Below are 56,066 nucleotides of genomic sequence, written 5' to 3' on the forward strand. Positions count from 1 at the left end.
GTGCGGTCGGCGGCATAGCACGACCTTCTCACCAAAGCCTTACCGTGATCGCGGGTGTGACCACCGAAACGACGCTGGTCGATCTTGCCCTCGGGCGTGCGGTTGAACGGAAGACCCATCTTCTCGAGGTCCAGCACCGCATCGATGGCTTCCTTCGCCATGATCTCGACCGCGTCCTGGTCGGCGAGGTAGTCGCCGCCCTTGACGGTGTCGAAGACGTGCCACTCCCAGTTGTCTTCCTCGACGTTGGCGAGTGCCGCGCACATACCGCCCTGGGCGGCACCGGTGTGGCTACGAGTGGGGTACAGCTTGGTCAGAACCGCCGTGCGCACCCGAGGGCCGGCCTCGATGGCTGCGCGCATGCCCGCGCCACCGGCGCCGACGATGACCACGTCATAACGATGTTCCAGCATGAAGTCTCCACTCCCCATTCGACGATGCTCGACCAGACTGACTGCAATACTCTATGAATATAGAGGATTGAATCTGGCGGTCGAGTGGGGCGCCACATGCCGGCCGCACCCGACGCGCCCAGGCACGTCAAAGCCAATCCAGGCGCAACGCAGGACCGGAAGAGGATGCAGGTATGAGTCAGGCAACGAGTGGCGGCGACAAGACCTCACGAGAGCGGGCGCGAGGGTCGCGTCGTGAGGAGATTTGCGAAGCTGCACTCGATCTCGCGGCCGCCGGCGGCAACCACGCCGTCACGCACCACGCAATCGACGACCGTCTGGGCATCGCCCGCGGCTCGACGTCGTACTACTACCGGACCCGACAAGCGCTCCTCACCGCCGCGATCACCCACCTGACCGGCCTGTCCCGACACGCGTTCCTCGCCACATTCGAAGAAGCGGACACGAGCCTCGACGTCGATCGCGCCGCCGACCTGAGTGCGCGGCAGCTCGACTTGCTCCTCGGACCCCGCCGACGTGACGCACTGGCCCGCTACGCACTCACTGCCGACGCCGCAAATGACGACGGACTGCGAAGCGCACTCGCGAGATGCCTGTTCTCAGTTCCCGGCGCGGAAGCGCTCATGGCACATCTCGACGCGACCGACCCTTCTTGCGCAGCACACAATTTCATCATCCTGCTCGAAGGACTCTTGTTCGACCGGCTCCACGGATCACGGTCCGGCTTGGTGATCGCGCCTGGATCCGCGGCAAGCATCGCAGACCTCAGGCGACCAATCCGGCTCTGGCTAACAGCTCTCCAACACGGCGACTAACTCGACGGTGACCTCTCACTTTCCGCGGACCGACACGGCATCTAGCCGAGCAAGAGGCCTGCATCTGTCAGATGCGGGGTTCTTGGTGCTAATCATGTCCAAATGTGCTGTTGCAGAAAAGGTTCCAGGCATCAAGGGCTCGGGATTCGGTGGATTGAGGTTAAGGCGGTTCCGGTGAGATCGTTCCGGCGACGCCTGCACGTTTCGGGGTTGACGCCCCACTCGGCCCGCCGAGGGCCGCGCCCGCCTCCGAGGCGCTACCCAAGGCGTCGGCATGAACTGGACAGAAGCCTTCACCGCCCCGGCAGCAATCCTGCTCAACCTGCTCGGCTTCGTCACCGCCAGCCATCGCGAGCGGGCCGTCAGTGTCCGCCGACCTGCCGACGATAGCCAAATTCATCGCAGTCCAGGCATCGGCACCGCCACGGCGCGTCGGCACTTGGATCCGGATCCAGGGGTCCGGCGCCGGCTGCACGCATCCGATCCGCCGCTCGGGTCGGCGCGGCCGACTGACGCGGTGGCGCGCACGTTCTGTAATCTCCAGGAACCTTGCCCTCGGCCGTCTGCTTCTTCGATCGCTCGGCGCAGGATCTGGCTGAGCTTGGCTTGGGTGTCCGGGGCGGGTGCGTCGACCGCGGCGACGATCAGTTCAGCCTCGGCGAGAGCATGGATCGCGTTGCCGATGGACTGGGCGCGCTTGAACAGCACGTCTATCTCGACCTTCGTCGGGCCGGTGGTGCCGAGAGTATTTCGCAGTGAGGTCAAGGGAGTGCAATGTGACACAGATATGACACACCCTGGGGGAGTGTTGATCTGTTGGAACAGGTCATTCGAGAGGTAAAGGCACTGAACAGCGGAAATTTTACCTGGATCTCGTATTTATACCTGCGCTCTTCTTGAAAGCGAGCGTGGCGTTAACCCCACCGGGGGTTCAAATCCCTCCGCTTCCGCCACAGCCCCTCACCTGTTTCGGCAGGTGAGGGGCCTTTTTGTGCCACCGTCACGTCGGTGTCGAGTCGGTGGTGAACCGGTCCTGGGTGGCCGCCCAGCTGGCGAGGAGTTGCAGCGCGTCGGGGGTCGGGAACGTTCGGGTCGAGGATCTGCCGGATCCGACACTGCAGCAGCCGTCCAACGCGATCGTGCGGATCGTGCGCACGTGCGTCTGCGGATCCGACCTGCACCCGTACCACAACCTGCCCGCGACACCCGGCGGTACGCCGATGGGGCACGAGTTCATCGGGGTGGTCGAAGAGGTCGGTGGGGAAGTGTCGACGCTGAAGAAGGGCGACTTCGTGATCGGCCCGTTCGCCTGGTCGGACGGAACGTGCGACCTCTGCCAGGAGGGTCTGCAGACGTGGTGCCGCCACGGCGGGTTCTGGGCCGGGAACGGGATCGGCGGCGCGCAGGCCGAGGCCATCCGGGTACCGCTGGCGGACGGCACCCTGGTAAGGCGAGTTCAGCGGTCGACGGGTGCTACCCGGAGTCGGTTGCCGTCCAGATCCGCGGCCACGAACGTCAGCCCGAATACGTCCTCGCATGGTTCCTCCAAAATCTCGACGCCCTTGTCCAGCCACTCGTCGTAGATCTCTCGGATCTTCGGGCTTCCACCTTCGACCAGGAGCCCGACCTCGAACGCCGGGACCGAGGGAGCGTCGGCCGTTCGAGTCTTCCCTCCCCACAGTGCGAGAACGACCCCACCACCCAGGTCGAAGATCGCGTAACGGTGGCTGAGCATCTGAGCTTGCATGCCGAATAGCTCGCCGTAGAACGCCGCCGACGAGGCGGTGTCGCTGACATAGATCAAGAACTGATTGGGCAGGCGCATGCGATGTCCTTTGCTCGGCGGAATATGACGGCCGTCGTGTGCCCGTCCGACCGGAACCAAACCCGTGATGGACGCAGATCACTCGGCGGAGGGTAGGTCGCGTGACCACGCTAGGTTCGACAGCAGCGATACGTCCAAGAGCTGGTTCGTCTCGCAACTAGAATCAACGGTTATGGAACTGCGCCAGCTGCGGTACTTTCTGGCTGTCGTCGACGAGGCGAACTTCACCAGAGCTGCGGATCGACTGCATGTCGCGCAACCGGGTGTCAGTGCGCAGATACGCCACCTGGAACGCGAACTGGGGCATGCCCTTCTGGACCGCTCGGGGCGAACGGTGACACTGACCGAGGTCGGTGCCGCTGTACTTCCCTACGCGCGCGCCGCGGTGGCTGCAGCATCGGCGACGCGCGATGCGGCCGATGCGGTGGCAGGCCTGGCGCGCGGGCACGTCGGTATCGGCTCGGTGCCCTCGGCGGCACTCGACCTCGTCGAACTGCTGGCAGACTTCCACGCCCGCTACCCAGACATCGAAATGACCATGACCGAACTGAGTTCGGAGGCCCTCCTGACGGAGGTCCGCACCGGACGACTGGACCTGGCTTTCGTAGGCCTGGCCGGGGACTCGCCGTCGGGTATCGCCTGTCGCGTCATTCGCGAAGAGGCGCTCGTGGCCGTCGTCGCCCACACCGATCCACTGGCGGAGAAACCCACAGTCTCGCTTCGCGAGCTCGCCGCGCGCCCACTGATCACGCTGCCGCGCGGAACGGGGATCCGTTCTGCTCTCGACGCAAGCTTCGCCGAGACCGGCCTGCCCGCGCACATCGCCTTCGAGGCCAGCGATCCACAGGTCGCGGCTCGACTCGCACACCGAGGACTCGGAACGGCGATCCTGCCGGCATCCGAGGTCTCGCAGGACGATGCCGGAGAGCTGATCCGCACGGTCGCGATCACCCCGCGAGTGTCGGCCCGTCTTGCTCTGGTGTGGCGAGCGCATGGGCCGCTGAGCCCCGCAGCGGGCGCCCTACGCGCGCTGGTCACAGTGCGAGCATGATGCGGCTCATCTCGGACGGTCTGCATCTGGCTGAGATCCATCACGCAATAGGAGACAAGCCCTAGCTCCGTTGGTCCTGGTCCCGCGGATCGGCGTGACCGAGCAGCGTGCGCAGGATCGGTTCGGCGTGTGTCCACAGGACGGCGCCGCCGATGCCGGGCACCAGGTGGCGAACAGCTCCGGGGATGCGGGCGGCCAGACTCTCACCGTGGTCGGGTGAGTGGCTGGTGTCCTGATCGCCGTACCAGATGTCCACGGGGACACGGATCGTCGTGAGGTCGATGGGCCAGCTTCCCATCGCCAACACCGTGTCGCGCGCGTAGCCGGCGGGGCCCGGCGCGAACGCCTCACGCATGCTGGAGCGATAGGACGCCTCGAACGTGGGGTCCCGGTAGACCGCGAGGTCGGACGCGGGGCTGGAGTCGATCACCATCTGCCACATGGCGTCCGCGTCGAACGTCGCGAAGAGACGTTCCGCGGCGTCCGGATCCGACGCGGTCAGTTCGACGAGATCGCGGAGTGGTTCGGGCAGGGCATCGGCGAACTGCGGTGCCGCCACCTCGTCCGCACCGGACACGATCGCGACCGCGCCACTGACACCGGCCGCCGCGCAGGCGAGGGCGAAGGGCGCCCCCTGAGAGTTCCCCACGATCGCCGGCCTGCCGAGCCCACGCAGCGCGGTGAACTCGCCGACATCGGCCGCGAAGTCTCGAAACGTCTTACCGGGCAGCGGTGTCGACCGGCCGAGGCCCGGACGGTCGAGCGAGACGAGCCGCGCGCCGAGCGCATCGACGACGCCGGCGCCGAACCCGAGTGATCGGGTGGTGGCGGCGCCCGGGCACAGCAGCACGGGAACCCCGTCCTCACGGCCCCATTCGGCCCACCCGATCACTCGCCCGTCGGCGAGGCGCGATTCGCCCAGTCGGGCCGGCACCGAGATATCCACAGACATGGGCCCGATCCTCGTCCGCCCTGCCGGGCCTTGTAAACGGATTTTCGATGCCTCGACCCGGGCGGTGCTAGTCGGTGACGGGGCGGTAGGTGCACACGAGCACCCCGGTGCCCGTGGTGACCGACGAGACCAGCTCGAGCGGGCGCTGGACACCGTCGTCGGGGAAGATCGTCTTCCCGCCGCCGAGGAGCACCGGCTCGATCATGAGCAGGAGTTCGTCGACCAGGCCCTCACGCAGCAGTGTCCGCACCAGCGTCGTGCTGCCCATCACCGACAGGTCGCCGCCTGCGGTGGCGCGCAGCTTCCGGATCTCCGCGATGGCGTCGCCGGCCGGGATACGCGTCGTGTTGGTCCAGGTCAGCTGGTCGTCGGTGAGGGTGTCGGTGACGACGTACTTGCGGATGTTGTTCATGTGGTCGGCGAACGGGTCTCCGGCCCGCTCCGGCCACGCGGCCGCCATCGTCTGCCACGTGCGGCGCCCGAACAGCAGCGCCTCCGTCTGCTGCGCCGCGGCACCGATCGCCGCGCCCATCACCTCGGCGTCGAAGTACGGATGGGACCACCCGCCGTGGGCGAAGCCACCGTCGGTGTCCTCCTCGGGCCCACCCGGTGCCTGCACGACGCCGTCCAGGCTCATGAACTCACTGACCACGATGCGCACGGACTGTCTCCTTCGTCTCGACGAACTGTTCGTTGATACAGACCGACGATCCACCCCAAACTCATCGGTGTCGAGGTGCCCGCCCGGCGTTCGCCCCAGTGTCCCCCGACGACCGCGCGTCGTTCACCTCGACGCGCTGCAATGACGGTCGGGCATTCGCCCCTCACCACGGATCGTCGGGCACGTTCCTGCCCGTGACAGGAAGCACCTACGTCCGCCGGTCTCAGTCGATCATGCAGCGGCGCATGACCCGTCGCTCGGTGCGAGTCCCGAGACCTACACGGTGAGCTTGGTATTCAATGCGGTGATCGTGTCGGCCGACAGCCCGAGCCCGGTGGTCAGATAGTTGTCGAAGGTGCCGAAGCTGGTGCTGATCTCGTCGAAGCCGGCTTGGAGGAATTCGGGAGAGACTCCCATGAGAACCTTCATGGCCGCGCCTGCCTGCTCGCCCTTCGCGGCCGTGACCTTGGCGGCACTCGCCTCGATCGAATCCTTCGAATACTCGTTGGTGAGTAGGTAATTGCTCATCACCGTCGTGTCGTCGACACCGGCGATCTTCAGTAGAACCGCGCTCGTCCAGCCGGCCCGATCCTTGCCCGCGGTGCAGTGAAAGATCTGCGGCCCGTCCGTTGTAGCGATGTCGGTCAGCAGGGTCGCAAACTGTGCGCGCATCGCCGGATCTGCCACGAACTGGCGGTTGGCATTGGTGAGCACTGCCGCAGCGCCTTCCGGAGTGGAGAGATCCACCGACGACGTGACGGCGCCGCTCGCGGCGTCGCCGAGGATGTTGACGTGCGTGTAGCGCGCCCCTGCCGGAACGCGATCCGGGCCCTTGTCGATTTCCGCGGTGGTTCGAAGGTCGTAGACCGCCTTCACGCCGAGGGCGTCCAACGTTGCGGCATCCACGTCGCTGGTGGTCAGCGCGTTGGAGCGGTAGAGAACGCCCTCGCGAACACGACGTCCGTCGGAGGTGGTGTAGCCGCCGTCCGGCCCGGCAAGATCGCGGAAGTTGTTGACCGACATCAGACGCGGAGTCTGCGCCGTCGCGGTCGAACTCGCCGGCAGCGAGGACGCGGTCGACGAGACGGTCGGGGCGGTTGCGGTGTCGGCGGTCGTCGACTGGCTGCATCCGGCGAGGACAACGGTCAATGCCGCAGCGGCACCGACAACTTTGAGACGGGAATTCAACGCTTCTCCTTCGAACACTCGCAACAGAACGACCGAATCCTGATCGAAGGAACTGGCGGAACCGTGGCCGCCCGGTGAACGGTTGGTGGCCAGCGGCTGTGGTTCGTGAGATCGGCGTGACGTATACGTGGCGATTTCGGGGGAGGGACACCGTCGGATCGGCATGCTGTCGAAGTGAGAAGCGGATCGGTGCGCTCGGTCGCCTCACGGCGAAAGGCGCAACGCGGCTCCAGCCGGACGGAACTCCGCGAGGGCAAAGGGTTGAGCCCGGGGGACACGGAGCGCACCGATCCGAAGTCCACAACGCCGACCGGTAGCGGGGCATTCCGGAACCGCGGGTGTGATGTGGATTGTCCGCGTCCGGCAGCGACGTGATCCGGCCGCGTCCACTTGTAACGGAGTGCTCACATTTCCCCCTCACCTGCGGCCCGGCGGCACATCAGCGGCGGCGGATGTCGTCGAGAACCCGGCAGCGAACCGGATCGCTCCGTACCGTGGAGTGTCAACTGATACCCAGGGGGTGGGCGGAGTAGTGATGGGGCGATTAGCCATGACGACGGTGGGCCTGACGGTCGCGCTGTCGATGTTCAGTCCGGCATTCGCGGCGAATGCCGTGCCGATCGAGCAGATGCCACCGGCGGTTGCCGCGGCGGCGCACGTCGACCACGTGGTGGAGTTGACGGATCGGCGCACGGCACTGTTCGTGTTCTCGCCGGCGATGAACAAGGTGGTGCAGGTGCAGATCCTGCATCCGAAGGGCGCGGCCGCACGGCCGTCGCTGTATCTGCTCGACGGTGTCAGTGCCGGATCCGAGTCGGACTACCAGGAGAGCACCTGGACGCAGAAGACCGATGCCGTCGAGTTCTTCGCGGACAAGAACGTCAACGTCGTCCTGCCCGTCGGTGGCACGGCCGGCTACTACACCGACTGGGAGCGAATCGATCCCGTTCTCGGTGAAAACCGTTGGGAGACATTCCTGACTCGCGAGCTGCCGCCGATCGTCGACGGGCGGTTCCGGGGCAACGGCGTCAACGCGATCGCCGGCCTGTCGATGGGTGCACAGGGCGCGATGACACTCGTCGCCCGCAATCCCGACCTCTACCGCGGCGTCGCCGCGCTCAGCGGTTGCATGGACACCGGCCGCGTCGAATCGCAGGCCGCGGTGCGCGGCACCGTCGCGTCGAAGGGCGGCGACGCCGACAACATGTGGGGGACGCCGGGCGACCCGGCGTGGCCCGCACACGATCCATCCGTGAACGCGGAACAGTTGCGGGGCAAGGACATCTTCGTCTCCACCGGCAACGGGCTGGCGGGCCCGTACGAGCTCGGCGCACCCGATGCGCTCGAGAAGGTGGTCGTCGGCGGGCCGCTCGAAGCGGCGTCGCACTCGTGTACCCAGCTGTTCGACGGCAGGCTGGCGCAACTCGGCATCCCGGCCACATTCCTGTACCGCCCGTACGGAACTCACTCCTGGCCGTACTGGCAGGACGACCTGCGGGCAGCGTGGCCGACGCTGGCTCGCTCGTTGGAGATCTAGCGGGATCCGTTGGCTGACCGCCGAACTCGCCCACCGAGCCTGACGCCCGCCTTCGATCGGTGCGGGTTCGGACGGTGAATCTCTGTGGTGGTGATCGGTCGGCCGCCCACGCGCCCTCGGTGTGATCGGGCTCAGTTCGGGCAGCTGATGGTGCCGACGGCGGTGGTCGGCCGTCCCGAATCGCGTTTGTCGGCAGGAGCATTGATCATCGAGAAGGTGAGTACCCGGTTGTCGGCACTGGTTCGCGCCGCGATGCTGTCGGCGTCCGGGGGCGCCGACTGGACGTAGTTACCGGCTTCGTCGGCGAAGAAGATCACGGCCCCGACGCCGGATTCACCGTTGCCGTCCGCGTCGGTGTCGCCGGGAATGGTGAACGTTGCACCGTAGTAGTCGGCTCGGGGGTAGTTGTCGCTGCCATGGTGGTCGCGAGCAGCGTGGGACACCACACTGTATTCCCGACGCCCGTCGGTCGAGTCGTACCGGCACGTCACGGCCGACGGGTCATCGGTGCGGGCGGTACCGGACCACATGCCCTCCAACGTGATTGCGGCACCGATCGGCGTGCCGGCAGGCGCGCTCGGAATCTCGGGGAGGCCCCGCGGAATCGGTCCCTGCTTGACCCGGAAGACGGCCTGCCCGGCGTCCTTCTCGGGGCCGTCGGTGGCCGGGGGCGGTTGCGAACACGCGGCCACGACGAGGGCGCACATTGCCGCACCGACGGCCCCGAGGGGTCTCGTGGTGGTCATCAGTTCGGTGCCGCGACCGCGATCCGACCCGGGGCCGGTGGCGCGACCGGGGAGTGGCTCTCCAGGTAGGCGGTGAGCGCATCGAGATCGGTTCCGGCGGAGGCGGGTTCGGTGCCGTCGCGCAGGGCGGTGAAGCCGTCGCCGCCGTCGGCGAGGAACTTGTTGACCGCCACCCGGTAGAGGCCGTCCGGATCGACGGGTCCGCCGTCGAGGCAGATGTCGGCGATGCGCGAACCGATCGGCGATCCGCGGTCGATTCGGTAGGTCAGTGTGGCCGACGGTGCCAGGATCAGTTCCAGCACGGAGCCGTCGTCGCGAGGCTGGAACTGTTGCTCGAGAACCTGTTTCAGCTGCGCGCCGGTGAGGGTTCGGACCTGGAGTGAGTTCGCGAACGGCTGGACCTGGTAGGCGTCACCGAAGGTGACGGTGTCGTCGTCGCCGGCGAGCAGGTCGGCCCGGACGCCGCCGGGATTGGTGAGGGCGATCTGTGCCCCACGCCCGCGCGCCGCCTCGAGTTGGGCGTCGGCGATCAGGTCGCCCAACGGGCTCTCGCCGCCCGTGCCGGGTTCGCGGGTGATGTCCGCGGTGACGGCGCCGACCGGCCGCTGGGCCACCTCGCCGGACTGTGTACTCGCCCGGTCGACGAGTTCGGCGACCCGAGGGTCGGGCGTGATGTCGTGCGTGACGATCTGGTTGAAGGCCTGCGTCTGTTCGCGATCCACCTCACCGGTCGCGCGGTCGAGACTCATGTCGACCACCGACACGATCCGTCCGTGCGAGGCGGCCTGCATCATCGGCCGCGGGTTGCCCGCCGGGTCGTCGACCGTGCAGTTGTACTGGGTGTGGCTGTCGGCGGTGAAGATCGCGTCCACCTTCGGGGTCGCCCGGGTCGCGATGTCGCGGGCCGGGCTGTCGCCGACGTCGCACGCGTTGGGGCCGCCGGTGGCCTGCTCGTCGCCGCGGTGCAGGAGGACGACGATCGCGTGCACCCCGAGGAAGTCGAGGGAGTCGGCCGTGCGGTCGATGGCGTCGATCTCGTCGCCGAACTGGAGACCCGCGACGCCGTCGACGCTGACCTTCGACGGTGCGTCGGACGGCATCACGCCGATGACGCCGACGGGCACGCCGTCGACGTAGTTCACCGAGTAGGGGAGCGTGGCGGGGGTGCCGTCGGAGAAGGTCATGTTCGCGGCGAGCAGCGGGAACTGCGCGCCGGTGAAGTCCGCTTCGAACTGGCAGCCGTCGACCGGGTGGCAGCCGCCGTCCTGCAGGCGGCGCAGCTCCCCGAATCCCTCGTCGAGCTCGTGGGTTCCGATCGATGCCGCGTCGACGCCCATCTCGTTCAACAGGTCCACGGTCGGTTCGTCGTGAAACAACGCCGACTCGATCGGTGACGACCCCCAGCTGTCGCCGACCGAGTAGAGCAGCGAGTGGGGGGCCTGCCCGCGCAACTGGTCGACATACGCGGCGAGGTAGGCGGCGCCACCGGCGTCGGTCGCGGGACCGTCGGGCCGCGAGATCTGGGCGCGCGCACCCTTGGGGGGCTGCAGGCTGCCGTGCAGGTCGTTGATCGCGAGCAGTCGCACCGGAACGGTGTCGACGTCCGGCGGGCGGGCGTCGACGGCATGCGTGCCGACGGTCAGCGACGCCCCGAGCGCCGCGGCGAGAACCGACACGCGACCCCGCGTCCGGCGTCCGGACAAACCGCTCCCTGGTCGACACACCGCCCAGAGTCTGCCAACGATTCGGCGGCGGTGAAACTGCCGACCGGTAACGGTTGGATTACGTCGTGGGGGAGCCCGCCGTGAGGCCGGCGAGCTCCAGTGCGGCACCGGATGTCGCGAACGCGAGGAACGCATCGTTCTCGTGCGGGTCGCCGATCGTGATCCGCACGCCGTCCGCACCGTAGGGGCGGATCAGCACGCCGGCTTCGGCGCTGGCCTCGCCGTACGCGGCGGAGCGGTCCAGCAGCGGCAGCCACACGAAGTTGGCCTCCGTCACCGGGACGTCGTAGCCCGCGGCGAGGAGCGCGTCGCGCATCCGCTCGCGCTCGGCGACCACGGCGTGGGTGCGGTGCAGCAGCTCGTCCTGCGCGTCGAGGCACGCGATTGCCGCGGCCTGCGCCACCGCGTTGACGCTGAACGTGATGTGCACCTTGGCCAGTGCGGTGACGATCGCCGGATCGGCGACCGCGTAGCCGACGCGGATGCCCGCCAGCCCGTACGCCTTGGAGAACGTGCGCAGCACGACGACGTTGCGGCGGGTGCGGGCCAACTCGACGCCGTCGACGCCGGAGCGGTTGTACTCGAAGTAGGCCTCGTCCAGTGCGACGACGATGTTCGCCGGGACGGCGTCGAGGAACCGCTCGAGCTCCTCGCGGCCCAGCGCGGAGCCGGTGGGGTTGTTGGGGTTGCACACGAAGATCAGGCGGGTGCGGTCGGTGATCGCGGCCAGCATCGCGTCCAGGTCGTGGCCGTGCGCGGCGGTGAGGGGCACCGGGACCGGCGTCGCGCCGGCGACCTTCGTGACGACCGGGTAGGCCTCGAACGAGCGCCATGCGTAGACGACCTCGTCACCCACGCTGCACGTGGCCTGCACCAACTCCTGGCACAGCGCCACCGAGCCGCATCCGGTAGCGATGTTCTCGGTCGGAACACCGAGCGACTCGGACAGCGCGCGGATCAGCGCCGCGGAGGTGTTGTCCGGGTACCGGTTGGCGGTGGCGGCGGTGTCGGCGATGGCCTGCGCGACGCCGGGCAGCGGGCCCTGCGTCGTCTCGTTGCTCGCCAGCTTGATCGCCCCGGGATAACTGCGGCCCGGCACGTAGGTGGGGATGGAATCAAGATCGGCGCGGGTCACGGGGGTCACGATGCGATTATGCGCCCTGCGATCACGTGCACTGTCGACGCGGTCGTGCCAAGGTTGAATCATGCCGGGAATCTTCCGGGACAGCGCCCCCCTGCGCGCCGACGACGACGCTGTCGTGGAGGCGCCGCGGGTACCGCTCACCGCCGTGCAGCCCGATCGCCATGCGCGCGGCGGCATCGTGGTGCTCCACGAGTCCCGACAGTTCACCCCCGCGCTGATCGACCTGATGCGCGCCCTCGCCGCGGAGGGCTGGCTGGTGGTGGCCCCGCACCTGTTCCATCGCGAAGCCGCGCACAGCGACACCGAGGTGTTCGGCAAGAACCTCTTCGACGACTTCGATGCCACCTTCGACTGGCTCGTCGACCGTGGCATCTACACCGACTGCGTCGGGGTGCTCGGATTCGACGACGCCGGCACCGCCGCGATGATCGTCGCCACCAACCGGCCGGTCGCGGCCGCCGTGAGCGTCTCCGCCCACGGCATCGTCGAACCCCTCAACGCCGACACCCCCACCCTCGTCGAGGCCGGGCCGTCGCTCAAGGCGCCGTGGCTGGGCCTGTACGGCGAGGACGATCCGATGACCCCGCGCGACCACGTCGAGCGGCTACGGGACGCGGTCGCGCGGGCCGACGTCGCCACCAACATCGTCAGTTACAGCGGTCTCGCGCACCGGGCCGACGAGCCACCGGTCACCGAGGCGGCCGCCGGGGACGAGGACCCGCTCGTCGTGGCGATGCTCGACGCCCAGCGCCGGATCTTCGACTGGTTCGACGGGAACCTCCGGTGATCCCATGGGCAATGCGCGCCTGACCTGCCGTTTTGCGTTTGCCGGGGATCTCTGTGTAATGTTTCGCCCGGCGGTTCGAAAGGGCCGGCCCCCAAGGAGGCGTGCCAGAGCGGCCGAATGGGACTCACTGCTAATGAGTTGTCCCCCTTAAAGGGGACCGGAGGTTCAAATCCTCTCGCCTCCGCCACACTGGTGCTTCGTTGGGCCAGTAACAAATGAACACTGTTTGGACATGCGCCCGTAGCTCAACGGATAGAGCATCTGACTACGGATCAGAAGGTTAGGGGTTCGAATCCCTTCGGGCGCACATCAGAAATCCCCCACCAGCATCGCTGGTGGGGGATTTCTCGTTTCCGGAGCGTGGCTTCGGTCTACGAGCCGAACGGCAGACTGGCCGAGCCGACGGACGAGCCCGTCGAAGTTCGCCAGGGGCCCCGGATCGCGACGGTGATCCCCGGGGTCTGGATGTTGGCGTAGAGCGTCTGGCCGTCGTGGCTGAATGCCGGACCGCAGAACTCGCTCTCGTTCAGTTCGTTCCGGGCGACCGAGAACGGCTCACCGTTCTCGGTGACCCCGATCAGATGGCTGATGCCGTCGCCGTCCTCGGCGAGGATCAGTCCGCCGTGTGGGGACACCGTGATGTTGTCGGGGCCGTCGTAGTTGCCGGTGTCGACGGAGGGGTCCGGGTTCACCCCGAACAGCGTCTTCAGCTCGACGGTCTGGGTGGCCGGGTCGTAGAACCACACCTGCCCGTCGTGCTCGGCTACGCTGCCGTCGCTGGTGCGGGCGAAGCTGGCGACGAAGTAGGCGCCGCCGTCGCCCCACCACTGCCCCTCGAGCTTGCGGCTGCGGGTGACCTGGTCGTTGGTGAACTGCTTGCGCACCGAGGTGGTCTTCGCGTCGCGGTCGGGGACGTCGACCCACTGCACGGTGTACCGGACGCCCGGTGTTGTGGCCTGGGAGAGATCGGGCACGTGGGTGCCGTCGAGGAAGCACTTCATCGCCTGCAGGGCGCCGGCGGTGTCCCCGCCCGGCGACTGCGCGAGAGCGTGGAACGCACCAGGGCCACCGACGAATCCCTGCGGCGGGGTCCACCGGTAGAACAGGCCGTTGGGCCCGCCTGCGTCCTCGGTGAGGTAGACGGCGCTCGACGACGGGTCGACGGCGACGGCCTCGTGTGCGTACCGGCCGAGGAACTTCAGCGGAATCGGGCTCTTGCCGATGTTCGCGGCCTGGCTGGCGGGATCGACCTCGAAGACGTAGCCGTGGGCGAGGGTGAAACCGTTCGATCCGGCGCGCGCCTCGGTCTCCTCGCACGTGAGCCAGGTGCCCCACGGGGTGATGCCGCCGGCACAGTTGTTCACCGTGCCCGCGACGCTGACGTACTGGCCCTGGCGTGCACCGCTGCGGTCGATCGCGGTGGTGGTGGTGCCACCGCGGGCACCCGGGTCGTAGGTGAGCCCGTCGACGGCCGGGACACCGTACGGTTCGTTGCTGCCGACCTCGTGGTTGGTGACGATCGTGGTGCCGGTGCCGTTCGCGAATACACCGTTCGCATCGGGATCACTCGGGAACGGGACGCCACCGTCGAGCAGCGTCTCGCCCGAGCGGGAGACGATCGTGTACGAGAACCCCTTGGGCAGGGCGAGAATCCCGTTGGGGTCGGGGACGAGCGGGCCGTAGCTGATCACGCCGGCGGGCGCGGCGCCCGCGAGAGCGGGCCGGAACAGGGTGCCGACACTGCCCGCGAGCGTTACCCCGATTCCGGCCAGGGCGGTGCGTTCGAGGAACGTGCGGCGATTGAGCGGTGAGGTGGTCACTGTGCGGGTACCTCCCATTGGATAGTCAACGACGCGAGGACGGTAGGTCGGCAACCACAACGACGGAATGCCGCCTGATGGCCTGCCGATGAACCGGGCCGGAACTTCCTCGCGCTGGTACCGCCGCGCCTACGGTTACGGGCTCCTGCGCAGAGCCGCAGATCGAGGTCGGAGACTCGAATCCCTTCGGACGCGTATCGGAAGTTCCCCACCGGCACCGCCGGTGGGGACGGCAGCTGTCGATCCCGCGGCCTCGACGCCTAGCCTCGGACCGAGGCCCGGGACGACCGGCCGCACTGCGAAGGAGACCTTGTGACGACACCGATGCTCATCGCCCTCGGCCCGAAGCCCGACGACCTGCTGTCGGACGCCGTCGTCCGCGGTGGTGCTGAACTCGCGGACCTGGCGGACGCGCAGGCGCTCGTGTGGGACGGCGAGGACGCCACGAGTTTCCCGGCCGAGTTGCCCGAGTCGATTCGGTGGGTGCAACTCAACTCGGCCGGCGTGGAGCACTGGTTCGACGCCGGCGTCATCCAGCGGCACCCGGAGGTCGTGTGGACGTCGGCGGCCGGCGCCTTCTCGGCGACCGTCGCCGAGCACGCGTTCATGCTGCTGCTGGCGGGTGTCCGTGCGCTGCCCGAGCACCTGGCCGCGACCACGTGGCGGCAGCGCGAGTTCTTCGGCAAGGTCGGGACGCTGCGCGGGGCGCGGGTCGCGATCATCGGGGCGGGTGGAATCGGGCGGACGATGATCCCGATGCTCGCCGCGGTCGGCGCGACGGTGATCGCGGTCAACCGCTCCGGCCGCCCGGTGCCCGGCGCCGCCGAGACGATCCCTGCCGACCGCGTCGACGAGGTCTTCGGGCGGGTCGACCACGTCGTGGTCGCGGCCCCGGCGACCAGCGAGACCCGGCACCTGGTCGGGGCCCGGCAGCTCGCCGAACTCGGCCCGCGGTCGTGGGTGATCAACGTCGCTCGGGGGTCGCTCGTCGACACCGATGCGCTCGTGACCGCGCTGCGGGACAACACGATCGGTGGCGCGGGGCTGGACGTCACCGATCCGGAACCGCTGCCCGACGGCCACCCGTTGTGGACGCTGCCGAACGCGATCATCACCCCGCACGATTCCAATCCGCCCTCGGTGCGCCACTCCGCGTTCGCCGAGCACGTCGCGGAGAACGTGCGGCGCTTCGTCACGGGCGAGGAGTTGGTGGCGCGGATCGATGCGTCGGCGGGCTACTGATCCGGGGTGACCCGTAACCGGTCGTGGTCGTCGCGGTGCTGCTGTTCTGGCTGTTCCAGCGGGCGAACTGTGTTCCCCGCGATGCAGTGGAGTTGACACGCGTGTCAAGTCGGCCCGTGCGACCAGGTTCTCGTCACGTTTGCCCCCGTCACGAGTCCGGGAGAGTGGAACGGAGCGCGCACGTACTCAGCTGAGGTGAAGGACGCGCGAGGCTTCGCGCGTGGCGTCGAGGACGAGCGGGGCGAAGTGCTCGAGCTTGCCCGAACGCGCGTCGCCGCACAGTGAGATCGCGGCCACCGGCCGGTCGCGGAGGTGGACCGCGGCGCCCACGCAGGCGACGCCGCGAACCGCCTCGCCGCGCTCGTAGGCCAGCCCCCGGCGATGGCGGATCCGCCCCAACTCCAGATGCAGCGCGGAGATGTCGGTGATCGTGCGGTCGGTGCAGCGGCTCAGCCGGTTCTCGTAGAGTCCGTCGATCCGCTCCGGGTCGAGCCACGCGAGCATCGATTTTCCACCGGCGGTCGAGTAGGCGGGGCCGCGGCCACCGACGCGGGTCGGCAGCGTCGCGGCGAGGCGCCCGCCGACCTTGTCGAGGTAGACGCTCTGGCTGCGGTCCAGCACCGCCAGGTGGACCACGAGTCCGGTCTGCAGGTGCAGTTCGTGCAGCAGTGGCGCCGCCGCGGCGCGGATCTCGGTCTGGCTGTCGTCGTCGGCGGACAGGGCCATCGCGCGGCCCCCCAGGCAGTAGCCCGACGTCAGGTGCTCGAGCCAGTCCAACTGGACGAGTTTGTCGAGGATCCGGTGCACCGTCGAGCGGGGAAGCCGCGTGCGCCGGGTGACCTCCTCGAGGGTCAGCCGCGACGTGCGGCTGTCGAACGACTCGAGGATCAGGGTTGTGCGCTCGATCATCGAGACCGGGGGTTCGCCGCGTAGTTCGCGGGAAGCCAGGGGGCTCCGCGACCCGCCGACCGTCATCGACACCTCCACGTCTCGCCTTGTCTGGTCAGCCGTTCGTTCGGACTGGCCGGATACATCATTGCCGAGAGGTGATCTGGCCGACGAGTCTGCCGCCCGGTTACGGCTATCCGTCGGCGAGCTCCCGCAGGATTCCGGCCAGTTCCTCGATGGCGGCGGAGGATTCCGCTGCGGGTCGTCGGAACAGTCCCACCGGCTCGGCGGTGCCCGGAGTCGGCTGCGGCAGCCGCACGAGAGTGCCGTCATCGAGGTCGGTCTGCGGCACCCGCTCGGGGGTGAACCACACCGCATTGCCGCGGCGGGCGAGGGTGCGGGCCACGGTGACGTCGAGGGTTTCGACGCAGCCGGCCGACAGGTGCAGGCCGTGCCGCTGCAGCAGCACCTCGGTGTGGTGACGCGGGACGGTACCCGCCGTCGCGACCACCAGGGGGTACTCGAGCACCGCGGGCATCGATGCCGGACCCGTGGACGCGGTGAGCGGGTGGTCGGGGCGGACGATCAACGCCAGCGATTCGGTGTAGAGCAGTTCGAAGGCGACATCCTGCAGCGCAACGGGTTCGGTCATGCGTCCGAGCGCGAGGTCGAGTTCCCCGGCGCGCACCGCGGCGAGCAGGACCGCGTTGGACCCGGTGGTGACCTGGACTCCCACGCCGGGATACCGCTCGTGCAGGCGGGAGATCGCGGCCGGCAGTAGCACGCTGGCGACCGTCGGTAGGGCGCCGACCCGGATCGGTGCGCTGGGGGCGCCCGCGCCGGCGAGGGCCGACGCCGCCGACTCCATCGCGTCGGTCACCTCCACCGCGTGCCGCAGGAACTGCTCGCCCGCGGGGGTGAGCCGGGCGCCGTGCCGACCCCGGTCGACCAGGCGCGTCCCGGCGAGTGCCTCGAGCTCGTTGAGGGTCTTGGTCACCGCCGGCTGGGTCAGGTGCAGTCGCTCGGCGGCCCGGCCGAGGTTGCGCTCCTGTGCCACCGCGACGAAGCACGTGAGGTGCCGCAGCCGGATCCGGTGCAGCAGTCGGGACGCGACGGGGGATTCGGGAGGCGGAACGAACCCGGCAGGCATAGCCGTAGGTTATGGAAATGAGCAGAAATGGTCAATTTACATGAGATGAACTCAGAAATAGCGTGGTCGGGAACCCGCTCGACAGGAGTATCACCATGACCATCGGCGAATTCGTCGAACGCGACGCGACGGTGCATCCGCCCGCGCTGACCCCGGGCTACAAGACCAGCGTGCTGCGCTCGCCGCGCAACGCGCTCATCTCGCCGCGGAACACGCTGTCCGAGATCACCGGTCCGGTGTTCGGCGCGCGCGAACTGGGGGAGAAGGACAACGACCTGATCCTCAACTTCGCAAAGGACGGGCTGCCGATCGGCGAGCGCCTGGTGGTCCACGGGTACGTGCGTGACGAGTTCGGCAATCCCGTCTCGGGCGCCCTGGTCGAGGTGTGGCAGGCCAACGCGGGCGGGCGCTACCGGCACAAGAACGACAAGTACCACCTCGCGCCGATCGACCCGAACTTCGGTGGCTGCGGTCGGATGATCACCGACAGCAACGGCTACTACGTCTTCCGCACCATCAAGCCGGGCCCGTACCCGTGGCCCAACAGCACCAACGCGTGGCGGCCCGCCCACATCCACATGTCGCTCAGCGCCGACGGCTGGGCCCAGCGGCTGATCACCCAGCTGTACTTCGAGGGCGACCCGCTGATCGAGCGCTGCCCCATCGCCAAGACGATCCCCACCGTCGAGCAGGTCCGCAGCCTCATCGCGCAGGAGGATCCGGCGAACCACATCCCGTTCGACGCCCGCACCTATCGCTTCGACGTCACCCTGCGCGGCCGGCGCGCCACCTTCTTCGAGAACACCCTCCCGGGAGCCCCGCGATGACCTTCGCCCTGCCCTCCGTCCCGCTGACCCCGCGCCCGATGGTCACCCGGTTCCCGGAGACGCCGTCGCAGACCGGCGGCCCGTACGTACACATCGGACTCGCGCCGCAGCAGGCCGGCTTCGAGATCTTCGAGAACAACTTCGGCAACGACCTGGTTGCGGACGACACCGTGGGCGAGCGGATCACGATCGAGGGCCGCGTGTTCGACGGCAGCGGCACCCTGGTGCGCGACGCGCTGCTCGAGATCTGGCAGGCCAACGCGTCGGGCAAGTACGCGCACCGCCTCGACCCGCAGGACAAGCAGCTCGACCCGACGTTCCGGGGCTGGGGGCGCACCGGCGCCGACTTCGACTCCGGCGTCTTCGAATTCCGCACGATCAAGCCCGGTCCGGTCGAGGCCGACGGCGGTCGCGTGCAGGCCCCGCACATCTGCGTCGTGGTGTTCGCCCGCGGTATCAACGTCGGACTGCACACCCGGATCTACTTCGACGACGAGGCCGCCGCGAACGCCGCCGACCCCGTTCTGGGCGGCATCGAGTGGGAGACCCGCCGCGAGACACTGATCGCGAAGCGTTCCGATCGGGTCGGAAAGGTGTTCTACACCTTCGATATCCGGCTGCAGGACACCCCCGACGGCGGCGCGGAGACGGTCTTCTTCGATATCTGATCAGGGGACGGCGACCGGCAGCACGGTGCCCTGCGCGACGGCGCACAGGCGGGTGCTGCCGTCGTCGGCCACCATCTCCAGCTCGCACCGGCACACCGCGCGGCGTCGTCCGGAGTGGATCACCCGCGCGGTGGCGCGCAGTGTCCTTCCCTGGGCGGGGCGCACGTACTCGATGGTCATGCCGCCGGTGAGGACGCCGGGCCCCAGCGCCGTGCCGGCGGCGTAGGTGAGGGTGTTGTCGGCGGCGTAGGCGAGCACCCCGCCGTGCAGGAAACCGTTCTGCTGCAGCAGGTCCGGTCGGGAATCGACCTCGAGAACGGCGCCGTCCGCGTCGAACGAGACCAGTCGGGCGCCGAGCAGGACGCTGAACGGCTGCGATGCGAGATGGGTGCGGGCGTCCTCGACGCTGAGCCGTGCCCCGCTACTCGACATGGAACCTCCTCGGCGATGTTCGACTGTCCGTCATCGACTATCGCACGTCAGCGACGGCGGTGCCGGTGACCAGTAGTCGAGCATCTCGGCGAACGTCTCGCACGCCGCGCCGGAGACGCCGTACGGCGCCTCGAGGTGCACGCCCAGCGGGAACCCCAGATCGTGGACCCCGTCGATCACGCGTCGGTAGAGATCCAGCAGCGCGTGTCGGCGCTGTTCCAGTGAACCGGCCGCAGTGTGGGCGACGAATTCCTGTTCCTGCCGGACCAGTTCGTTGCCCGTGTCGTGGATGAGCCAATCGATCAGCCGCACCTGCCGCTCCATGCCGGGCACGTATCCGAACGACAGCAGGATCTCCGGGCGGTGTGCGCTGCGCGCGGCGAACGTCTGCAGGAAGTCCACGATCCGGTCGGAGTACAGCAACTGGGTCAGCGCGAAGGTCGCGCCGCACTCGCATTTCTCGTCGAACCGGCCGACTTCGCCTCGGCGCGTGGGGATCATCACCACGCCGCGGTGGGGGATCAGGTCACGGAAGCGCATGAGCGCGTCCTGGGGCGTGATCCCCGGCGCGGCGGCGACCGGCATGCCGTGCGGCTTGCCGACGAAGGTGATGCCGTCCATGCCGGCGTCGCGCAACCGCCGCACGCGGTCGGTGAGTTGGCGTTCGTCCTGGAACACCGTGACCTGCGTGCACAGGCCCGCGACCGGGCCGAGCGCCGGACGGACCGCCGCCCAGAAGTCCAGCACGTCCATCCGCGGCGTCAGCGCGACGGGCCGATCCGCGTCCTCGGCGACGATGCCGGGCAGCATCACGTGGCTCACACGGCCGGTGAGCCCGTGGCGCCGACAGTGTTCGGCGGCCGCGCCGGTCTCCTGCCCGGCCCGGTCCGTGCCGCCGTCGAGTTCCGGTGGCACCAATTCCAGTGCCACCGTGTTCATTGCGCGCGTACGGCCGTGGCCAGCCAGGCCGGGGCGAGGAGACGGTCCTGGGCGTCGTAGCCGAGTCTGTCGGCGACGGCGGCCAGCGGCGCGTCGGCCTGCCCGGCCATGTCGCCGCGGGTCATCGCGGTGGTGTACGTGGTGCGTTCGAGCCGTCTTATCGCCCATCCCGCACCCGCGAGCGTGTCGCGGAGGTTGCCTTCGCTGATCCGGAAGGGGCCGGGGAACTCGTCCGGAACCAGGTCCGAGAAACACAGGAGATGCAGTCGCGCGCCCGGTCGGCAGGCGCGGTGCAGCGCCGCGACGTAGCGGTGGCGCGTGTCCTCGTCGAAGCAGTGGTACAGCGCGCTGTCGATCGCGGTGGTGAATCGGTCGGTGTAGCCGGTCAGGGTGAGGGCATCGGCGACGTCGAAGTGGACGGCCTTCTCGAGCCCGCGCAGTCGGGCGCGTTCGCGGGCGATGTCGATCGCGGCGGGCGCGGCGTCGAGCCCGCAGACCCGGTATCCGCGGTCTGCGAGGAATATCGTGTTTTCGCCCGGCCCGCAACCGATGTCGAGAACCTCGCTCGCGATCTGACCGTCGGCCTCGAGGTTGCGGATCACCGGCTGGGCCTCGCCGATGTCCCACGGCACCTTGTCGAGCTGGAACCCGGGGTGTTGTGCGGTCTCGGTGGGCTGCGGGTTCTGGTTGAGGGCGTCGAAGTCGCCGCGATACAGCGCATCGAAGTCGGCGGGACCCGGTGGGGTGGGTGGTTGGGGCGCATTCGCGTTCACTTGCTGTTCCTTCCCGACGAGGCGGATGTCGAATCCTGGGTGGAGGCCGGGGCGCGGGCTCGCACGGTGAGCATGTTGCACCGCTGCCGGGTGTAGATCCGTTCACAGCCGAGCTGCTCGAGCAGGATGGCCGGGCCATCCGGGGCGAACATGCGTGCGCCGCCGAAACGTTCGGCCAGGTCCGTCAGCGGGCGGGCGACCACCGCGGCGGGTCCGTCGGGTCGGCACGGGACCATCACCAGCAGCCATCCGCCCGGTTTCACGATCCGGATCATCTCGGTCAGGGCGTCGACCGGTTCGGGCACGAGCATGATCACCAATGTGGCGCAGGCCGCGTCGGCGCAGTCGTCGCGCAACGGGAGGTGTGTCGCGTTTCCGCGGAGAAGTCCGATGTTCGGACGGGGCCGCTGACCCGCTCGCGCCAACATCGGCGCCGACAGGTCCACCCCGACCGCCAGCCCGTGCGGGCCGACCGCGTCGGCCAAGGTGGTGGTGACGTTGCCGGGCCCACAACCGACGTCGACGACCGTCTGCCCCGGTCGCAACCGGAGTTGGGCGGCGACGGTCGAGAATCCGGGGGCCATCACGGCGGCGGTCACCCGTTGCATTCGTTGGTACATCGCCGCGCCGAGCGACGTCTGCCACGCGGCCTGCGCGCGCCCCGGTGGGGGAACGGTCTCACCGGGCAGCGTGTCGAAATACCCGTCCGCCGTCGGCACCCACGTCACACCCGGCCGCAGCAGCTTTTCCAGCCGCTGCGGGGTCGCGAGGGTCGAGATCTGTTCCGGCTCCGTCGATCGATCCACGTGGATCATCTCCCTGGATTGCACCTGCCGAGGCCCGCCGCTGCCTCGGTCACACGGGCGACAGGTCCACTCCCGATGGTACCGAGAACCCGGTGACTGTCGGGGTGGCCGACGGCGACGCCCCCGCCGACAGGTGTCGGCGGGGGCGTCGAATTCGAATGGGTGAGGCGCTACTTCTTCGCCGCGGGCGCGGGCAGCTCGAGTCCCCGCTCGGTGAGGACGGTGCGCAGGCGGTCGGGGTAGTCGGTGATGATGCCGTCGACGTCGAGGTCCATCAGGGCATGCATGGTCTCGGGGTCGTCGACGGTCCACGGGATGACCTTGATGTCACGTGCGTGGGCCGAGTCGACCATCTCCTTCGTCACGTACAGCGTGAAGTTCGGGTCGGACACCTTGCCGTTCTGCGGGGTGCCCTGCACCGGCGAGTACGCCGACGCGCCGAACGTGGAGATCGCCGCGATGGCGTCGCCGCCGAAGTCGTCGATGTCGAGCCCGCCCAGCCACGGCGAGGCGCCGTCCTTGCCGATCTGCAGGAAGTCGCCGTTGGTGAGCGCGACGAGCGGGACGGACGGCGCGAGCTGACGGGTGAGCATGAGCGATCCCCAGTCGAAGCTCTGGATCGTGACGCGGTCGAGCATCCCGGCGTCGCGGATGGTGTTCAGCACGGTGCCGACGAACAGCTCACGGGGCGCGGTCTCCGACGGCGCGCCGGCCTCCACCTTGGTCTCGATGTTCATCTTGACGTCGGGGGCGTTGTACGACTTCACCAGATCGAGCACCTCGGTGAGGGTCTGCATCTTCGCGCCCGGGACCGTCTGTTGACCGGGGTGGTCGGCGAGCCGCAGCGAGCCGCAGTCCATGGTCTTGATCTGCTCGAGAGTCAGGTCCTTGATGTACTTGCCGACGTAGGGGAACTCCGGATCGCCCGGGGTTGCCGGGGCGGTGTCCTGACACTTCTTGTTCGAGATCTTGCGGTCGTGGGTGACGACGGCGATGCCGTCCTCGGTGACCTGCGTGTCCAGTTCCAGTGTGCTGACACCCATTTCGAGCGCGTTGGAGAAGGCGGCGAGGCTGCTCTCGGTGTACAGGCCGAGGCCGCCGCGGTGCGCCTGGACATCGAAGGTGGGCTCGGCCGGGGCGCTGCTGCCCGCCGATCCGAACCAGTCGAGGCTGCCGGTGGCGGACGCGGTGGCCGGGGCGAGGGCCGCGAGTGGCAGCGCGGCGAAGGAGGTGACCGCAAGTGCGGAGATGGCCCGACGAAGATTCATGCCGCGAAAGCTATGCGGAGGCCGTGGCCGCCCGATGGTCGTCAGGTGAACGACGAGTATTGATTCGGTCTATTTCCGGAATCGGAGGCATGATGTCCGCCATGTTCAGTGACACCGAAAATGGCGATCTCGCAATAGAAGCCGGTGACATTCGCGTCGGGATCTCGCCACGGCGCGGCGGCGCGATCACCCGCCTCGTCATCGACGGGGCCGAACTGCTCGCGCAGGGCGACGGGTACGGGTGCTTCCCCATGGCGCCGTGGTGCGGGCGAATCGACAACGGCCAGTTGTCCGTCGGCTCGGTGACGCATCACTTCCCGCTCAATGCGGGCCCCCACGCCATCCACGGCACGGTACGGGACGGCGAATGGGACGTCGTCGACGCATCCGCCACACACGTGACGTTGCGGCAAGCGCTGGCCCCGCCGTGGCCGTTCGCGGGTCGGGTGACCCAGAGATTCCGCCTGACCGAGGACTTCCTCGACCTCTCCATGGAGGTGACCGCGGAATCGGATCCCTTTCCCGCACAGGTCGGGTGGCACCCGTGGTTCACACGCCACCTGCGCCGCGACACCGAGCCTGTTCGGATCGATTTCGCGCCCGACTGGCAAGAACTACGCGGCCCCGACTACCTTCCGTCGGGCGCGCGGATCGCCCCCAGGCCGGGACCGTGGGACGACTGCTTCGGGATGGTCGACGGCGTGCACGTGGTACTGACGTGGCCGAGTCTGCTCCGGTTGGAACTCGGTAGCCCCGAGCAGTGGGTAGTGGTCTACGACATGGAAGATGACGCCGTCTGCGTCGAGCCGCAATCGGGACCACCCAACGGGGTCAACACGATGCCGCAACTCGTGACGCCGGAATCTCCCCTCGTTGCCGACTGCCGATGGACGTGGACGCGGCTCTGAGCCGATGTGGAGTGCGGACAGGTGTGCCCCTATGCGTCCGGTCGGGTGTTGACCGCGATCAGGTCACGCATCCGTTGGAGCAGTGAGTCGCGCACCTCGGGTGGGGAGAGCACTTCGATGGTGGCCCCCAGGCCCAGGAGGTAGGTGACGAGCATATCGGTGTCGTTGCCGCCGATGACGACGATCGTGGAATCGGAGCCTCGAGCGGTATGCGTTCCGATCGTCGGTGGGACCACTGCCCGAGCACGCTCGATCGGTAGGGGGAGACGAATGGTCGCGTAGATCGGGTACACGACGCTGGAGATTCCTTCTGCCACAAATATTTCCGGATCCGGTGCGTCCAACGGCTCGGCCCGGCTGCCCGTGGTGCGGGTTTCGAGCACGCGATCCGCCCGGAAGCTGCGCCATGCCCCCTTCGACACGTCCTTGGCCACCAGGTACCAACGGCGGTTCCGTCGAACGAGGCGATATGCGTCCACCTCTCGAACGGAGTCCAACCCGCCGTGATTTCGGTAGGCCAGCACGAGCCGCTCGAATCGGCGGCATGCCGTCGCCAATCGCAGCAGGATGTCCGGATCGATCTGTGGCTCGCCGGCCTGTGCCGAATGCACGATCACGGTATCCATCGCACGCAGCCGGTCGGCCACACTCGCAGGCAGTACCCGGTGCAGTTTGAACAGCGCGGACAGCACGGCCTGATCACCGCCCAGCACGCCGGTGCCGGCCGCTTCGCGCAGCGCGACCGCCACCGCGAGCGCCTCGTCGTCATCGAGCACGAAGGGCGGAATCTGGCGACCGGATCCCAGCCGGTACCCGCCCCATGGTCCCGGATCCGATTCCACGACGTAGCCGAGTTCCCGCAACCGCGCGACGTCACGACGGATGGTCCGCGCATCGACATTCATCCGATTCGCCAACTCGGCGGAAGTCCATTGCACACGAGTGGACAGCAGGGCCAGCAGGTCGAGCAGCCGGGCAGAGGTACCGATCACAGCACCATCTTCCCGAACAACCAGGACAGTAACTGTCCTTATCGGCTTCTATGGTGGCGCTCATGACGCACAACGTGACATCACCACCGCAAATCCGCTTCCTGTCCGTCGATTTCGACTGTCCGGACCCCGCAGAACTGTCGGCCTTCTACAGCTCGATGCTCGGGCTTCCGGTCCTGTACTCGAGTGACGACTTCGTCCTGCTGGGCCGTGGCGGCGAGCCCGGTCTCGGCTTCATTCGTGTCGCCGACTACCGCAGGCCCACGTGGCCGGACCCGGCAGAAGGAAAACAGGCACACATCGAACTAGGCGTCGACGATCTCGATGCGGCACAGGCGTACGTGCTGTCGCTGGGGGCGGAGCTTCCCACGTTCCAGCCCGACACCGCCCACTGGAGGGTTCTGCTGGACCCGGCCGGGCACCCCTTCTGCCTCTCGCGCAACGGCTGAGCGGTCTACGGGTCGGCCGCCGTCGTCGGATCGTCAGCCCGACATCCCCGTCCGCCATGTCGGGTACTTCGGTTCCCAGCCCAGGCCGCGTGCCTTCGCGTTCGACGCGCCCCGACCGTGGCCGGGCCCCAGGCCCGTCGGCTCCTGCGCTCCCACCCAGCGGCAGAACGTCGGCACCCAGGTGTCCGGTCCGGCGGGCTCGTCGTCGACGATGTTGACGATCCCGGTGGGCCAGTCGAGGGCCGCGACGGTGGGGGCGACGGTGTCGGCGATGTGCAGGAAGCTCTCGATGCCGTTGCCGGCGAAGACGCCGTCGCGTGCGGCGCGGCCGAAGTCGCCGTCGGGGGAGTACCACGTGCCGGGGCCGTACAGCTTGCCGTAGCGCAGGACCACGTGGTTCGGGATCTCGGCGGACTCGTGCTCCATGGCGACCACGCCCTCGACGGTCCGGGCGTTCGGCCCGGTGGCCTCCATGAGCGGGGCGGTCTCGTCGGCGAGACCTTCCCCGTCGGCGTACAGCCACGCGATGGACTGCGTGATCAGTCGCTCGACGCCGTACCGGCGCATCGCGTCGACGAGGGTGCGAGTGCCGACGATGCGTAGTTCCGCGTTGGCCTCGAGGTCGGCGCCGGACAGGTCGGTGAGCTGATGGATCACCGCGTCCGGGCGGGCCTCGGCGATCGCGTGTTCGACGGAGGCCGCGTCGAAGGCGTCCAACCGGACGACGGTGGCGCCCGCGTCGCGCAGTTCGGGACGCGAGTCCGGCTTGCGCGAGGTGCCCACCACCTCGTGGCCCTGCGCGATCAGTTCCCGGGTGAGCGGCAGTCCGACGACGCCCCCGGCACCGGCGATGAGGATCCTCATGGACACGAGCCTAGGAAACTCGCGCCGTCGCCGCCGGTTTCGCGGCCGATTCGAGACCCGCGGTCACGCGCCGGCCAGAGCCGCCTGCACCCGGTCCGCCGCTTCCGCCGGATCCTCGTGCTCCCAGATCCGCACCACGGTCCACCCCGCCGCGGCGAGTCGGGCGTCGGTGTCGCGGTCGCGAACGACGTTGGCCGCCAATTTGTCCGCCCACCACTGCGCGTTGTTCTTGGGCGCGGTGGCGTGCTGCGGGCAGCTGTGCCAGAAACAGCCGTCGACGTAGACCGCGACGCGGCGGCGCGGGAACACCAGATCGGCGCGCCGGCGCAACCCGGTCAGGGGAGCGCGGTCGACGAAGAACCGGGCCCCGCGGCGGTGCAGCTCGCGTCGCAGCGCGACCTCCGGGACGGTGTCGCGGCGGCGCTGCGCCCGCATCCGGGCGCTGGTCAGGGGATCGGTCGAGGGCATCGACACCATCCTCGCACCGGAATCAGGCGGCTGCTTCCGGGTAGCCACCCATCCGGTCGAGGTGGCTCTCGATGTCGTCGAGGAAGCCGGGCACGAAGCGCAGGCTGCCGGTGCGCGCCCGCTTGAGGAACCCGGCGGTGGCCCGGGCCGACAGCAGCTGCGAGTGCTCGAGGAACCCGCTGAGATCCTCGTACGGGTCCTGGACCGGCCAGTGCGACTCGTGGACCCGGAACGCCTGCCGGTTGCGGCCCCACGCGGCGCTGGGCCACGCGTCGCCCGGCTTCAACGGTGTCTCGTGGTCGGGGCTGTAGGGGATGCGTTCGGTGAGGCGGCCGCCCGCCCACGCGGCCATCCGGACGCTCACGGCGTTGCCGACCAGCCGCCAGCGGTGCCCGTTGCGAACCCCCTTGGCCTCGACGGCCGGTGCGGTCCAGTCCGGGTCGAAGCCCTGCAGGCGTTCGGCGTCGATCAGGCCGGGGGTGACGATCTCCCCGGACGGCAACCGCACCGCGGGCGGTGACGCGATCCCGACGGTGGAGCCGCCCTTGAGGGTGGGCACCGCGTTGACCGCCCAGCCGAGACCGCGGATGCCCTCGGTCCAGTAGAAGCCGCACGGATGCAGTGACGGATCGCCCTCGTCGGGGGCGCCGGCGTCCTGGCCGAACAGCACCTCGCGGGGATCGTCGGTGCGCGACGCGAGCATCAGCACGCGCTGGCGACGCTGCGGCAGGCCGAACGCGCGGGCATCGACCACCCGGTACGCCCACGTGTAGCCGAGATCCTCGAGCGCGTCGGTGATGTGCCGCATCGCCGCGCCGCGGCTCAGCTGCAGCATGAACGGGACGTTCTCGATGAGCAGCCAGCGCGGGCCCTTCTTGCGCTTGACCAGGCGGAACACCTCGTCGACCAGCCCGGAACGGGATCCGGTGATGCCGGCGGTGCGGCCGGCCTGGGAGAGGTCCTGACACGGGAACCCGGCCGCGACCAGCTCGGTACGCTGCGGCAGCGAGCGCAGCCGGGTGACGTCACCGTGTAGTTCGACGCCTGCGAATCGGGTGCGCAGCACCTGCTGGGCGCCGGCGTCGATCTCGCACAGCAGTTCGGTTTCCCAGCCGTGGCTGCGGAGGCCCAACTCCACCCCGCCGATGCCGGCGAACAGCCCCACCATGTTCCCGGTCGACGTCACGGCACCCTTCCTCACGCACAAATACTGGGTGAACGTTACTCGAGAACTCCGACGACTTCGCGCACAGCGCCCGCCCGCCCGGGTGGGCGTCCCCTCGGGATGGGCGGGAACAAGTTATCTGACTAAAGTCAGGTAAATGAGCGACCTATCGAAGGACACCGCGGCGCTGCGTTCGTTCAACATGGGCATCACCGAGCAGTTGGGCGTGCTGCACGATCGCTACCTGGATCTGCCGCGCCCGTACTCGCAGGCCAGGATCCTGTGGGAGGTCGGCCACGACACCGTCCGCGTGCGCGATCTGCGGGCGCGATTCGACCTCGATTCCGGCTACGCGAGTCGTCTGCTCGGGGCCCTCGCCGACGCCGGGGTCCTGCGGATCGAGCCCGATCCGGACGACGGGCGCGGGCGTGTGGTCACGCTCACCACGGCCGGTCGCGCCGAGTGCGACGCCCTGGAGAAGGCGTCGCAGGATCGGGCGGAGCGGATCCTGGGCGCACTGCCGGACCGTCAGCGCGGCGAACTGCTCGGCGCGATGGGCACGGTCACGCGCCTGCTCGATGCCGCCGCCGTCGGCATCGCCGTGGCCGATCCGGACTCGGAGGCGGTCCGCTTGTGTTTCGGCCGCTACTTCGCGGAAGTCGACGAGCGCCTCGACGTCGGCTTCGATCCGTCGGCGAGCACGCCCGCCGACGGCGACGACCTGCGGCCGCCCAACGGGACCGTCCTGATCGCGGATCTGCGCGGCACCGCGGTCGGCTGCGGCGCCGTCAAGCTTCACGACGGGGTCGCGGAGATCAAACGCATGTGGGTGTCCCCGGACGCGCGCGGTCTCGGGATCGCCCGTCGTCTGCTCGACGCTCTCGAGGCCTACGCCGCCGACCACGGCGCACGGCTGGTCCGGCTCGACACCAACGCCGCGCTCAATGAGGCCGTTGCGCTGTACGAGCGGTCGGGCTATCGGCGCATCCCGGCGTACAACGACAACGCCTACGCCACCCACTGGTTCGAGAAGGACCTCATGTCCTGGTTCGAGAAGGACCTCATGTCCAGGTTCGAGAAGGACCGCGCGTCCGCGGCGGACTGATCGCCCACCGCGGACGCGCGGGTCGCGGTCACGACTCCGACGCCGCGGTGGCCCCCGACTTCTCCGACTTGTCCGGCAGCGAGCCCTCGCCCTTGCCGGGATGCACGACGCCGAGTTCGAGGCCGCCGTTCGCCGACACCCGGACGGTGTCGTCGGGTTCCAGCTCGCCCGACAGCAGCAGTCCGGCGAGCCGGTTGTCGAGCTCCTTCTGGATGGTGCGCCGCAGCGGCCGCGCCCCGAACTCCGGCTGGTAGCCCTTCTCGGCGAGCCAGTCGACGGCGTCCTCGGTGATGTCGAGCTCCACCTTCTGGGCGTGCAGCTGGCGGCGGGTGCTGTCGAGGATCAGCTCGATGATCTGCCGCAGCTCGGTCTGGTCGAGCCGGTGGAACACGATGGTCTCGTCGATCCGGTTGAGGAACTCGGGCCGGAAATGCGACCGCAGCCGCTCCATCAGCGTCGGCACCAGATCCTCGACGTCCTCGCCCTTCGCCCCGAGGATCAGGTCGGAGCCGATGTTGCTGGTGAGGATCACGATGGTGTTCTTGAAGTCGACCGTGCGGCCCTGCGCGTCGGTGACCCGGCCGTCGTCGAGGAGCTGCAACAGGACGTTGAACACGTCCGGGTGCGCCTTCTCGACCTCGTCGAACAGCACTACCGAGTACGGCTGTCGCCGGACCTTGTCGGTGAGCTGCCCGGCCTCCTCGTAGCCGACGTAACCGGGTGGGGCGCCGACGAGTCGCGAGACGGTGTGCTTCTCCTGGAACTCGCTCATGTCGAACCGGATCATCCGGTCCTCGTCGCCGAACACCGCCTCCGCCAACGCCTTCGCCGTCTCGGTCTTGCCGACGCCGGTGGGGCCGAGGAACATGAACGACCCGATCGGGCGGTTCGGATCCGACAGCCCGGCGCGGGAGCGGCGCACCGCCTCGGCCACCGCGGTGACCGCCTCGGCCTGCCCGATCACCCGCTCGTGCAGGACATCCTCGAGCTTCATCAGCCGCTCGCGTTCCTCGGCCGTGAGGTCCGCGACCGGAATGCCGGTCTGCCGCGAGACGACGTGCGCGATGTCGAGGACCGTGACGTCCGGCGTGCTCTCCTCCGCCGTCTCGCCCAGCCGCTCCTCGGCCTCGGTGATCTGTGCCTTGAGCGCGTTGGCCCGCTCGTAGTCCTCCTGGCCGACCGCGGAATCCTTCTCCCGCTTGAGCCGCGACAGCTCCTCTTCCGCGGCGCGGGTGTCGAAATCGGGTGTGCGGGTGCGCAGCCGGACGCGGGCACCCGCCTGGTCCACGAGGTCGATCGCCTTGTCCGGCATGAACCGGTCGGTGATGTACCGGTCGGAGAGCTCGGCCGCCGCGACGAGGGCCTCGTCGGTGTAGTGCACCTGGTGGTGCGCCTCGTAGCTGTCGACCAGGCCGCGCAGGATCTCGATGGTGTCGTCCACGGACGGTTCCGCGACCAACACCGGCTGGAAGCGGCGCTCGAGCGCGGCGTCCTTCTCGATGTGCTTGCGGTACTCGTCGATCGTGGTCGCACCGATCGCGTGGAGCTCGCCGCGCGCCAACGCCGGCTTGAGGAGGTTGCCGGCATCCATCGCGCCCTCGCCGCCGGCCCCGGCGCCGACGATCGTGTGCAGCTCGTCGATGAACAGGACCAGCTCGTCCGAGTGCGCCTTGACCTCGTCGAGGATCTTCGTCAGCCGCTCCTCGAACTCGCCGCGGTACTTCGTGCCCGCGACCAGCGAGCCGACGTCGAGCGCGACGACGCGCCGGTCCGTGAGCGTCGACGGCACGTCGCCGTTGACGATCCGCTGCGCCAGTCCCTCGACGATCGCGGTCTTGCCGACGCCCGGATCACCGATCAGCACCGGATTGTTCTTGCGCCGCCGGGACAGGATCTCGATGGTCTGCTCGACCTCGTTGGCGCGGCCCACCACCGGGTCGATGTTGCCGGCCCGGGCCTCGGCGGTGAGGTCGCGGCCGTACTCGTCGAGCGTCGGTGTCGAACTCGGCGGCGCCGACGCCTTCTCGCCCTCGATGGTGGCGCCCAGCAGCGCCTTGCCGGCGGGGCTCTCCGAGTTCGCGGCGATGCCGATCAGGATGTGCTCGGGGCCGATGTAGCTGCTGCCGGCCTCGCTGGCCTGCTGCTGCGCGGTCCGCAGTGCGAGCTTCGCGGCCGGACTGAGGCTCGGCGCGCCGGGTGTCGTCTTGGGGGTGCCGTGCTTGTCCAGATGGGCCGCCATCTTGGCGGCCAACTCGTCCGGATCCAGGTTGATGCTGCTGAGCACGCCGCGGGTCGGATCATTCTGCGCCGCCGCGTACAGCAGGTGTTCGGGGGTGATCTCGGTGTTGCCCCATTCGCTCGCCGCATCCCGCGCGACGGCGATCAGTCGCCGAGCGTCGTCATTGAGCAGCCGACCCAGATCGACGCGTTGGACCGGGGGCTGAGACGACAACCCCGATCCGAAGAACCTCGCGAAAATGTCGTCGAAGGGGCTGTCCATGCGTCCCCAGCCTTCGGTCATGTCCTATCCTCCAAATCTCTGATTACAGCTATCTGGTTCGGACTCGTCCTTACTTCCCGGTGGACCACCCTCAACCTTGCGACCACCGCGGGTGAAAGTAAAGAGTCCTCCGCCCCAGTTCGCGGCACGTGCCGCCGACACCTGCCGAAAGGGTTTGTGCCGCATGGTGACCGCGCCTGTTCCCACCCAACACCCGTCCAGTACCCGCAACCCGAGGCTGCTGCGTGACGCGCAGGCCGGCGCGCTGGTCGAGGCGTTCGTCGTCATCGGAATCCTGACGATCCTGGTGACCCGCGCGTACCTGTACGCGACCGGATTCCCTCAGATCGGTGGCGCGACGCTGCACATCGCGCACGCGCTGTGGGGCGGACTCGGGATGGTGGTCGCGCTGGTGGTCGTCTTCTCGTTCCTGGGCGCCCTGCCGCGGATGGTCGCGGTGGTGGCCGGCGGTATCGGCTTCGGTCTGTTCCTGGACGAGGTCGGCAAATTCGTTACGCAGACAAACGATTACTTCTTCCAGCCCGCGGTCGCGATCATGTACGTGGTCGTCGTGGCGCTGCTGCTGGTCAACCGGTGGATTCACGACGCCCGGCAGCAGACCACCGCCGAAGACCTCGTCAACGCCGCCAGCACCGCCGCGGACGGGCTGGTCCGCGGCCTCACGCCGCACCGCCAGGCCCAGGCTCGCCGGCAGTTGCGCCGGGCCGCGGCGTCCGGTGTCGACCCCGCGGCGATCGCGAGCGTCGAGGACCTGCTGTCCCGGTGTGCGCCGCGCCGGACCGGACGCCTCGACACCGTCGCCACGTGGCTCGGCGAGCGCCTGTCGCGGGTGTTCGACGGCACCCGCGCGCTGTGGATCGCCGCGATCGCGCTCGCCCTGTTCTCCACCGCCGGACTGGTCAACGCCGTCGTCACGCTCTCCGAGGACCTCGAGGGCGGCACCGGTACCGACATCACCACGATCGGCCAGATGTGCGGCTCGACCGTCGCGTTCGTGCTGTGTTGGGTCGCGATCGCCCGACTGCGGGGCGGTCGTATCTGGCCGGTCCGGATGCTGCGGGTCGCGGCGCTGGTGACGATCCTGCTGACGGAGGTCTTCAACTTCGTCGCCGAGGAGTTCGGGGCGCTCATCAACGTCGCGGTCGGGTTGAGTGCCCTCGTGGTCTTCTCGCGGCGCATCGCCGTGCTCGAGCGCGCCGAGGGGCGCGGCGAATTGTCCGAATGACGACCCGCGCGAACCAATCCCACCCACGGTCCACGCCTGGACGGCGTTCGTCGCCTACCGTAGACACCGTGAGCAACCCCGTCCCCGGTGCATCCCGGTCGTCCGCGAGCGCCCCGTCGCCTTGGCCTGCCGTTCTGACGTGGCGCGCCCACGCCGCGCCGCGGATGGAATCGGTGCGGGTGCAGTTGAGCGGAAGTCGGATCAAGGCCACCGGCCGCATCATCGGCGGCGAGTGCGCCGAGCATCCCGCGTTCAGCGCGTCCTACGACCTCGTCACCGACGAGAACGGTGTCACCCGGCGGCTGTCGCTGCGCACCGCGCTCGCGACGGGGGAGCGGCAGATGTCGATCAGCCGCGACGAGGAGGGCGTCTGGATGGTCGAGACCGGCACCACCCACCTGCGCTCCGGCTTCGCCGGCGCGAAGGACGTCGACGTCGTGCTCAGTCCGTTCTTCAACACCCTGCCGATCCGACGGTTCGGCCTGCAGCACGAGTCCGAGGACCTCCAGGTCCCCGTCGTCTACGTCAACCTGCCCGACCTCGCCGTGCAGGAGGCGTCCCTCACCTACAGCAGCGGCGCCGACGGCATCCACGTCCTCTCGCCGGTGTCGAGCTCGTCGATCACCGTCGATGAGGACGGCTTCGTCCTCGACTACCAGGGCCTGGCCGAGCGGATCTGAGCGGCCGGCCACCGGGGAACGGTCGACAGACCGCCCCTGCGAAAGTGATTGCTGCCGTGTTCGATCCGCCGACTTTCGGAGATCTCCACGTCCGCCCGCGACTACCGGATACCCCTACCCCGTAGCTGTCACGTTACTGTCGACGGCATGGCTTGCAACCGGTTCGCGAAGACAGTCACGGCCCTCGTCTGCGCTCTGGCGGGGGTAGCGCTCCTCGCCGGATGTGCCACCACCGAACGCAACGAACCGTCCACGACCGCGGCCGAAGAACTGCTCGCGGAACACGACCTCGACGGACTCGACGCCCGCGAGGTGATCGCTCGACTCGACACCATGCCGGTCGCCGATCGCCCCGCCGATCTGCTCGCCTCGGTCAAGCCCCGCACGGTCGAACTCTCCGACGGCAGCGGTGCCACGGCGTCCCTGGCGCTACCCGACGAGCAGTTCTACGTCTCGATCGCGCCCTACGCCGACCGGACTCACGAGTGCTTCTTCCACAGCCTCACCACCTGTCTCGGTGAGATGCCGAACGAGGACATCCGGGTCGAGGTCACCGACCGCGCAAGCGGCGCCGTGCTCGTCGACGAGACGGTCCGCACCAACGACAACGGGTTCCTGGGGCTCTGGCTGCCGCGAGCCGTCGACGCGACCATCACACTCGAAACCGGCGGCCGCACGACCACCTCGGCGATCTCCACGCACGACGACGACCCGACCTGCGTGACGACGCTGCAGCTCACCTGAGCCGCTGGCGCGGGGTCAGCTGCTCACCGCCAGTGCGCAGGCGAGGGCCGCGGATTCGGCCGGATGCGAGCCGTGCCCGCCCGCGGTGGTGGGCAGGCCGATCAGCTGGATGCCGACCGGCGCGCCGTCGTCGATCGTGACCGGCGCCGAGATCGCCGGGATGCCGAGCGCGTTGAACGGACTGCACATGCGCAGCAACGGGGTTCGGGCCACGGCGGGATCGGTCGAGAGCGCCTGTTCCTGGGTGACGGCACGCAGGGGAGTGGTGGCGGTGATCAGGGCATCCAGGCCCAGGTCGCCGCGCAGCCGTGAGAGCGCCTGGCGGCGAAGCCGTTCCACGGTCCGCAGCGCGTGCAGGTACTCGACGGCGGGGCGATCCTTCTGCGCCGCCAGCAGCGCGGCCGTCGGCGACTGGTAGCGCTCGGGGGCGGATTCGAACCAGGCCCGGTGCGTCTCGTACGCCTCGGAGCCGGTGACGATCGGGTAGGCGTCCAGGAACTGCTGCGTCTCGGGCAGTTCCACGTCCACCACCTCGGCGCCCGCGTCCACCAGGGACCGGCACGCGGCATCGACGGCCGCCTCGATGGCCGCGTCCGCGACGTCCCAGTTCTCCCCGCGCAGGCGCCCGACCCGCAGCCCCGCGACCGGGGTGCGGACGTGCGCGATACCGGGGATCGCGCCCCACGCGAGCGAGACGTCGAGGACGTCGGCGGCCAGCAGGCCCACGTGGTCGAACGTGGTCGACAGCGGGAACACACCGCCGGTCGGCAGCGCACCGAAGCTGGGCTTGAAGCCGACGACGCCGCACAGGGCGGCGGGAGTGCGTGCGCTGCAACCGGTGTCGGTGCCCAGCGCGAGCGGGACGACGCCCTTCGCGACCAGTGCCGCCGACCCGGACGACGACCCCCCGGTGATGAGCCCCGGATCGTGCGGGTGCGCCGCCGGGCCGGACGCGTTGACGGCACCCGTCGGACCGTAGGCGAACTCGTGCAGGTGCGTCTTGGCGACGACGATCGCGCCCGCCTCCCGCAGGCGCGTCACGATGCGGGCGTCGGACGCGGCGGGCGGGGCGTCGGCGAGGACGGCGCTGCCGCAGCGGGTCGGCATCCCGGCGACGTCGATGTTGTCCTTCACCGCGACCGTCACGCCGTGCAGCGGGCCGATCCAGTCGCCGGCGGCGATCGCGGCATCCGCGCGGGCGGCGGCGGCCAGGGCCGCCTCGTCGTCGCGCGCGGCCACCAGGTTCTCCCACGGCGTGCCCAGCAGGTCGTCGAGCGCGTCGAGCGTGGCCCGCACGTGCTCGGTGGCCGTCATCTCGTTCTTGGCGAGCAACTGGGCGACGTCTCGCAGCGTGGGCGTGCTCACGGCTTCAGCACCCCGCCACGGCGTCCGGCGTCGCGCATCCGTTCGAGCCAGTTCGCGGAGCCGGGTTCGATGTCGGTGATGGTCCAGCGCTCCCGCTGCTCGTAACGCAGCCGGGCGTCGTGCCCGGACTCCACCAACTCGGCGAGCGTGCCCCGCGCGGCGAGTTCGGTGCGCGCCCGGTGCAGGACGTCGAGGGTCTCGTCCACGGCGGTGAGCAGCGCGTCGCGGTTGCCCTCGCACATCGCGCGCACCAGCCCGGGCGCGCTGCCGGCGACGCGGGTCCCGTCCCGAAACGATCCGGCCGCCAGGCCCAGCGCCAGGTCGCCGCCGGCCGCGCCGGACAGCGCGAGCGCCTCGGCCAGGACGTGCGGCAGGTGCGAGATGCGGGCGACGGCGGCGTCGTGCTCGACGGACTCCGCCGGCACCACCACCGAGCCGCAGTCCAGCGCCAGCCGCGCCACCTGCGACCAGATCTGCGGGTCGACGCCGTCGTCGGCGCTGACCACCCACACCGCGTCGCGGAACAGGTCCGCGTCCCCGGCGTCCCACCCGGACTGCGACGTCCCCGCCATCGGATGACCGCCGACGAACCGGTCCTGCAGGCCGTGCCGGGCGACCGCAGCGACCACCTCGGCCTTGACGCTGACGACGTCGGTGATCGGGCAGCCGGGCGCGTGCTCGGCGATCGCGACGAGGGTCCCGTCGACGGCCGGCATCGGCACCGCAACCACGATCAGCGCGCCGGACCGCTCGGCGCGGCGCAGCACCGCGACCAGATCGGTGTCGGCGTCGAAGCCGTCCGCCCGGGCGGCGTCCACCGCCCCGGCCGACCGGTTCCAGCCCCAGCCGTCACGGCCCGCCGCCACCGCCGCGCGGAGCAGGGATCCGCCGATCAGACCCAGACCGAGAACACAGACTTCAGGTGCGGAAACGTCGTCAGCCACCCGAACAGGTTGGCACATTTGCCGCTGGACTTCTTATAGCGGCACCGCGCGGGCTACCGTTGCGCGCATGGGTGCACAGCGCGCGAACAACAACAGCGCCTCCGCGGGTTCGATCGAGGACTTGGACGGCTTCGGTATGGCTGTCGTCCGCGAGGAAGGCCGCTGGAAGTGCACGCCGCTGACCGGCGGTGCACTGACGAGTTTGCGGACCGCCGAGAAGGAACTGCTCGAGCTGCGTAGCTCCGGCGCCGTGTTCGGTCTGCTCGACGTCGACGAGGAGTTCTTCGTCATCGTCCGTCCCGCCCCGACCGGCACCCGCCTGCTGATCTCCGACGCCACGGCCGCCATCGACTACGACATCGCCGCGGACGTCCTCGAGTCGCTCAACATCGAGATCCCCGACATCGACCCCGACGAGCTCGACGACGTCGAACCGTGGGAGGAGGGCGACCTCGGTGTGCTCGCCGACCTGGGTCTGCCGGACGCCGTGCTCGGGGTGATCCTCGCCGAGCACGATCTGTACCCGGACGAGCAGCTCGCGATGGTCGCGCAGCGCTGCGGCTTCGAGACGGAGCTGTCGGCGGAGCTCGACAAGCTCTCGTCACGCTGACCGCGGGCAGCCCGGCGTGAGCCTCCAGGACGACGAGCGGATGATCCGTGTCGCCCTCGACGCGGCCGCCGCCGCATCGGACGCGGACGTGCCGGTGGGCGCCGTGGTGTTCGACGCGGACGGTGTGGAACTGGCGCGGGCGGCGAACGCCCGCGAGGCCGCCGGTGACCCCACCGCGCACGCCGAGATCCTCGCGCTGCGCGCCGCGGCCAAGGTGCACGGCGACGGCTGGCGGCTCGAGGGCGCGACCCTCGCGGTGACGCTGGAGCCGTGCACGATGTGCGCCGGCGCGCTGGTCCTCGCCCGCGTCAAACGGGTGGTGTTCGGCGCGTGGGAACCCAAGACCGGCGCGGTCGGTTCGCTGTGGGACGTGGTCCGTGACCGTCGCCTCACCCACCGTCCGGAGGTGCGCGCCGGCGTCCTCGAGGACGAGTGCGCGGGCCTGCTCGAAAGTTTCTTTCAGGACCAGCGCTGACGGTTCTACCTGCAGCGATGTGGGTGATTGCCGCCCACATGGGCGGAGTTTCTCGGCAGAGTTCCGCAGATCGTGGTCTGGTGGAGGCAGGTGCTCGTGTGGCACCGGGACCGCAAGGTTCACGCAGATTCACGGAGGAGTGCTCATGGGAATCGCAGACAAGGCTCAGAACAAAGCGCAGGACCTCGGGGGCAAGGCCAAGGAGACCGCCGGCAAGGCGACCGGCGACGAGGACCTCAAGAACGAGGGCAAGGGCGACCAGGTCGAATCCGCCGTCAAGGACGCCGCGGAGAAGGTCAAGGACGCCGCCTCCACCGCCAAGGACAAACTGACTGGAAAGTGACGCTGACCTGCCGATTTCAGGCTGAGCGTCGGCTCCGGTACAGTTCTCGGCGGTGGCGTGTCCGAGCGGCCGAAGGTGCAGCACTCGAAATGCTGTGTGCGGTAACCCCGCACCGAGGGTTCAAATCCCTCCGCCACCGCCGAGAAAGTCCCTCACCCCTTCGGGGTGGGGGACTTTTCTGTTGTTCGCTGTGGTCGAAATCTGTCCGCCGAGAACGAAATCGGGGGACGCGGTCTCCATTGCCTACCTACCGTCGCGGTATGCCTCGCCCCGATCTTCAGCAGCTGACGCCTGCGCTGCATCGCCTCCGCATCCCCACCGGCCCAGCACACCTGTTGAACTGCTACCTCTGGCTCGGCGCCGACGGTGTGACGCTCATCGACACGGGCTGGCCCGACAGCGCCGATCTGATCGCCGACGCGCTGTCGGTGCTCGGCCGGCAGCGCACCGACATGACGCGGATCGTGCTCACGCATTTCCACGAAGATCACACCGGTTCGGCCGCCGAGATCGCGCGGTGGGCGGACGTCGAGGTCATCGCGGGTGCCGCTGACGCGCCGTTCGTGGCGGGTGCACAGCGCGGTCCTCTTCCCCGTCTGACGGATCGCGAGAAGACCATCCACGCCGAGTTCGACGAGCCGTCCCACGGACCTGCCTGCCGCGTGGACCGTGAGGTCCGCGACGGCGACGTCCTGGACTTCGCGGGCGGGACGCGAGTCATCGGCGTTCCCGGGCACACCCCCGGGAGCATCGCCCTGTACCTGCCCGACGCCGATGCCGTCCTCACGGGGGACGCGGTGGCCGAGTTCGACGGCGAGGTGATCCTCGGCGTCTTCGACGTCGACAGGGATGCTGCGAGCCGTTCTCTCGCGCAGATCGCGGCGACGCGCGCGCGGATCGCGGGATTCGGTCACGGCGAGGCCGTCCTCGAGGAGGCGCATGCGCGAATCGGCACCGCCACAGACCCGTTCGCGCCGTCCGCGGACGCACGCTGAGATCAACGGCGACTGCACGGTGTGTCAGCATGGTGCGCTGCCGCTGCGGCAGTCGCAAGACGATGACGAACGGTGGGGACGCGCGCGATGCTTGAAGTGGTCAAGGGTTCGAAGACCGACCTGGCCGAGGATCGGTACACGGTCCGCTTGACCACGGCAGGGCAGCCGGGGATGGTCGACATCGCCGCGGTGCTGCTCGCCGACGACGGCAAGGTGCGTTCCGACGACGACTTCGTCTTCTTCAACAACCCGACGGCGCCGGGTGTCGCGCTCACCGCGGACGACAGCGTCTCGGTCGACCTGACCACGGTGCCGGCGGACATCCATCGGGTCCTGCTCACCGCCAGCACGGAAGCCCAGGGCATCGACTTCGGTGCGGTCACGGGTCTGGCGGTCGAGGTGCACGGTACGTCCCAGCGGCTCCGCTTCACGCCGTCGAGTCTGTCCACGGAGACGGTGCTGCAGGTCGTCGCGCTATACCGGCGGGGAACCGGTTGGCGGATGGACGCGATCGGGCAGGGCTACAGCCAGGGCCTGGCGGCGCTGGCCGGTGAGCACGGCATCGACGTCGACGATCCCGGGACGCCGGCCGACGCCACCTCGGCGCCTGCGTCGCCGTCCGCGCCGCCCACTCCGGAGATCGCGGCGCCCGCCGCGGCCGCGGCACCACCGATCTCCTTCGAGAAGGTGAAGGTGGCGCTCACCAAGGAGTCGCCCGATCGGACCGCGCGGATCGACCTGAGGAAGGGGCAGGGGGATCCGAACTGGGTCCTGACCGTCGGCCTCGAATGGGACGGGCGCGGCGCCACCTACGACCGCAACGGCAAAGTGAAGAAGTACGGCACCGGGGACCTCGACGTGTACTTCTTCTGCCGCAACGAGGACACCGACGAGTACGTCGTCATCAGCGGCGACAAGGGGCACCGGGGGAGCCTCGAGCACTGGCCGTTCATCCACCACTACGGGGACAGCCAGGGCCCGGGCAAGGGCAAGAAGCCGGCCGTCGAGCAGGTGCGGGTGCTGCCCAACGAGAACGGCGACCTGCTGGTCAACATCTATCAGAGCGTCGACAACGGGGCGGGCGCCCTGGACACCTTCGGTAATCCGCGCGTGGCGATCCGCTATGGTCGCGCCGGCAAGGACGGGCTGCCCGGCCCGGATGCCGACGAGATCCTCGTCTACGTGGGCAACAGCAAGAACTCGTTCTGGGCGACGGTCGCGCACATCGACGTGCAGGACGGGGTGCTCACTGTCGACGGCGAGACGCGCTACAGCCGCATCGGCAGCGAACGGATGCCCGGCCTGGACTCGAAGGGCAAGTGGGTGCGCAAGCCGTCCGGTGGTCCCACCGGGCGCAGCAAGAAGCGCAACGGCGGTCTCGGGCTGGACAAGTACAGCGGGAGGTGCCCGGCCTGATCCGGACGGTCGCGCCGGGTCGTCCGGGGCCGCGATCGTCGAATCCCCGACCCTCGGATGGGGATTCGGAGCGCGGCTCGTGTTTGATCGAGGTCGACGAGAGCAACTGAGGGAGGACGTTCGATGGCGGATACGAAGCAGGCCCGGCTCGATCTCGCGGCGGCCCGGCGCGCCGCGGACGCGGCGATCGATGCCGCGCGGCGGGACGGCAACCGGGTCAGCGTGACCGTCGTCGACGCGCGGGGACACGATCTGCTGGTGGTGCGCGACGACGGCGCCGCATGGTTCACCCCCGGGGTGGCACGCGCGAAGGCCGCGACCTCGGCGCTGATCGGCATACCCACGACCGCCTACTCCGGGCTGGCCGACGCCCATCCCGCGCTGGTCGACCTGATCGATGCGCAGACCCAGCAGCCGCTGACGACGCTGCCCGGAGGCCTGCCCGTGAGCGTCGACGGGGAGGTCGTCGGCGGGATCGGCGTGAGCGGCGCGCAGCCGGAGCAGGACGTCGAATACGCGCAGGCAGGTGTCGCCGCGCGCTGACCGGCGCCCGGCGGGCACCGCGAAGGTGTCACCGTCACGGTCGACGCCGTGACGACCCTGATCCGCATCGGGTTGTGTGGGGGTTGTCCCGTAGGCTCCCGATGCAGCTTGGTTGACGAACCTCGGGAGTAACACGTGGCACAGAAGGTAATTGTCGAGCTCATCGATGATCTTGATGGTGAGCCCATCGACTTCGGTGGCGAGACCATCAGTTTCGCTGTCAACGGCGTCGAGTACACCATCGACCTCAACGACAAGAACGCCACCGAGTTCCACCGCAAGCTGGACTACTACATCCGCCATTCCACCAAGGTCGGCGGACGCCAGACGACCCGCGCCGCGAAGCCGACGACAGATGGGGCCAGCACCCAGGAGATCCGGGAGTGGGCCGCCCGCAACGGTTATGTGGTGTCGACCCGCGGCCGGATCTCGGGTGACATCGTCAAGGCGTACGCGGCCGCCCACTAGTCATGGCGACCGTCAGTAAGCGCAAGAAGGCGGCTGCCGCGCCCGAACCCGTGGTCGCGGAGCAGTTGGACGCGGCCACCCCCGCGGTGGTCGCCGCGGATTCGCCCGTGGCGGATCCGGACGCGGCGGGCGCCGACGATGCCGCCGCCGACGAGGCGCAGGGTTCGGATACGTCCTTTTCCCACGGCGATCCGATCCGGGTGTTCCTGTACGACATCCCGAACGACGGTGGCGAGTGGACCGCCCGCTACGAGGCCGGGATCACGCGCATCCGCAGCAAGAAGGTGGGCCCCGGCGTCTACCTGGATCTGCTGCACCGGGTGTTCCCCAAGCACGAGGTCCTCGTCAAGGGTGAGCTGCTCAGCGTCAAGAGCCGGCCGCATCCGGACGACCCCAAGGTCCTCACCGAGGTCGCGCTGCTCGTCTACCTGGCCACCGAGGTGGCCCTGTTCAAGGCGTTCCTCGACTGGGCCGGACAGGATGTCGCGCCGATGCGGATCACGGGGGACAAGCTCGACGACGTGGCCCGCAAGATCCACACCGACCTCTACCGCATCCACCTCTTCAAGCAGCGGCTCGTCACGGCCGGCATCGAGGACCCCGCCGAACTTGACGAGGACGTCGCGCGGCCGCTCGAGGTCATCAAGAGCGAGATCGACGCCATCCAGGACCTGCGCGTCTCCGTCAAGCGCTACCGCGACCGGGTGGTGACGGCCAAGCGGGAACGCGTGGTCAAGGAGAGCCAGAACCTCGTCGGCAACATCGAGATGGCGACCTGGGACTCGGTGCAGCGGCGCGAGGAGATGGTCGTGATGCGCGAGTGGGTGGACAACCAGCAGCGTCTGCTGCCCGTCGTGCGGGCCGCGAAACTGACCTGACCCGACCCCCTCCCGTGGCTGGTGTCACGCACCCGAGGGTGGAGATCGCCACACCTTCAATGTATGCTTGCCGACAAGCAAGTAAATTGGAGGTGGACGTTGACGAGCCTCTTCGACGACGACGAGGTCTCCCGGCTTCGTGTCGCACTCGGACGCATTTCCCGGCAGGTCGACCGGCAGACGTCCGGCGGTGAGCTGACCAAGACGCAGTTCTCGATCCTGACCACCGCGGTGCGCCGTGGGCCGATCCGGGCCAGCGAGATGGCCGAGATCGAGACCCTCAACCCGACGATGCTCTCGCGGATGATCGGCAAGATGGAGGCCGAGGGGCTGCTCATGCGCTCGGCCGATCCCGACGACGGCCGGGCCGTCGTCGTCGCCGCGACGCCCGCGGGGATCGCCCTGCACTCGCAGTTGCGGGACAAGCGGACCCAGTTGTTCGCCGAGTACCTCGCCCAACTCCCCGAGACCAAGACCCAGGATCTGCTCGACGCGCTGCCGGCCCTCGAGGCGCTCGGCGAACGGATGTGTCAGGCCCGGGCTACGGCCCGCTCATGACGGCCGCGGGAAAACTCGGACGTCAGACGTTCGCGGCGCTCGCGAACCGCAACTTCCGCCGCTTCATCAGCGGCCAGGCCGTCTCGCTCATCGGCACCTGGATGCAGCTCGTCGCGCAGTCCTGGCTGGTCCTCGAACTCACCGGCTCGGGCACCGCGATCGGCCTGGTCGTGGCGCTGCAGACGCTGCCGGTCCTGCTGCTCGGGCCGTACGGCGGTGTCATCGCCGACCGCACCGACAAGAGACGGCTGATGATCGTGCTGCAGACGATGATGGGCGTCCAGGCCCTCGTCCTCGGCGTCCTCACGATCACCGGCACCGTCCAGCTGTGGCACGTGTACGTGCTCGCGCTGCTGCTCGGCCTCAACAACTGCTTCGAGAACCCGGCACGGCAGTCGTTCCTGCTCGAGATGGTGGGTCCGGCGGACCTGCGCAACGCCGTCAGCCTGCAGTCCACGCTGGTCAGCGCGTCGCGCATTGTCGGTCCGGCGGTCGCGGGTGTCACGATCGCGGCCGGCGGGCTGGGCGTGTGCTTCCTGCTCAACGCCGCCAGCTTCGTCGCGGTGGTGACGTCGCTGCTGCGACTGAACGTCTCCGAGTTGCACCGCTCGCCGCCGATGGAACGCGCCCGCGGCCAGCTCCGCGAGGGCCTGCGCTACGTCCGCGGCAACCGCAATCTCGCGGTGCCGCTGCTGATGATGGCGTTCATCGGATGCCTCGCGTTCGAGTTCCAGGTGGTGCTCCCGATCGTCGCCGATCAAACGTTCGGCGCCGGCTCCGAGGCGTACGGGTTCATGACGGCCGCGATGGGCATCGGCGCGGTGTGCGGCGGCCTGCTGGTCGCCACGTGGGGTCGCACCGGCACCCGCGTCCTGATCGTCGCGGCCGCCGCGTTCGGTTTCTCGCTGGTGGCCGCGGCCGCCGCGCCCACGCTGGCGGTGGAACTGATCGCGCTGGTGATCGTCGGCGCCGTCAGCATCGCGTTCAACTCCACCACCAACAGCACCCTCCAGCTCGAGGCCGAACCACAGATGCGTGGCCGCGTCATGGCGCTGTGGGCCACGGCGTTCCAGGGCTCGACGGCCATCGGCGGCCCCGTCGCCGGCTGGGTCAGCCAGGAGTGGGGCGGCCGGGCCGGGCTGCTGCTCGGCGCGATCACGTGTCTGGTCGTCGCCCTGGTCGCGGCGATCGTGATCGGCCGCGGCAAGAAGGTCACCGCCCAGGCGCAACCGATCCCCGAGGATCCGGAGGAACCGACCGCCCCGGCCCCCGCGATCGCCGAGGGCCCGGCGTCCACCGAGGCCGTCCGTTCGAAAGCGGCTTGACCTTCAAGCTGGTCGAGACTCCATGATGGCCCGATGAGCGAATTCGGAACGGACAGGTTGATCACGATCGGCGTGCTCGCGCGGGCGAGCGGACTGACACCGAGCGCGCTGCGCTTCTACGCCGACTGCGGGCTACTCGTCCCGGCCTGCGTCGATCGGTCGACCGGGTACCGGTACTACACCGAGGCCCAACGCGACCAGGCCACGATGATCCGCCGGCTGCGGGAGATCGCCGTCCCGCTGGACGTCGTGGCGCGGATCCTCGACGGGGTCGACGACGCCGGACGCCTGCTCGACGCACACGTCCGCGCGCTGCGGGAGCGGGCCGACGCCGCCGCCGCGGTCGCCGAGTCCGTCCGACAGGCGCCGCCGCCGCGGCCCTCGGCGTCGATCTGCGCCGCCACGCTCGCCGATGCCATCGGGCAGGTCCGGGTCGCTGCGGCGTCGGATCCCGAGTTTCCGGTCCTGGCCGGGATTCTCGTGGAGGTGGGGGACGGGGCCGTCACACTCACCGCCACCGACCGATACCGCCTGTCGACGCGCAGCATCGCCTGCCCCGGCGCGGGTGATCCGTGGGCCGTCGTCGTGGCCGCCGCCGAGCTTGCCGCGCTCGGCCCGTGGCTGCGTGGGAGCCGGGACGTCGTCCTCCGATCCGGATCCGATCGCTTGGTCGTCGTCGCCGCCGGCGGCGACGAAAGACGATGCGCCACCATCGACGACGCGTTCCCCGACTACCGGGCGATGCTCACCGCCCTGCCCGCCGCGTCCACCCGGGTCGTCGTGTCCCGGGACGCGCTGCTCGCCGCGATCGAGGACAGCCCCGACGCGAGGATCCGGTGCACGATCGCCACCGACACCGTGGTGGTGTGTGTCGGCGAGGGCGAAACGCGCCTCACCGCCGAGGTGTCCGGCCCGGGCATCGAGGTGCACTTCGCGTCCGGCACCCTGCGCGCCGCGCTCGCCACGGCTGTCGGGCCGGACGTCATGCTCGACCTCTCCGCCGCCGACCAGCCCGTCGTCATCCGCTCCGCCACCGACGGCGACCTCACCACGCTCGCCATGCCCACTGCCCCGTAACCTCCACCGCGACAGGAGAACCGCGATGACCACGGACTTCACGACGGACGCGATCATCCGTGCCGTCACGCTCGGCCGCGACGGTGACCCGGACGCCGCCCGCGCCGATGCCCTCCCGAATGACCGTGTCCGGCAACACCACGCGGGTCTCGTGGTTCGCGGCTCCTATCCGTCGCTGCACCTCAATCTCGCCGACAACCTCCGGCGGCTCGGATCGTTCGACCAGGCGCGCGAGCATCTCGATGCGGCCGGTCGGTATTTCGACGCGCTCGGCGACGACGGGTACGGGGCGATGATCCGCACGGCCGTCGACGAGGTCGGCGTGGCCGTCACCGAACGTTCCGTCGAACCGAGGCCCTCGCGCCCGTAGACCGCTGGACGTCGACACGGTTGCGTCAGGGCGTGTGCGTCGCTGTCGGTATCCAGTTGCCGTGGAATCCGGCCTCCGCACAATCGGAAGACGCGGGATGAAAGACGAACTCCCCGATCGCCGATCGGGGATCGAAGTCGCGAGTGGCGGCCACGCCGCGGTCACGGTCCGTTCGGAGACCAATGCCGCCAAGGGGGCGCAGTGGCCGGGCCGCGTTGGCCGCGACGGCGCTTCGAACGTCGAACGTCACCGGCAGGTCGTAGACCACCACGTAGTCGCGACTCAGGGAGAAGGCGTGCATCATCGGACTGCCGCCGACGCGGATCGGGATCTTCTTCCGGAGGTGGCCGTCGGCGCCGATCACGTTGTACTGCAAGGTGTTTCCCATCCGAAGTGGTACGAAACCGCATGGAGCTCACCGGTTTCCGGATCCCCCGATGGGTGCGCTGTGTATCCGCCGCGAACGGTGCCGTCGAAGTCGCAGACATCGACCGTGTCGAGTTCCTCGGACAGTTCCACGCACGCCAGACCGCCCTCGACCAGGGCGAGCGTCTTGCCGGTGAACCCGATGACGTTCGTGTTCGCAGACGGTCCGTGCAGGGGTGATCGGCCGCGCTCGGAGGGGGCCAACCGTTGCAGGGTCGCCGACGTCGCTTCCGAGTCGACCCACCGGTTCCGGTACCACAGTGCCTGCCCGTCGCCGAGTCGGACGCCGTGAACCATGCCGTCGCCGGTGAACCAGTTGTATCCGGTCCGGAAGATCTTCCCGTGCGGGATACCTGCCAGACCGGTCCCGGCCGATCCGGCAGGCATCACCCGACGAGACCCGAGTCGGCGGCTACAGCAGCGGCGGGACCGTTGCCGCGCTCGGAACCTCCAGACCGGTGGGCCGGCGCATGCGAGCGCGGCGTTCACCGCGACGTGCACCCCGTCTGGAACTCCAACGCGGAGGGACTCGCTCGCATTCGTCGTGTCCGGGAGCCCCGACCTCGTCCCACTCCTCGAACACGATGACCGGATCGGAGAACAGGGTGTCCACCAAAATGATTGAGAGTTTCGGCGCGGGCTGACAACGAGTGGTGCGGGGCTCGCGGTGATTGCTCCAATGAGCCTGCCGCTCTCGAAAGTCTTGCTATCGTTCGCCTAATCCAGTTTCGAGATCTCGACGAAGAAGCCAGCTCTTTCGAGAGCTGCGGAAGGTGGAGTGATGTGCACCAGGGTGATCTGGCCGGACGCCGCAGGGGCTGTGCTCGTCGGGCGAAATATGGACTATCACCGAGATACCGGAACGAACCTGTGGTCGCTTCCCCGGGGAATCAAACGTGATGACGGCGTCGGTGGTTCACTCAGCTGGGCCGCCGAATACGGCAGTGTCGTGGCCGGTGCGTTCGACATGATGACGGTGGACGGCATGAACGAGGCGGGACTGGCGGGGCACATCCTGTGGCTCGCGGAGTCCGAGTACGGCACCCATGACAAGTCGCGGCCGGCTCTGAGCATGGCGATCTGGCTTCAGTACTTCCTGGACAACTTCGCCACGGTGGCGGACGCCGCCGCGTGGATCACCGAGTCCGACGTTCAGGTTGTACCGCTCGGGGACCCGGCGACCGGTGAGGTGCCCGCGGTACACCTCGCGCTGGATGATGCGACCGGAGATTCGGCGATCATCGAGTACGTCGACGGCAAGGCCACCGTCTGGCACGACCGCGCCTATCGCGTGATGACCAATTCGCCGACCTACGACAAGCAGATCGAACTGCTCGAGGAGATCGACGGGTTCGGTGGGACCAGGCCCCTGCCCGGGACCACGCTCGCGACCGACCGGTTCGCCCGCGCCGCGTACTACGTGGGCCGGTTGCCCGAGCCCAAGACCGAGGTCGAGGCGGTCGCGGGAATGTTCAGCGTCATCCGCAATGCCGCCCAGCCTTTCCGCATCCCCGATCCCGACAAGCCGTATGCGTCGCAGACGATTTGGCAGACGGTTGCCGACCTGACCAACAAGCGGTTCGTCTTCGACTCGACGACACGGCCCAACATCGTGTGGGTGGACCTGGACAAGCTGGATTTCGGGGTGGGCGCGCCGGCGGGCAAGCTTGACCTGATGAGCGATACGGCGCTCGAGGGCGGACTCGCCGGCAACGTCACCGGCCGCTTCGCGGAAACGGCCCCGATGCAGTTCCTGACTCTGCCGTCCTGATCTTCAGGCTCGAACCCACTGCACGATCCCCGAGGGGTGCACCTATGGACACCGCTGATCAGCAGCCTGCCGTTCGTGTGACAACCGAGAGCGCGGACGAGGCGCTGCTGCGAGCGAGCTGGTTGCCGCTGATTCTCGTGTGTTTCACCGGTCTCGTCTCGGTGTTCAACGCGTCGGTGCTACCCATGGCGATCAGCGGCGTGGTCGAGGGCCTGAACACCACGATCTCGAACGTGCAGTTGGCGATCGTCGCGTACGGGGTGTTCGTTGCCGCCTTCACGGTCACGGGCGGCAAGATCAGCGGAGTCCTCGGTGCCAAGAACACCCAGCTGCTCGGCTTGACCGTCTACATCGCAGGCATGCTGATCTGTCTCCTGGCCCGGGATGTCTCGGCGCTGATCGCGGGCGAAGCGGTCGCGGGACTCGGTGGCGCGCTGCTCGTTCCCAACGCGCTGGCGATTCTCGGTCAGGCCTACTCCGGCACACAGCGCACCGTCGCTGTGTCGATCCTGGCGGGCAGCACGGGTATCGGTGCTGCGCTCGCGCTGTTGGTCGGTGGATTCCTCGTGCAGACCTGGGGCTGGCGGGCGCCCTTCCTCCTTCTGCTGGTTGTCATCGCGGGGACCATCGTCATCGCTTCCCGGGTGGTTCTGCCCCGGACTCCCTTCCGGGGCTCCATCGACAAGGCGAGTATCGCGCTGTCGGCCGTCGGTGTGCTCTTGTTGGTCGCGGCGATCAACCAGATCGGCGCATGGGGACTTCTCCTGGCCGCCGAGTCGGCGCCGGTGAGTGTGCTCGGCCTGTCGCCCGTGCTGGCATTGTTGCTGCTCGGCGTGCTGGTGCTGCATGTGTTCGCCGCGCGGCAGCATTCGCTCGTCGACGGTGCCAGGACGGCCCTGCTCGACCCCCAGGTGTTCGGGTCGGGGCTCAACCGTGCCTGCCTGATTGGTCTGGTCGCGGTGAACCTGCTGATGGCCGGCGTGAGTTACCTGTTGCCGTTGTACACCCAGATGGTATTGGGCAAGACGCCCGTGGGTTCGGCACTGATGCTGGTGCCGATCTCCCTCGCCGCGCTCGTCTCGGCGGCTGCGACACCGGTTCTGATGCGATTGTTCGCGTGCCGCTGGCTGTTGACCGGTGCCCATGTGCTCGCTGCCGCAGCCGTGATGCTGCTGGCACTGACCATTTCGAATCAGTGGTCGGGTGTGTGGACAGGGGTCAGCGAGGTGTGCCTGGGTCTCGGTATCGGAGTCGGACTGAGTGCGGGAAGTGCACTGCTCATGGAGACCAGCCCGCAGTCGCTCTCCGGAGAGATCGGCAGTGCTCGGGGTATGGCGAACTTCCTCGGACTCTGCACCGGTACTGCCGTCGCGGGAGCCGTGCTGATGTCCGTGCTCGCCCAATCCGCCTCGGGCCGTGTCGCTGACGACCCGGATCTGCGGTCCGACAGCAGAATCGAAGTGACCACCAGTTCGGTCAGCTTCGTCGCGAACGATGACCTCCGCGGCCGTCTCGCCGGACTGGACTTGACCTCGGCACAGCTCGACCGCGCGGTGGAGATCAACGTCGATTCCAGACTGGTCGCGCTGCGCGCGAGCCTGTTCGTGCTCGGACTTGCGGTATTGCTGCCACTCGTGACGTTCCGCCAACTGCCCACTCGACGGGAACAGTGAAGGGAAACATGGAACAGGGCTGGCAGCCACAGGGCGTGAGCGTTGTCGCGTGGGTGAGGGTGGTAGATCCGGTCGAGTGGACGATCTCGTCCACCCCGGTCAGGCGTCGCTGACGTTTCCCGACGATCTACGGGTCGAACGAGGCATCGGTGACTCTCGATACTTCCCGCCAGGCTCACGCCCGGCGTGTCAGACCACGACCGGATCCACCGTTTCTCAGACAGTCCCACTAGACAGCCAACACCGCCGGCGCGGGCGGGGCGGTGTTGGTTCTGCTCGCGGTTCAGCTCGGCACGGCCACTTGTCTGGCGAAGTCGGGTCTATCAGATCAGGCCACCTCGAATGTCGAAGCGGCTGTGGGTCGCTGCTAACGGCAGCGCGTCAGGTAGTCGATCGGCGTCTGGGTAGTCGATCGAGGAGTCCATGTCGGGCTACAGCAGTGGCGGGACCGTTGCTGCGATCGGAACCTCCAGAACGGTGGGGCCGGAGCGTGCGAGCGCGGCCTTCACCGCGATCTGCACCTCGTCCACGGTCTCCGCTCGTTCGCCCGCGCATCCGTATCCCTCTCCGAGGGAGACGAAGTCGAGGGACGGGATGTCGAGTCCCGGCACTCCTGGCGTCTCCTCCAGCTTGGCGAACGCCTTGAGGATGGCGTACTCCTCGTTCCGAGGAACCACGTAGAGGATCGGTAGTTCGTGGGCGGCGGCGGTCCACAACGCCTGGATGGCGTACTGGAACGATCCGTCGCCTATCATCACCACCACCGGGCGGTTGCGGCCTGAATCACGTTCCGCGAGAGCGATACCCACACTGGCCGGCAGATTCCAGCCGAGGCTGCCGCTCGCGGCGGTGTAGAACGAGTCGGGCTTTTCGATCGGCCACGCGGTGTGCAACTCCGCGATGTTCGACGGCGACTCCTCCATCAGGACGGTGCCGTCGGGCACCACGGACCGGATCGCCTCGAACACCTCGAGCGCGGTCAGTGTCCCGCCCGCCTCGCCCGCCTCGCCCGCCTCGGCGACAAGCGGCGCCGGATGCGGGGCCATGCGGTGCGGATTCACGGCGACGGGGCCACTCGGGGCCCGTTCCTCGACCCGCTCGAGCAAACCCTCGAGGGCCAGGACCGCATCGCACAGCAGACTGTCGCCGACCGGGGCCTTCCCTGCCTCGGCGGGGTCGTCGGTGACGTGCAGGAGTGACATGCCCTCCGGTAGATACTCTCCCGGAACGTACGGGTAGTAGCGGAACACCGGTGCCCCGATGACGATTCCGATGTCGTGGCCCGCCAGCCGTTCCGACAGGGGGCCGATGGCGAACGGCAGCCCGCCCCTGTAATGGGGGTGGTTCCCGGGGAACGGCGGGCGCTCCGAGGATGGTGCCGCCCACACGGGTGCACCGAGCTTCTCCGCCAGTGCCACCGCCTGTGCCCAGCCGTCCCCGCGCGCGATCGAGGAGCCGTAGATGAGCACCGGGTTCTTCGCGTCGGACAACCGGCGGGCGAACTCCTCGATTCGGTCGGGGTCCGGTCCGATCCGCGTCGTCACCGAGCGAAGCACCGGGGTGCTCGCCGCGGGTCGGTCCCAGTCGTCCAGCGGGATCGAGAGGAAGACCGGACCGGCCGGCGGCTGCATCGCCATCGCGTACGCACGCATGAACGCCGCGGGCACGTCCTCGGCGCGCACCGGTTGGTAGCTCCACTTGGCCCAGGGCTTCGTCAGCATTTCGGGCTCGACGTTGGTCAGCCACGGCTCCATCAGGAGCATTTCTCGCGTCTGGTTTCCGGCGGTCACGATGAGCGGGGTGTGATTCATCGCCGCAGTCATGATGTTGCTCATCGCGTTGGAAATGCCCGCCGATGTGTGCACGTTGACCAGCGCGGGGGAGCGGGTGGCCTGAGCGTAGCCGTCGGCTATGGCGACTGCTGAAGCCTCCTGCAGTGCCAGGATGTATCTGAAATCGCTGGGCAGATCCTTCAGGAATGTCTCCTCGGTCGAACCTGGATTGCCGAATACCGTGGTAATTCCGAGTTTGCGCAGAAGATCGAACGTGACGTCGCGAATCGTTTCCATTGAGATCCATCCTCCCCGTGACCGCCCCGCAGCGGGGTTCGGTGATGTCCGGCTTGGTCTTGATGGGTTTTCGATCTGCAGTGCTTGTCAGCCTTGTCGAGTGAATCATGGCCGGAGTGTTCCGATTCGGAAGTCGACGGATGAATCGACGGATGAGTTCGATGCGGCGAAGATGCGGGATTCTGAATACGAGATCGACCGGGCCCGGCGTTTCGAGGCGGACGTGCGGGGCAGAGCGGCGCGACGGTGGTCGAGACCTCACCGGGCGGCGACGTAGCCGTGGCGCCTACCCCGGTCGTGCTCATACGCTGTGCCGATGAAGAAGTGGTGGCTCATCGGTGGCGCGGTCGTGGTGGTGCTCGCGGGTGTTCTGGGCGGGCCCGTGGATCTACGGTGAGTTCATCGCCGAGGACGACGCCCCGGCCGCGAGCGTGTCCACCGAGGGTGCACAGGCGGCGTCGGGTTCGGCGCGCGGGTCACTGTCGTCGGCGCCACCGACCAGGTGGCCGGGACCGCCGACGTCTCCGGTGAGAAGCTTTCCGGCGCCCAGGTGGTGGTCCAGGTGGCCGCCATCGCCACCGACAACTCGCGTCGCGACGGACAGTTCCGCGGCAACGTCATGGCCGCCGACACGTTCCCGACCGCGACGTTCACCCTCACGACGCCGGTCGATCCGGCATCGCTGCCCACCGACGGAACCGCCACCACCGTGAAGGCGGACGGGACGCTGACCCTCGAGGACCAGACCCGACCGTCGACGTGAAGGTCCTGCACACCGGCGACAAACTGGTCGCGTCCGGCAGCGTCCCGGTCACGTGGTCCGACTACGGAATCACGCCGCCGTCACTGGGATTCGTGACCGTCGACGACGCCGGCACGGTTGACTTCCTGGTGAGCCTGGACCGCGCCTGACGATGCGACTGGGCGTCGGCGCAGAGCCGACATCGTCCACGGCAGCAGGCCGCCGAGCGAGAGGATGAAGCCGACGCCGAGCCACTGAACCGGGTCGAGGTGTTCGCCGAGAACAAGGGCCGCGCTGACGATGCCGAAGATCGGTTCGAGAAGACCGATCATGCTCATCGCCACCGATCCCAGACGCCGCATCGCGTAGAACGCGCAACCGATTCCCACCGGATTGAGCAGTAGCCCCTGCACGACAGCGACGTTCCATACACCCTGTGGCACGGCGAAACTCTGTCTCGTCGCCACAGCGACGATTCCGGTTGTGATCGTCGCTCCGACGGTGACGAGCAGTGCCGCGTTGACAACTCCGACCGATCGTCCCCATTCTTCGCCCAGGACCAGATACACCGCGTATCCGGAGGCGCTGAGCAATGCCGCGCCGACACCGATCACCGTGATCGAGGACGACGCTGCACCGCCACCGGCGACGAGGCCGATCCCGCAGACCATCGGCACACACAGCGCCACCGTCCACACGTTGACGCGTTGTCGGCGGGCCAGGCACACCAGCAGCAGCACGAACAACGGGTAGATGTGAACCAGCGCCAGCGCCACCTGGGCGCCGGTGGCTTGCACCGCCGCGAAGTAGGCCAGGATCTGGACTCCGAAGAGTGGACCGCACAGGAAGAGTAGCGCCGCTGCCGGTCGCCGGCTGATGCCCCGAAGGCGGCCGGTTCCGGCGGCGATCAACAGCAGCACCGCGGAACCGCACAGTCCCCGCAGGGTGACGAGGACGGACGGTGAGACTCCGTCGCGGTACGCGAGGACCGCGACCACGGGGGTCAGACCGTACGCCGCGGCGGACGCGAGCCCGGCGGCCCAGGCGCCCGTCCCTAGCGAACGCGATCCGGCGTTCACGGCGGCGCCTGGGCCTCGGCTCATCAGAGCTTCCGGGAAATGATGAGCCGCATGATGTCGGAGGTGCCTTCCTCGATCTCCTCGAGCTTGACATCCCGCATCCACTGCTCGACCGGGTACTCGCGCGAGTAGCCCCAGCCGCCGAGGGTCTGGACGGCGGCGTGGGTCACGAACATTGCGGTCTCGGACGCGGTCAGCTTGGCCATCGCTGCCAGCCCGGTGGTGTTCACGCCCGCGTCGATCGAGCGCGCGGCGTGATGGACCATGAGCCGTGACGCCTCGATCCGGGTTGCCATGTCCGCCAGGCGGAATGCGACGGCCTGGTGCTCAATGATCGGCTTGCCGAACTGCTTACGGGTGCGGGCGTACTCGAGCGCGTACTCGTAGGCGGCGCGGGCAGCTCCCACGGCGGCCGCACCGAGGACGATCCGTGAGATGTCGAAGGTCTCCATGAGACCGTAGAAGCCCTGGCCCTCGTCGCCGAGCCGGTTCTCCTCGGGGACGAACACATCGTCGAAGAACAGCTCGCGGCAGACGATCGCACGCTGCCCCATCTTCTTCATCGGTTCACCCCATGTGAAGCCGGGCGTGTCCTTGGTGAGCAGGAATGCGGTGACGCCCTTGGACCGTTCGTTGCGATCGGTCTTGGCGAACACCACGTACTGGTCGGCAGCGCCCGCATTGGAGATCCACGCCTTCTGGCCGTTGATCCGGTACCCGCCGTCCACGCGGGCGGCGGTGGTGATGATCGACGCGGCGTCCGAGCCCGAGCCGGGCTCGGTGGTGGCCAGCGCCGTCATCAGCGGATTGGTGCCGGTGAGCGGCCGCAGCCACTTCTCCTTCTGCTCGGCGGTGCCGAGTGCCATCAGGGGGTCGGAGAAGAAGCCGTTGGAGCACACCAGGTTTCCGATGCCGGGGTCGCCCCAGCAGAGCTCCTCCTGCACCAGGCACTGCGTGAACACGTCGGTCATGCCGCCGCCGCCGAACTCCTCGGCGATCATGAAGTCGGTGATGCCGACCTGGGCGGCCTTGGCGAAGATGTCGACGGGCGTGACCACGTCGGCCTCGTCGACCTCGCGGCCGCGCGGGCGGATCTCCTTCTCGGCGAAATCACGGCAGAGCTTGACGATCTCGCGCTGCTCGACGGTGAGCGGCCACGGATCGAACTGGATGCTGTTCATGGGGAGCCTCTTTCGGCGTTGGTGAAGGTGTGCGTTGCTGAGGGGGAATCAGGGGAGTCGGCGGTCCGTCGTCAGAGTTGGACAGCCGTCAGTTCGGTGTATTCGTCGATGCCGACGCGGCCCAACTCTCGACCGAGGCCGGAGTTCTTCCAACCGCCGAAGGGGGCCAGCGGATTGAAATCGGCACCGTTGACGTCGACCTGACCGGTGTCCATGCGACCGGCCACCGCCAGCGCGCGATCGCGGTCCGCCGACCAGACTGCGCCGGCAAGTCCGTACTCGCTGTCGTTGGCCGTTTCGATCGCGTCGTCGTCGCCGTCGTGGGGAAGGACCACAAGCACCGGGCCGAAGATCTCCTCCCGGGCAACCGGGTCCGCCCGGTCGACGTCGGCCAGGACCGTGGGGCGAAGGTAGTGTCCGCGGTCCGAAATCGTCTGAGTGCCACCGGCAGCCAATCGAGCGCCACGGGCGAGTGCGCGCTCGACCGAGTCCGCAATCGCGGCCCGCTGCTGACCGGAGATCACCGGCCCCAGTTGGGTGTTGCGATCGAGCGGGTCGCCCACGGTCATCGCCTCGGAATGGGCCGCCGCCATCTCGACGGCCTCGGCGTACCGCTGCCGCGGAACCAACAGCCGGGTCCAGGCGCTGCACGTCTGCCCGCTGTTGAGCATCGCAGCTTCGACCGAGCCGACGACCGCACTCGACAGGTCGGCGTCGTCGAGGACCACGCTGGCCGACTTGCCTCCCAGTTCCAGGCACGCACGCTTGAGTTGCTCACCCGCCACCCGCCCCACCTGGCGGCCCACCGTCGTCGAACCGGTGAACGAGACCACGTCCACGCCGGGATGCTCGACGATGGCGGCACCGACGACCGATCCGCGCCCGGGAACGAGATTGACGACACCCGAAGGCATTCCGGCCTCGAGTAGAGCGTCGCAGAACAGGTACGTCGAGAGCGGGGTGAGCTCGGCAGGCTTGACG

The 56,066-nt window shown here is 68.7% G+C and carries 56 protein-coding genes, 3 tRNA genes and 3 pseudogenes (1 of these 62 running past the window's edge); 32 read left to right on the forward strand and 30 right to left on the reverse strand.

Features of this window, described 5'->3' with window-relative positions; all coding sequences use genetic code 11:
- Positions 1-413: FAD-binding protein (locus tag DEU38_RS23435; RefSeq protein ID WP_114723790.1), on the reverse strand; the 413-nt coding region annotated here is incomplete at its 3' end.
- A gap of 173 nt (positions 414-586) precedes the next feature.
- Here DEU38_RS23435 and DEU38_RS23440 point away from each other — a divergent pair.
- A complete protein-coding gene (locus tag DEU38_RS23440) occupies positions 587-1,228 on the forward strand; it encodes a TetR/AcrR family transcriptional regulator (RefSeq protein ID WP_114723791.1) in 642 nt (213 codons plus the stop codon).
- Positions 1,229-1,624: 396 nt separating this feature from the next.
- Here the strand turns inward: DEU38_RS23440 and DEU38_RS28175 are convergent, their stop codons facing one another.
- The gene (locus tag DEU38_RS28175; RefSeq protein ID WP_147283581.1) at positions 1,625-1,993 is read right to left on the reverse strand and encodes a hypothetical protein; all 369 of its coding nucleotides are present in this window, start codon (positions 1,991-1,993) and stop codon (positions 1,625-1,627) included.
- A gap of 235 nt (positions 1,994-2,228) precedes the next feature.
- Positions 2,229-2,384, reverse strand: a complete 156-nt coding sequence (locus tag DEU38_RS29475) for a hypothetical protein (protein WP_258558128.1) — start codon at positions 2,382-2,384, stop codon at positions 2,229-2,231.
- On the opposite strand from DEU38_RS29475, the pseudogene DEU38_RS23445 reads away from it, so the two are divergent.
- Positions 2,329-2,679: pseudogene (locus tag DEU38_RS23445) on the forward strand (alcohol dehydrogenase catalytic domain-containing protein); the annotation flags it as partial. The gene DEU38_RS29475 and the pseudogene DEU38_RS23445 sit on opposite strands and share 56 nt — an antisense overlap.
- Positions 2,680-2,684: 5 nt before the next feature.
- Here the strand turns inward: DEU38_RS23445 and DEU38_RS23450 are convergent.
- The gene (locus tag DEU38_RS23450) at positions 2,685-3,053 is read right to left on the reverse strand and encodes a VOC family protein (RefSeq protein WP_114723792.1); all 369 of its coding nucleotides are present in this window, start codon (positions 3,051-3,053) and stop codon (positions 2,685-2,687) included.
- 172 nt (positions 3,054-3,225) lie between these two features.
- Between DEU38_RS23450 and DEU38_RS23455 the strand changes: the two genes are divergently transcribed.
- Complete coding sequence (locus tag DEU38_RS23455; RefSeq protein ID WP_114723793.1) at positions 3,226-4,104, forward strand: LysR family transcriptional regulator; 879 nt, start codon at positions 3,226-3,228, stop codon at positions 4,102-4,104.
- A gap of 61 nt (positions 4,105-4,165) precedes the next feature.
- On the opposite strand, the gene DEU38_RS23460 is transcribed toward DEU38_RS23455, so the two are convergent.
- From DEU38_RS23460 to DEU38_RS23470, 3 genes are all read right to left on the reverse strand, one after another.
- Positions 4,166-5,056 carry an alpha/beta fold hydrolase gene (locus tag DEU38_RS23460; protein ID WP_220181962.1) on the reverse strand — a complete coding sequence of 297 codons (891 nt, stop codon included), beginning with the start codon at positions 5,054-5,056 and terminating at the stop codon, positions 4,166-4,168.
- 67 nt (positions 5,057-5,123) lie between these two features.
- A complete protein-coding gene (locus tag DEU38_RS23465) occupies positions 5,124-5,717 on the reverse strand; it encodes a dihydrofolate reductase family protein (protein WP_114723795.1) in 594 nt (197 codons plus the stop codon).
- Between the two features lie 276 nt (positions 5,718-5,993).
- The gene (locus DEU38_RS23470; protein WP_181818918.1) at positions 5,994-6,905 is read right to left on the reverse strand and encodes a tyrosine-protein phosphatase; all 912 of its coding nucleotides are present in this window, start codon (positions 6,903-6,905) and stop codon (positions 5,994-5,996) included.
- A gap of 535 nt (positions 6,906-7,440) precedes the next feature.
- Between DEU38_RS23470 and DEU38_RS23475 the strand changes: the two genes are divergently transcribed.
- A complete protein-coding gene (locus DEU38_RS23475) occupies positions 7,441-8,442 on the forward strand; it encodes an alpha/beta hydrolase family protein (protein ID WP_114723797.1) in 1,002 nt (333 codons plus the stop codon).
- A gap of 131 nt (positions 8,443-8,573) precedes the next feature.
- Here DEU38_RS23475 and DEU38_RS23480 read toward each other — a convergent pair whose 3' ends face one another.
- From DEU38_RS23480 to hisC, 3 genes are all read right to left on the reverse strand, one after another.
- Positions 8,574-9,188, reverse strand: coding sequence for a hypothetical protein (locus DEU38_RS23480; RefSeq protein WP_114723798.1), 615 nt, complete (start codon positions 9,186-9,188; stop codon positions 8,574-8,576).
- Positions 9,188-10,891, reverse strand: a complete 1,704-nt coding sequence (locus DEU38_RS23485; RefSeq protein ID WP_114723799.1) for a bifunctional UDP-sugar hydrolase/5'-nucleotidase — start codon at positions 10,889-10,891, stop codon at positions 9,188-9,190. Before DEU38_RS23485 ends, DEU38_RS23480 begins: the two co-directional genes overlap by 1 nt.
- 79 nt (positions 10,892-10,970) lie before the next feature.
- A complete protein-coding gene (hisC, locus tag DEU38_RS23490) occupies positions 10,971-12,056 on the reverse strand; it encodes a histidinol-phosphate transaminase (RefSeq protein WP_114723800.1) in 1,086 nt (361 codons plus the stop codon).
- Between the two features lie 61 nt (positions 12,057-12,117).
- On the opposite strand from hisC, the gene DEU38_RS23495 reads away from it, so the two are divergent.
- The 3 genes from DEU38_RS23495 to DEU38_RS23505 all read left to right on the forward strand — a co-directional run bounded on the left by DEU38_RS23495 (position 12,118) and on the right by DEU38_RS23505 (position 13,150).
- On the forward strand, positions 12,118-12,843 hold the full coding sequence (locus tag DEU38_RS23495) for a dienelactone hydrolase family protein (protein WP_114723801.1): 726 nt from the start codon (positions 12,118-12,120) through the stop codon (positions 12,841-12,843).
- Positions 12,844-12,938: 95 nt separating this feature from the next.
- Positions 12,939-13,030, forward strand: a tRNA-Ser gene (locus tag DEU38_RS23500).
- 47 nt (positions 13,031-13,077) lie between these two features.
- Positions 13,078-13,150, forward strand: a tRNA-Arg gene (locus tag DEU38_RS23505).
- A gap of 64 nt (positions 13,151-13,214) precedes the next feature.
- Here the strand turns inward: DEU38_RS23505 and DEU38_RS23510 are convergent.
- On the reverse strand, positions 13,215-14,663 hold the full coding sequence (locus DEU38_RS23510) for an alkaline phosphatase PhoX (RefSeq protein ID WP_114723802.1): 1,449 nt from the start codon (positions 14,661-14,663) through the stop codon (positions 13,215-13,217).
- A gap of 324 nt (positions 14,664-14,987) precedes the next feature.
- Between DEU38_RS23510 and DEU38_RS23515 the strand changes: the two genes are divergently transcribed.
- On the forward strand, positions 14,988-15,905 hold the full coding sequence (locus DEU38_RS23515; RefSeq protein ID WP_114723868.1) for a D-isomer specific 2-hydroxyacid dehydrogenase family protein: 918 nt from the start codon (positions 14,988-14,990) through the stop codon (positions 15,903-15,905).
- Between the two features lie 186 nt (positions 15,906-16,091).
- Here DEU38_RS23515 and DEU38_RS23520 read toward each other — a convergent pair whose 3' ends face one another.
- Positions 16,092-16,880 (reverse strand): IclR family transcriptional regulator, encoded by a 789-nt coding sequence (locus tag DEU38_RS23520; protein WP_397484751.1) that lies wholly within the window; start codon positions 16,878-16,880, stop codon positions 16,092-16,094.
- A gap of 106 nt (positions 16,881-16,986) precedes the next feature.
- Complete coding sequence (locus DEU38_RS23525; protein WP_114723803.1) at positions 16,987-17,943, reverse strand: LysR substrate-binding domain-containing protein; 957 nt, start codon at positions 17,941-17,943, stop codon at positions 16,987-16,989.
- A 95-nt stretch (positions 17,944-18,038) separates the two neighbouring features.
- Between DEU38_RS23525 and pcaH the strand changes: the two genes are divergently transcribed.
- Both pcaH and pcaG read left to right on the forward strand, forming a co-directional pair.
- Entirely contained in the window at positions 18,039-18,770 is a 732-nt protein-coding gene (gene pcaH, locus DEU38_RS23530; protein WP_114723804.1) for a protocatechuate 3,4-dioxygenase subunit beta, read from the forward strand.
- Positions 18,767-19,438 (forward strand): protocatechuate 3,4-dioxygenase subunit alpha, encoded by a 672-nt coding sequence (pcaG, locus tag DEU38_RS23535; RefSeq protein ID WP_258558126.1) that lies wholly within the window; start codon positions 18,767-18,769, stop codon positions 19,436-19,438. Before pcaH ends, pcaG begins: the two co-directional genes overlap by 4 nt.
- Here the strand turns inward: pcaG and DEU38_RS23540 are convergent, their stop codons facing one another.
- The 5 genes from DEU38_RS23540 to DEU38_RS23560 form a co-directional block, all read right to left on the reverse strand.
- The gene (locus tag DEU38_RS23540) at positions 19,439-19,870 is read right to left on the reverse strand and encodes a PaaI family thioesterase (RefSeq protein WP_114723805.1); all 432 of its coding nucleotides are present in this window, start codon (positions 19,868-19,870) and stop codon (positions 19,439-19,441) included.
- A gap of 30 nt (positions 19,871-19,900) precedes the next feature.
- Entirely contained in the window at positions 19,901-20,809 is a 909-nt protein-coding gene (locus tag DEU38_RS23545) for a mycobacterial-type methylenetetrahydrofolate reductase (protein ID WP_114723806.1), read from the reverse strand.
- Positions 20,806-21,582 carry a class I SAM-dependent methyltransferase gene (locus tag DEU38_RS23550; RefSeq protein ID WP_114723807.1) on the reverse strand — a complete coding sequence of 259 codons (777 nt, stop codon included), beginning with the start codon at positions 21,580-21,582 and terminating at the stop codon, positions 20,806-20,808. Before DEU38_RS23550 ends, DEU38_RS23545 begins: the two co-directional genes overlap by 4 nt.
- Complete coding sequence (locus tag DEU38_RS23555; RefSeq protein ID WP_174907588.1) at positions 21,579-22,388, reverse strand: class I SAM-dependent methyltransferase; 810 nt, start codon at positions 22,386-22,388, stop codon at positions 21,579-21,581. The genes DEU38_RS23550 and DEU38_RS23555 overlap by 4 nt, the downstream gene beginning before the upstream one ends.
- A gap of 170 nt (positions 22,389-22,558) precedes the next feature.
- Positions 22,559-23,656: a glycerophosphodiester phosphodiesterase family protein gene (locus DEU38_RS23560; RefSeq protein WP_114723809.1), complete on the reverse strand. Its 1,098-nt coding sequence runs from the start codon at positions 23,654-23,656 to the stop codon at positions 22,559-22,561.
- A gap of 101 nt (positions 23,657-23,757) precedes the next feature.
- Here DEU38_RS23560 and DEU38_RS23565 point away from each other — a divergent pair, with 101 nt between their 5' ends.
- On the forward strand, positions 23,758-24,564 hold the full coding sequence (locus tag DEU38_RS23565) for an aldose 1-epimerase (RefSeq protein WP_114723871.1): 807 nt from the start codon (positions 23,758-23,760) through the stop codon (positions 24,562-24,564).
- A gap of 29 nt (positions 24,565-24,593) precedes the next feature.
- Here DEU38_RS23565 and DEU38_RS23570 read toward each other — a convergent pair whose 3' ends face one another.
- On the reverse strand, positions 24,594-25,556 hold the full coding sequence (locus tag DEU38_RS23570) for a YafY family protein (protein WP_114723810.1): 963 nt from the start codon (positions 25,554-25,556) through the stop codon (positions 24,594-24,596).
- A 62-nt stretch (positions 25,557-25,618) separates the two neighbouring features.
- Between DEU38_RS23570 and DEU38_RS23575 the strand changes: the two genes are divergently transcribed.
- Complete coding sequence (locus tag DEU38_RS23575; RefSeq protein ID WP_114723872.1) at positions 25,619-26,005, forward strand: VOC family protein; 387 nt, start codon at positions 25,619-25,621, stop codon at positions 26,003-26,005.
- A gap of 33 nt (positions 26,006-26,038) precedes the next feature.
- On the opposite strand, the gene DEU38_RS23580 is transcribed toward DEU38_RS23575, so the two are convergent.
- From DEU38_RS23580 to dcm, 3 genes are all read right to left on the reverse strand, one after another.
- Entirely contained in the window at positions 26,039-26,869 is an 831-nt protein-coding gene (locus tag DEU38_RS23580) for an NAD(P)-dependent oxidoreductase (protein WP_114723811.1), read from the reverse strand.
- Positions 26,870-26,932: 63 nt separating this feature from the next.
- Positions 26,933-27,337, reverse strand: coding sequence for a very short patch repair endonuclease (locus DEU38_RS23585; RefSeq protein WP_114723873.1), 405 nt, complete (start codon positions 27,335-27,337; stop codon positions 26,933-26,935).
- Between the two features lie 22 nt (positions 27,338-27,359).
- Positions 27,360-28,523 (reverse strand): DNA cytosine methyltransferase, encoded by a 1,164-nt coding sequence (dcm, locus tag DEU38_RS23590; RefSeq protein ID WP_114723874.1) that lies wholly within the window; start codon positions 28,521-28,523, stop codon positions 27,360-27,362.
- A 136-nt stretch (positions 28,524-28,659) separates the two neighbouring features.
- Here dcm and DEU38_RS23595 point away from each other — a divergent pair, with 136 nt between their 5' ends.
- Positions 28,660-29,607, forward strand: a complete 948-nt coding sequence (locus tag DEU38_RS23595) for a helix-turn-helix domain-containing GNAT family N-acetyltransferase (RefSeq protein ID WP_114723812.1) — start codon at positions 28,660-28,662, stop codon at positions 29,605-29,607.
- Positions 29,608-29,635: 28 nt separating this feature from the next.
- On the opposite strand, the gene DEU38_RS23600 is transcribed toward DEU38_RS23595, so the two are convergent.
- Complete coding sequence (locus DEU38_RS23600) at positions 29,636-32,128, reverse strand: ATP-dependent Clp protease ATP-binding subunit (RefSeq protein ID WP_114723813.1); 2,493 nt, start codon at positions 32,126-32,128, stop codon at positions 29,636-29,638.
- Between the two features lie 163 nt (positions 32,129-32,291).
- Here DEU38_RS23600 and DEU38_RS23605 point away from each other — a divergent pair, with 163 nt between their 5' ends.
- The 3 genes from DEU38_RS23605 (at position 32,292) to DEU38_RS23615 (ending at position 34,777) form a co-directional block, all read left to right on the forward strand.
- Positions 32,292-33,353 (forward strand): hypothetical protein, encoded by a 1,062-nt coding sequence (locus tag DEU38_RS23605; RefSeq protein WP_114723814.1) that lies wholly within the window; start codon positions 32,292-32,294, stop codon positions 33,351-33,353.
- A 68-nt stretch (positions 33,354-33,421) separates the two neighbouring features.
- Entirely contained in the window at positions 33,422-34,033 is a 612-nt protein-coding gene (locus DEU38_RS23610) for a putative glycolipid-binding domain-containing protein (protein WP_114723815.1), read from the forward strand.
- A gap of 147 nt (positions 34,034-34,180) precedes the next feature.
- On the forward strand, positions 34,181-34,777 hold the full coding sequence (locus tag DEU38_RS23615; protein ID WP_114723816.1) for a CueP family metal-binding protein: 597 nt from the start codon (positions 34,181-34,183) through the stop codon (positions 34,775-34,777).
- A 15-nt stretch (positions 34,778-34,792) separates the two neighbouring features.
- On the opposite strand, the gene DEU38_RS23620 is transcribed toward DEU38_RS23615, so the two are convergent.
- Together DEU38_RS23620 and DEU38_RS23625 are read right to left on the reverse strand one after the other, a co-directional pair.
- On the reverse strand, positions 34,793-36,142 hold the full coding sequence (locus DEU38_RS23620) for an amidase (protein WP_181818920.1): 1,350 nt from the start codon (positions 36,140-36,142) through the stop codon (positions 34,793-34,795).
- Positions 36,139-37,104, reverse strand: a complete 966-nt coding sequence (locus DEU38_RS23625; protein WP_114723817.1) for a prephenate dehydrogenase — start codon at positions 37,102-37,104, stop codon at positions 36,139-36,141. The genes DEU38_RS23620 and DEU38_RS23625 overlap by 4 nt, the downstream gene beginning before the upstream one ends.
- Before the next feature lie 49 nt (positions 37,105-37,153).
- On the opposite strand from DEU38_RS23625, the gene DEU38_RS23630 reads away from it, so the two are divergent.
- The 13 genes from DEU38_RS23630 (at position 37,154) to DEU38_RS23690 (ending at position 46,144) form a co-directional block, all read left to right on the forward strand.
- Complete coding sequence (locus DEU38_RS23630) at positions 37,154-37,696, forward strand: tRNA adenosine deaminase-associated protein (protein ID WP_114723818.1); 543 nt, start codon at positions 37,154-37,156, stop codon at positions 37,694-37,696.
- A gap of 16 nt (positions 37,697-37,712) precedes the next feature.
- Entirely contained in the window at positions 37,713-38,171 is a 459-nt protein-coding gene (locus DEU38_RS23635) for a nucleoside deaminase (protein WP_114723819.1), read from the forward strand.
- A 145-nt stretch (positions 38,172-38,316) separates the two neighbouring features.
- Positions 38,317-38,514 (forward strand): CsbD family protein, encoded by a 198-nt coding sequence (locus DEU38_RS23640; protein WP_114723820.1) that lies wholly within the window; start codon positions 38,317-38,319, stop codon positions 38,512-38,514.
- Positions 38,515-38,565: 51 nt separating this feature from the next.
- A tRNA-Ser gene (locus tag DEU38_RS23645) sits at positions 38,566-38,653 on the forward strand.
- A gap of 121 nt (positions 38,654-38,774) precedes the next feature.
- Positions 38,775-39,509 (forward strand): MBL fold metallo-hydrolase, encoded by a 735-nt coding sequence (locus DEU38_RS23650; RefSeq protein ID WP_114723821.1) that lies wholly within the window; start codon positions 38,775-38,777, stop codon positions 39,507-39,509.
- A gap of 87 nt (positions 39,510-39,596) precedes the next feature.
- A complete protein-coding gene (locus tag DEU38_RS23655) occupies positions 39,597-40,925 on the forward strand; it encodes a TerD family protein (protein ID WP_114723822.1) in 1,329 nt (442 codons plus the stop codon).
- A 123-nt stretch (positions 40,926-41,048) separates the two neighbouring features.
- Positions 41,049-41,468 carry a heme-binding protein gene (locus DEU38_RS23660; RefSeq protein WP_114723823.1) on the forward strand — a complete coding sequence of 140 codons (420 nt, stop codon included), beginning with the start codon at positions 41,049-41,051 and terminating at the stop codon, positions 41,466-41,468.
- A gap of 135 nt (positions 41,469-41,603) precedes the next feature.
- On the forward strand, positions 41,604-41,936 hold the full coding sequence (locus tag DEU38_RS23665; RefSeq protein WP_114723824.1) for an Lsr2 family protein: 333 nt from the start codon (positions 41,604-41,606) through the stop codon (positions 41,934-41,936).
- 2 nt (positions 41,937-41,938) lie between these two features.
- Positions 41,939-42,814 (forward strand): hypothetical protein, encoded by an 876-nt coding sequence (locus DEU38_RS23670; protein WP_114723825.1) that lies wholly within the window; start codon positions 41,939-41,941, stop codon positions 42,812-42,814.
- 99 nt (positions 42,815-42,913) lie between these two features.
- Positions 42,914-43,372 (forward strand): MarR family winged helix-turn-helix transcriptional regulator, encoded by a 459-nt coding sequence (locus tag DEU38_RS23675; protein WP_114723826.1) that lies wholly within the window; start codon positions 42,914-42,916, stop codon positions 43,370-43,372.
- Positions 43,369-44,697 (forward strand): MFS transporter, encoded by a 1,329-nt coding sequence (locus DEU38_RS23680; RefSeq protein ID WP_114723876.1) that lies wholly within the window; start codon positions 43,369-43,371, stop codon positions 44,695-44,697. Before DEU38_RS23675 ends, DEU38_RS23680 begins: the two co-directional genes overlap by 4 nt.
- A gap of 33 nt (positions 44,698-44,730) precedes the next feature.
- Positions 44,731-45,774, forward strand: a complete 1,044-nt coding sequence (locus DEU38_RS23685) for a MerR family transcriptional regulator (protein WP_114723827.1) — start codon at positions 44,731-44,733, stop codon at positions 45,772-45,774.
- A 25-nt stretch (positions 45,775-45,799) separates the two neighbouring features.
- Complete coding sequence (locus tag DEU38_RS23690) at positions 45,800-46,144, forward strand: tetratricopeptide repeat protein (protein WP_114723877.1); 345 nt, start codon at positions 45,800-45,802, stop codon at positions 46,142-46,144.
- A 25-nt stretch (positions 46,145-46,169) separates the two neighbouring features.
- On the opposite strand, the pseudogene DEU38_RS29905 reads toward DEU38_RS23690, so the two are convergent.
- Positions 46,170-46,957: pseudogene (locus DEU38_RS29905) on the reverse strand (carotenoid oxygenase family protein).
- A gap of 394 nt (positions 46,958-47,351) precedes the next feature.
- On the opposite strand from DEU38_RS29905, the gene DEU38_RS23705 reads away from it, so the two are divergent.
- Together DEU38_RS23705 and DEU38_RS23710 are read left to right on the forward strand one after the other, a co-directional pair.
- Positions 47,352-48,341 (forward strand): linear amide C-N hydrolase, encoded by a 990-nt coding sequence (locus DEU38_RS23705; protein WP_114723829.1) that lies wholly within the window; start codon positions 47,352-47,354, stop codon positions 48,339-48,341.
- 44 nt (positions 48,342-48,385) lie between these two features.
- The gene (locus DEU38_RS23710) at positions 48,386-50,014 is read left to right on the forward strand and encodes an MFS transporter (protein ID WP_114723830.1); all 1,629 of its coding nucleotides are present in this window, start codon (positions 48,386-48,388) and stop codon (positions 50,012-50,014) included.
- Between the two features lie 431 nt (positions 50,015-50,445).
- Here DEU38_RS23710 and mdlC read toward each other — a convergent pair whose 3' ends face one another.
- Positions 50,446-52,083, reverse strand: coding sequence for a benzoylformate decarboxylase (gene mdlC / locus DEU38_RS23715; protein ID WP_181818921.1), 1,638 nt, complete (start codon positions 52,081-52,083; stop codon positions 50,446-50,448).
- A gap of 316 nt (positions 52,084-52,399) precedes the next feature.
- Between mdlC and DEU38_RS23720 the strand changes: the two are divergent.
- Positions 52,400-52,995: pseudogene (locus tag DEU38_RS23720) on the forward strand (YceI family protein).
- Here DEU38_RS23720 and DEU38_RS23725 read toward each other — a convergent pair.
- The 3 genes from DEU38_RS23725 to DEU38_RS23735 all read right to left on the reverse strand — a co-directional run.
- The gene (locus tag DEU38_RS23725) at positions 52,927-53,928 is read right to left on the reverse strand and encodes a DMT family transporter (protein ID WP_114723832.1); all 1,002 of its coding nucleotides are present in this window, start codon (positions 53,926-53,928) and stop codon (positions 52,927-52,929) included. The pseudogene DEU38_RS23720 and the gene DEU38_RS23725 overlap by 69 nt on opposite strands.
- Complete coding sequence (locus DEU38_RS23730) at positions 53,928-55,085, reverse strand: acyl-CoA dehydrogenase family protein (RefSeq protein WP_114723833.1); 1,158 nt, start codon at positions 55,083-55,085, stop codon at positions 53,928-53,930. The genes DEU38_RS23725 and DEU38_RS23730 overlap by 1 nt, the downstream gene beginning before the upstream one ends.
- Before the next feature lie 71 nt (positions 55,086-55,156).
- Positions 55,157-56,066, reverse strand: the 3' portion of a protein-coding gene (locus tag DEU38_RS23735) for an aldehyde dehydrogenase family protein (protein WP_114723834.1). The gene runs 506 nt beyond the window's last position; 910 of the gene's 1,416 nt are visible here — the last part of the coding sequence; its start codon lies off the right edge, out of view; it ends in the stop codon at positions 55,157-55,159.

The organism is Rhodococcus sp. AG1013 (assembly GCF_003350365.1).
Lineage (GTDB): Bacteria > Actinomycetota > Actinomycetes > Mycobacteriales > Mycobacteriaceae > Prescottella.

Coding starts and splice junctions, on each gene's coding strand:
- DEU38_RS23440 (WP_114723791.1), top strand. CDS start 587: ATGAGTCAGGCAACGAGTGGCGGCGACAAGACCTCACGAGAGCGGGCG.
- DEU38_RS23450 (WP_114723792.1), bottom strand. CDS start 3,053: ATGCGCCTGCCCAATCAGTTCTTGATCTATGTCAGCGACACCGCCTCG.
- DEU38_RS23455 (WP_114723793.1), top strand. CDS start 3,226: ATGGAACTGCGCCAGCTGCGGTACTTTCTGGCTGTCGTCGACGAGGCG.
- DEU38_RS23460 (WP_220181962.1), bottom strand. CDS start 5,056: ATGTCTGTGGATATCTCGGTGCCGGCCCGACTGGGCGAATCGCGCCTC.
- DEU38_RS23475 (WP_114723797.1), top strand. CDS start 7,441: ATGGGGCGATTAGCCATGACGACGGTGGGCCTGACGGTCGCGCTGTCG.
- DEU38_RS23480 (WP_114723798.1), bottom strand. CDS start 9,188: ATGACCACCACGAGACCCCTCGGGGCCGTCGGTGCGGCAATGTGCGCC.
- DEU38_RS23495 (WP_114723801.1), top strand. CDS start 12,118: ATGCCGGGAATCTTCCGGGACAGCGCCCCCCTGCGCGCCGACGACGAC.
- DEU38_RS23515 (WP_114723868.1), top strand. CDS start 14,988: ATGCTCATCGCCCTCGGCCCGAAGCCCGACGACCTGCTGTCGGACGCC.
- DEU38_RS23520 (WP_397484751.1), bottom strand. CDS start 16,880: ATGACGGTCGGCGGGTCGCGGAGCCCCCTGGCTTCCCGCGAACTACGC.
- DEU38_RS23525 (WP_114723803.1), bottom strand. CDS start 17,943: ATGCCTGCCGGGTTCGTTCCGCCTCCCGAATCCCCCGTCGCGTCCCGA.
- pcaH (WP_114723804.1), top strand. CDS start 18,039: ATGACCATCGGCGAATTCGTCGAACGCGACGCGACGGTGCATCCGCCC.
- pcaG (WP_258558126.1), top strand. CDS start 18,767: ATGACCTTCGCCCTGCCCTCCGTCCCGCTGACCCCGCGCCCGATGGTC.
- DEU38_RS23540 (WP_114723805.1), bottom strand. CDS start 19,870: ATGTCGAGTAGCGGGGCACGGCTCAGCGTCGAGGACGCCCGCACCCAT.
- DEU38_RS23545 (WP_114723806.1), bottom strand. CDS start 20,809: ATGAACACGGTGGCACTGGAATTGGTGCCACCGGAACTCGACGGCGGC.
- DEU38_RS23560 (WP_114723809.1), bottom strand. CDS start 23,656: ATGAATCTTCGTCGGGCCATCTCCGCACTTGCGGTCACCTCCTTCGCC.
- DEU38_RS23565 (WP_114723871.1), top strand. CDS start 23,758: ATGTTCAGTGACACCGAAAATGGCGATCTCGCAATAGAAGCCGGTGAC.
- DEU38_RS23575 (WP_114723872.1), top strand. CDS start 25,619: ATGACGCACAACGTGACATCACCACCGCAAATCCGCTTCCTGTCCGTC.
- DEU38_RS23580 (WP_114723811.1), bottom strand. CDS start 26,869: ATGAGGATCCTCATCGCCGGTGCCGGGGGCGTCGTCGGACTGCCGCTC.
- DEU38_RS23585 (WP_114723873.1), bottom strand. CDS start 27,337: ATGCCCTCGACCGATCCCCTGACCAGCGCCCGGATGCGGGCGCAGCGC.
- DEU38_RS23595 (WP_114723812.1), top strand. CDS start 28,660: ATGAGCGACCTATCGAAGGACACCGCGGCGCTGCGTTCGTTCAACATG.
- DEU38_RS23600 (WP_114723813.1), bottom strand. CDS start 32,128: ATGACCGAAGGCTGGGGACGCATGGACAGCCCCTTCGACGACATTTTC.
- DEU38_RS23605 (WP_114723814.1), top strand. CDS start 32,292: ATGGTGACCGCGCCTGTTCCCACCCAACACCCGTCCAGTACCCGCAAC.
- DEU38_RS23615 (WP_114723816.1), top strand. CDS start 34,181: ATGGCTTGCAACCGGTTCGCGAAGACAGTCACGGCCCTCGTCTGCGCT.
- DEU38_RS23625 (WP_114723817.1), bottom strand. CDS start 37,104: ATGTGCCAACCTGTTCGGGTGGCTGACGACGTTTCCGCACCTGAAGTC.
- DEU38_RS23630 (WP_114723818.1), top strand. CDS start 37,154: ATGGGTGCACAGCGCGCGAACAACAACAGCGCCTCCGCGGGTTCGATC.
- DEU38_RS23640 (WP_114723820.1), top strand. CDS start 38,317: ATGGGAATCGCAGACAAGGCTCAGAACAAAGCGCAGGACCTCGGGGGC.
- DEU38_RS23650 (WP_114723821.1), top strand. CDS start 38,775: ATGCCTCGCCCCGATCTTCAGCAGCTGACGCCTGCGCTGCATCGCCTC.
- DEU38_RS23655 (WP_114723822.1), top strand. CDS start 39,597: ATGCTTGAAGTGGTCAAGGGTTCGAAGACCGACCTGGCCGAGGATCGG.
- DEU38_RS23660 (WP_114723823.1), top strand. CDS start 41,049: ATGGCGGATACGAAGCAGGCCCGGCTCGATCTCGCGGCGGCCCGGCGC.
- DEU38_RS23670 (WP_114723825.1), top strand. CDS start 41,939: ATGGCGACCGTCAGTAAGCGCAAGAAGGCGGCTGCCGCGCCCGAACCC.
- DEU38_RS23680 (WP_114723876.1), top strand. CDS start 43,369: ATGACGGCCGCGGGAAAACTCGGACGTCAGACGTTCGCGGCGCTCGCG.
- DEU38_RS23685 (WP_114723827.1), top strand. CDS start 44,731: ATGAGCGAATTCGGAACGGACAGGTTGATCACGATCGGCGTGCTCGCG.
- DEU38_RS23690 (WP_114723877.1), top strand. CDS start 45,800: ATGACCACGGACTTCACGACGGACGCGATCATCCGTGCCGTCACGCTC.
- DEU38_RS23705 (WP_114723829.1), top strand. CDS start 47,352: ATGTGCACCAGGGTGATCTGGCCGGACGCCGCAGGGGCTGTGCTCGTC.
- DEU38_RS23710 (WP_114723830.1), top strand. CDS start 48,386: ATGGACACCGCTGATCAGCAGCCTGCCGTTCGTGTGACAACCGAGAGC.
- mdlC (WP_181818921.1), bottom strand. CDS start 52,083: ATGGAAACGATTCGCGACGTCACGTTCGATCTTCTGCGCAAACTCGGA.
- DEU38_RS23725 (WP_114723832.1), bottom strand. CDS start 53,928: ATGAGCCGAGGCCCAGGCGCCGCCGTGAACGCCGGATCGCGTTCGCTA.
- DEU38_RS23730 (WP_114723833.1), bottom strand. CDS start 55,085: ATGAACAGCATCCAGTTCGATCCGTGGCCGCTCACCGTCGAGCAGCGC.